The organism is Roseateles sp. P5_E8, from assembly GCF_054177665.1.
This window is the reverse complement of sequence record NZ_JBGCUM010000002.1, coordinates 1-56,278: the sequence shown is the minus strand read 5'-3', so window position 1 is coordinate 56,278 and position 56,278 is coordinate 1. Positions and strand designations below refer to the sequence as shown.

Genomic DNA, 56,278 nt, shown 5'->3' with positions numbered 1-56,278 from the left:
TCGAACAGCACATGCAGGGCTGCGTTCTTGATGTGCCAGGGCAGGTGGTAGCGGTCGCTGGAGGAGAACCAGTGCGCCATCTCGCGGTTGAAGTCGCCGTTGATGAGGAGCTGGCGGCCTTGCGAGTCCTGCATGGCGATGCGGGCGATGTCGACGCGCGCGCCCTGCGTGTTCAGCGCCATCGAGAAGGTCACGAAGCGCGGCGCCCACCAGTCGCCCCCCAGCGCCGGCACGCTGCCGAGCTTGATCTGGCTGGTTTGCCAGGCGAAGGTGCCTTCTGGCGCGCCCTCGGCCAGCACCGGCTTGAGCGCAGGCTCGACGCTGGTGCAGTTGTCCGGGTAGATGAGGTTTTTCTCGCAGATCTGCATCACGAGATTGGCTGCGCCGACGGTGCGGCTGACCAGCGTGACCGTGACCGGCCCGGGCGCCGGCGTGACGATGCGCTGGCTGAGGCGGAACTGCTCGCCGCGCCCCAGCATGTGCTTGCCGCCGGTCAGCGCGAGGAAGGCCTCGGCCTCGTCGGTGCGCAGCCGGTAGTCGCCGATCTGGGATTCGGGCGGCCCTTCATAGAGATTGCTGCTGACGAAGCGGCCGCTGCCCTTGCCCAGCAGCCATTGCCGGCCACCATGCAGCAGGCGTACGCCGTCGCGCCAGTGGCTCAGGCGGGTCTGGCCGTCTTCCTTCCAGGTGGCGACGCGGTCGCGCAGATAGGCGCCGCCGCCCAGGGCCGCGACGATGGACATGACCAGCAGCAGCCCGGCCACCAGCAGTGCGCGCTTGCGCCAGCCGGCAGCACCCGTGTTGCCCGCGCCCTGCAGTGGCCACAGGCGCGGCTCCAGCAGCATGGCAGCCCAGACGCCGCCCAGGGCCAGGCCGGCGGCCAGGGCCGTCCAGCGCCCGTCGGTGCCGCCCCAGTAGTCGGCCACGATGACCATCGTGGACAGCAGCCAGAACCAGCAGGTCGTCACCAGCAGCACATAGAGCGGCCGCGTCTGGCCGGGCACGTCGCGCCAGCGCAGGGCCGCGCAGCACAGCAGCGCGACGACGTTGAGCACATAGGCCGCCTTGGGCACCGCCATGGACAGCGCCCAGCTCGCGCCGCCCAGCAGCAGCGCCAGCAGCCCGCCCATGATGACGGCGGTCAGCCGCTGGCCCAGGCTCGGCCGCCACAGGCTGGCCGGCATGGTCAGCAGGATGAGCATGACGAAGAACAGCGCCAGCAGCCCGCGGTAGCCGCCGCCGCCGAAGACCAGCGCCGCCGCCAGCGCGAAGGCGCCCGCCATGGCCAGCGCACCCAGCTTGGCCAGGCGCGGCAAGGGTTCGTCCACGGGGCCCAAGGTGCTGTCGATGTGGCTGCTCTCCGGGCCCGACGAGGCCGCACGGCGGCRCTGGGCGTCGGCCAGCAGCACCATCGGGACGAGCGCCAGCGGCAGCGCCAGGTAGACGCCGCGCGAGAAGGTGGTGAGGCAGGCATAGGCCGCCAGCAGCGCGATGACCAGGCCGACGCCGAACTGCCACGGCGAGCGCGTGCGCAGCAGGGCCAGCAGCGCGAACGGCAGGSTCAGCACGAGGAAACCGTCCAGCGTGGCGCCGCCGACATGCATTTCCCAGAACAGCGCGGTGGTGCGGTAGTCGGTGGAGAAGTCCAGCAGGCCGGTGTAGGCCAGCCGCTCCCACAGCGCTGCGGCGCTGCCGGCGGCCAGAGCGACGACCAGGCCCAGCAGCAGGCCGCGCGAGAAGCCACGCGGGCGCGCGGCGGCGGCGGCCGTCCACAGCGGCAGCAGGGCCAGCACCAGGAACAAGGCCTTGGCGTTGCGCACCGAGTTCATGGCCTCGTGGTAGCCGTGGAACCAGCCGAAGCTGAAGCCGCCCGCATCGGCAAAGCCGCGTTTCACGCTCCACAGCGTCGACAACGCCAGCACCAGGATCAGCACCCGCACGGCGGGCGAGTAGACGAGGGCGTGGCGCCAGGCCGGCGCGCGGTCGCGGGCGTTCAGCTGTAGCGCATAAGCGAGATAACCCCCGCAACCGCAGGCCGTGACGAGGAGGTCCATCTCCTCGAAGGTGATCCAGCCGCTCCAGGGCGCCAGGCCGATCAGCGGCAGCGGCGCGAACAGCAGCACCGGCGTCTTGACCCAGAACACCGCCGCCAGCAGCACCGCAGCGCCCCAGACGGCACAAGCCAGCGGGCCGGACAGCGGGTGGTGCCAGGCCAGTTCGGCGCCGAGAAAGCCCAGGGCCAGGCCAGCCACCAGGGCCAGCCATTGCGTCTTGGTGGCCGGCAGCCTGAGCTGCATCTCACCCAGCCCCATCAGGCCGGCCGCAGGCACGGCGCCGACGGCAGCCATCAGCGCTTGCGACGCAAACAGGCCAGCAGGCCGACGCCCGCCAGCAGCAGGGCCGCGCTGGCCGGTTCGGGCACGGCGGTGACCTGGATGTTGTCGAAGCCGACCACCTCGCCCGGCCCGGCATGGAATTCACCGTTGATGGTCAGGCTGGTCACGTTGGCGAGCACGCTGGCCAGCGAGGGGCTCCAGCCGGCGGCGGGTGCCAGCGTCACGCTGTAGTGCTGCCATTGGCCATCGGTCGATGGCAGGCCGGCAGGCACTATGTCGAGCTGCACGCTGCCTCCCGGGCCGCTGATGGTGATCTCGCCGAAGCCCGCCCAGTCGCTGGAGATGCCGTTGACGTTCTTCGCGTCGAAGGACAGCGTGCCGCCCAGGTAGGCCGACCAGTTGCCCAGCCAGGCCGAGGGCGCGCTGATCAGGATGTCGGTGTTGCCGTCGATGTCCGACACCTGCAGCCAGCCGCCGCCGTTGCCACCGCTGGCCACCCAGGTCTGGGTGCCGCCCAGCGGCGCCACGGGCGTCGTCCAGCCTTCGTCGCCCGCATCGAAGCCGGCGGCCGTCGCGGCCAGGGGAATGGCGATCAGCGACGAGATCAGGGACGCAATCAGCAGCGCACGACGGGCCATGGGAACCTCCACAGGTGGGGCGCGCATTGTTGCGCAGCGCCGCTGCCGGCGCATCCCGAGAACCCCGCGCTAGACGCCCCTACTGCGCCGGCCGCAGCCAGCGCTTCCACCAGGCCGGTGGCTTGCTGCGATCCCCGTCGGCCGGGGCGGAGGCGCTGCGCTGCGGGCCCAGGCCCAGCCATTCGCGCAGTTCGTCAGCCACTTGCTCGGCGCCGCGCGTGCGCAGCTCGGGCGACTCGGCCATCGCCGAGCGCAGCAGCGCGTCGAGCTTGATCTGCTGTTCCTCGCGCATGTTGGGCCACTGGTCGGCCACGCTGCCGCGCAGCGGGGCCGGCCCCCTGGCGGTGTCTTCCCAGCCGCAGATCAGCACGCGGGCCAGTGCGCCCAGGCCGTAGACCTCGCTGGCCAGGCTGGGCGGCTCGCCGCTGCGGCGCTCGGGCGCGATGAAGGCCGGTGAGGCGCCCAGGCTAAGGCCGCGGTCGAAGGGGTCGGTGGGGTCGGGGATGCGGGCCAGGCCCAGGCCCATCAGGCGAACGTCGCCGTCGGTGCCGAGCCAGATCATGGCCGGGTCCAGCTCGGACAGCAGCCAGCCCTGCTGGTGAGCCGAGCGCAGCGCCTCGCAGAGCTGCACCAGCAGCTCGATGCGCTGGCGCAGGCTTAAAGCCTGCAGCTGGGGCAGCAGCGGTTCGCCGTGCTCGCCCTCCAGGATGAGATAAGGGTGGGCGTCGGGCGTCACGCCGCTGTCGCTGGGCACGGCGATGTGGGGGTGCTGCAGCCGGGCCAGGTCGCCGGCCTGGTCGGCATAGCGCAGCATGACGCCGGCGCCCAGGTCGCTGCGGTCCAGCACGAGGACGGCCGCCTTTTGCGTGGTGGCCATGGCGTGGTGGGCGCCGTACCACTGGCCCGCATGGGCCTGCTCGCCGTCGGGCAGCGGCTTCTCCAGCCGCCACACGCCCAGCGCCTGGCCTTCGTCCAGCGGGGCGGCGGCGGCTGGCGGTGGCAGGGAGAGGTTGGGCATGCGCATGGCGCCGCATATTAGGGGGGACCCGTAGGGGGCTGCCATCCCACGCTGTCACAAAGTGGTGCGTGACGCGCATTCGCTCACGGCGTAGATACTCCCCGCCCGATGCTCGCGGTACTCGCCACCACCTTCCCCTTCTTCGCCCTGGTGCTGTGCGGCTGGCTGGCCGCCGAGCGCGGGCCGCTGCCCGACAGCGCCATTCCCGGCCTGAACGGCTTCGTGCTGTTCTTTGCGTTGCCCTGCCTGCTGTTCCGCTTCGGGCGCGACACGCCGGTGCTGCAGCTGCTGAACCCGGCGTTGCTGGGTGTCTACCTGGCCTCGGCGTTGCTGATCGTCTTCTTCACGGTGGCCGTGACGCTGTCGCCGCGCGTGGGCATGAAGGACGCGGCCCTGGGCGCGCTGGTGGCCGCCTTCCCGAACACCGGCTTCATGGGCGTGCCACTCATCGTCGCGCTGCTGGGCAGCGCCTCGGGCGGCGTGGTCATCAGCACCATCCTGGCGGACCTGTTCGTGACCAGCTCGGTCTGCATCGCGTTGGCTCAGGCCGGCACCAACCTGCGCGCCGAGCGGGCCGCGCTCAAGCAGGCCTTGAAGGCGGCCCTGTCCAACCCGCTGCCCTGGGCCATCGCCATCGGCGCCACCGTGGGTGCGCTCGGCGTGCAACTGCCGGGTCCGCTGGACAAGACGGTTGCCATGCTGGCCGACGCCGCCTCGCCGGTGGCGCTGTTCACCATCGGCGCCGTGCTGAGCCGCTCGGGCCGCGCCAACCGGGCGGCCGGGCGGGTCACGCCGGTGTCTCTTTACCTGCCGGTCGCGGCGATCAAGCTGCTGCTTCATCCGGCGCTGGTGTTCGCGCTCGCCGCCGCCGCGCGCTGGCTTGGCGCGCCGCTGTCGCAGGGGCAGCTCATCGCGCTGACGCTGGCCGCCGCGCTGCCCAGTGCCAGCAATGTGTCGCTGCTGGCCGAGCGCTATGGTGCCGACAACGGCCGCATCGCCCGCATCATCCTGGCGTCGACCGCGATGGCCTTCCTGACGTTCAGCGGGCTGGCGGCTGTGTTGATCTCGGCAAGCTGATCATCACGCGTAGCCCGCCGCCGTCGCGGTTGCTCAGCGCCACGCGGCCGTCATGCGCCTCGGCGATCTCGCGGGCCAGTGCCAGGCCCAGGCCGGTGCCGCCCTGCGAGCCGGGCTCGGAGCGCTTGGTCGAGTAGAACGGCAGCAGCGCCTGGGCCAGCACCGCCTCGCTCATGCCGGGCCCACGGTCCAGCACCTCGATGCGCAGCTCGCCGCCCACCAACGTCAGCCGCAGCGCGATCTCGTCCGGGTCGCTGCCCGACTCGTGCGCGTTCTTGATCAGGTTCAGCAGCGCCTGCTCCACCTGCGCCGCGTCGAACCAGCCCGGCTCGGCGGGCACGTCGCCGTCGAGGTTGAACTCGCCCAGCGTGGCCAGCCGGTTCAGGAAGGGCGCCCACTCCACCGCCTCGCGCCGTGGCGTGGGCAGCTTGGCAAAGCTCGCGTAGCCGCTCAGGAAGCCATGCAGATGCGCCGCCCGCTCGCCGATGCTGGCCAGCACCTGCGGCAGCCGCTCGGTGTTGCCGCGCCGGGCCAGCTCGGCGCCGCTGTGGGCCAGCGACGAGATGGGCGCCAGCGAGTTGTTCAGCTCGTGGCTGAGCACGCGGATGACGCGCTTCCATGTCGCCACCTCGGCGCGCGAAAGTTCCCTCGTCATGCGCCGCAGCAGCCTGAGGCGATGCGGCTGGCCCTGCAGGCGGAAGGCGCGGGTGCTGTGGTGGAAAGTTTCTTCCACGCCATCGGCCAGGGTCACGGCAAAGAGCTGGTCTGCGTCGCTGGCCAGCGCGTCGCGCAAGGCTTCGGGCAGGGCCGCGATGACGGCGCCAAAGTCCAGGCCGACCAGGCTGCGGCCGTCGCTCAGCAGCTGGCGCGCGGCCAGGTTCGCAATGGCGATGCGGCCGCCCGGCCCGGTCAGCACCAGCGCCACGGGCGTGTTCTGCACCACGGTGTCCAGCAGCAGCTCGCGCTGGGCCAGATGCTGGCGCTGCTCGCGCAGGGCCAGGCCCATGTCGGCGTGCAGGCGGGTCAGCGCCCGCAGCTCGCGCGGGCCGTCGGGCGCCAGGTTCAAGCTGAAGTCGCCGTCGCGGTAGCTCAGCACGGCGCCCTCCAGCGCGCGCGTGAGTCGCAGCAGCGGCGCCAGCCAGACGGTCGCCAGCCAGGCGAGCAGTGGCAGCATCACCAGGATGGCGACGATGAGCGCCGTGCCAGATTCCAGCCCGGCGCGACGCACGCCGAGGATGACCAGCGGCGGCACGACGGCAGCCACCGCGAGTGCGAGCAGAGCGCGGGTTCTGAGCGACAGAGTCATTGACGCACCCTTCGGCCTGCGGCCTGTCCCGCCAAGCGGGAGCGAGCTTGCTTGGGGCGGCCCGGCGCAGCGCTCACGGCGCGATCCCGTAACGCTCCAGTCGCCGGTACAGCGCCTGGCGCGACAGGCCAAGCTGCGTCGCCGCGCGGCTGACGATGCCGCCCGCCGCGTCCAGCGCTGCGACGACGGCCTCGCGGCTGGGTTCGTCGAGGTTGCGGTAGGCGCCGCCGTTGCTGGCGGCCTCCTCCAGCCCGAGCAGCGCCGCGGTGATTTCACCGCCCTGGCACAGCAGCGCCGCGCGCTCGACGGCGTTCTTCAGCTCGCGCACATTGCCCGGCCAGCGGTGGGCCAGCAGCGCCTCGCGCGCCGCCTCACCCAGCCGCGCGCGGCCGGCCAGGAAGTGCTCGGCCAGTGGCAGCACGTCATCACGCCGCTCGGCCAGCGGCGGCAGCTTCAGCTCGATGAGGTTGAGGCGGTAGAACAAGTCCTCGCGGAAGGCGCCGGTCTTGACCATGGCGCGCAAGTCCGCGTTGGTCGCGCTCAGCACGCGCACGCGGGTCTGGCGCGTCTTGCTGCTACCCAGGCGCTCGAACTGGCCAGTCTCCAGCACGCGCAGAAGCTTGACCTGGCCGGCCAGCGGCAGGTTGCCGATCTCGTCCAGGAACAGCGTGCCGCCGTCCGCCGCCTCGAAGCGGCCCACGCGCGCCTTGGCCGCGCCGGTGTAGGCGCCGCTGTCGCTGCCGAACAGCTCGGCCTCGATCAGATCAGCCGGCAGCGCGCCGCAGTTCAGCGCGACGAAGGCGCCGTCCCTGGCCGAAGAGTTGGCGTGCACGAAGGCGGCGATGCGCTCCTTGCCCGCGCCATTGGGCCCGGTGATGAGCACGGGCACGGGTGCGGCGGCGATCTGGCCGGCCAGCTCCAGCAGGTTGGCCGTCGCGTCCGAGCCGAACACGACCCCGGCCAGGTCGTAGCGCCGCGCCAGCGCCGCACGCCGCTCTCGCCGCGCCTCACGCAACTGCGCAATCTCGCGGTTGGCCTCGCCCAGCTCCAGCAGGTTCTCCACCGTTGCGACGAGCTTGGCGTCGTCCCAGGGCTTGGCCAGGTAGTCCGCCGCGCCGGCCTTCACCAGCGCCACGGCTGCGTCCAGCCGCGTCCAGGCGGTGAGCAGGATGATGGGCAGGTCCGGTCGCTTGGCGCGGATGGCGCGGAAGAGGGCCTCGCCTTCCTCGCCCGAGGTCGTGTCGGCCGTGAAGTTCATGTCCTGGATGACCAGCCCGAACGGCCGCGTCTCCAGCAGCGCCAGGCCCGCCTCGGGGCTGGCCGCGACGCTGGCTTCGATGTCGTGCAGGGACAGCAATAACTCCAGTGCCTGGCCCACGCCGGGGTGGTCGTCAATGATCAAGACTCGTCGCATGCTTACTTGGGCTCCAGCCAGATTCGACCGGGAGTTTCGCGGCGGATGCGGAAGACCGACGCCGCGCGTGGCCGGAGGCGAGGATAGCGGGGTGGGCGTGGCGTCACTCAGGCGCAGCCTGGACGGGGCGTTGACCGATCGGTGCCCGTGTAGCGCATAACGGTAAGGCTTTGTTTGTCCCGGTTAACGGCGCAAGGATTGCTCACAGCTCGGTACGTTTATCCGTGAAGGACTGCCTAGAGTCGCGCCTCATTCCACCTCCACGAGACCACCGATGTCGAGACTTTCGCCCCTGATCGTCGCCAGCAGCGTCCTGTTGCTGAGCGCTTGCGCCACCAAGGAATTCGTCAAAGAGACCGTCGCTCCGGTGCAGACCAGCGTGGACGGCCTCGGCACCCGCGTGCAGGCACATGACGACGGCCTCAAGGCCCTGGATGGCCGGCTGCAGAGCAGCGAGTCGCGCATGATGACCCTGCTGCAGCAGGAGGCTGCGGCGCGAACCCAGGCCTTCAACAACCTGCCCAAGCCGCCCGGCCTGCTGATGAGCACCGTGCTGACCGATGACAAGATCAAGTTCACCTCGGGCCGCGCCCAGCTCACCCCGCAGGCCGGCCAGGAACTTGACCAACTCGTCGCCAAGCTCAAGGCCGACAACCAGCCGGTGTTTGTCGAAATCCAGGGCCACACCGACGCGACCGGCAGCGACACGGGCAACGAGCAACTGGGCCTCAAGCGGGCCGAAGCCGTGCGCGCGCACCTGGCCCGCGCCGGCCTGCCGCTGGCGCGCATGGCAACGATCAGCTACGGCGAATCAGCGCCCCTGGCCGACAACAACACCCGCGAAGGCCGCAGCACGAACCGGCGTGTTCAGCTGATCGTGATGCGCTGAGCTGGACGGGAGCCTCTCAGCTCTCACCAGCTGTCCTCAGCCACCCGGAGAGCAGGGTCGCGAATCGCGCAGCACGTTGTAGGGATTCACCGGCGTGCCGCGCCACCAATGCGGCTGCGGCTCGAGCTTGAAGATCGCCAGATGCAGGTGCGGTGCGCCGGACGGCGAATTGCCGGTCACGCCCACATAGCCGATCAACTGGCAACGGCGCAGCGCTTGGCCTTCCACCAGGCCCGGCGCGTAGCTGTCGAGGTGGGCGTAGTAGTAGGCGTAGCGCGACGCGGGGTCGAACTGGTAAACCGTGAGGCCGCCGCGCTGGCTGGTGAACAGCTTGGCCACGACGCCGTCTTCCACCGCCAGCACCGGCGTGCGCATCGGGGCCGGGATATCCAGCGCCTCATGGGCACCTTTCGTGCGGCCGTCGCCGAAGGTGTCCGTCAGCGTGGCTGCCAACACGCCGGGTAGCGGAATGGACAACTGGCGGGCCTGCAGGTCGGCGATGTCGGCAGGCGTGACGGCGACGTCCACCGGGCCCGACGAGGGTGTGGCCGCCGTTGCAGGGCGGGACGAAGGCGCCGCAGGTACCTCGGCACGCACCGCCGGCGCGGTCACCTGAGCTTGGCCTGGCGGCGGCGCCGGCGCGCGGTGGTCGCTGCAGGCGCTGGCGCAGGCCAGCAACAAGGCCATCGGCGCGTGGCGCGCGATGTGGCGGGGCGATGGGAGAGCCATGAGGCGCAGCCTGCGTACCGCTGCACTTACGGCCGAATGTCGACCTCGAAGCCCGGTTTCACGAGCTTGGCCAGGCGCTGCGCGTCCCAGTTCGTCATGTGGATGCAGCCGTTGGTTTCTTCGCGGCCCAACTGCGCGGGGTTGGGCGTGCCGTGGATGCCCCAGTGCGGTTTGCTCAGCCCCAGCCACGTGTTGCCGACGGGGTTGTTGGGGCCGGGCGCGACCTCGGCCTTCTGCGCGTTCTTGGGTGCGTGCTTCAGCAGCGCCGGGTTGTATGTGAAGGTCGGGTTCGGCACCTCGCTGACGATCTTCAGCACGCCCAGCGGCAACGGGTCTTGCGGCCCGCCAATGCTGATCGGGAACGCCCCCAGCACCTTGCGATCCGCGCCCAGTACCCACAAGGTCTTGGCCCGCTTCTCGACCTCGATCCTGCGCGCCGCGCCTTCTGCCGGCGGACGCGCGGTGACGTCGGGCACGATCAACTTGTCGCCTGCCTTGAAGTCCTTGGCCCGGTGACGATTGAGGGAGGCGAGCATGGACTCGCTGAGATGGAAACGCTCCGCCAGTGCCTCGCCGATGGTTTCGTAGTCGAGCGACTTCAGCGTGGCGCGGTCGGCCATGTCGGCGGGTGTGCGTGTGTAGGGGCCGGCCACGTCCTTGTCGGTGATGGTGTAGGTCGTGAACGCATCGCCCGTATCGCCCTGCTCCAGCGCCTTCGCGGTGGCCACGTCGAGGCGGCCGGTGGCTTTCAGGCCGCTGGCTCGTTGGAACGCGGTCAGCGCGCGTTGCAGGTTGCGACCCTGGTGGCCATCAATCTCCCCCGGCGAGAACCACGCCCGATCCAGAAGCACCTGGGCGCGGGCGATGGCGTGGGCGCCCACCGCGTGACCGTGGCCGGGCAGCAGCGACGCGGCGTTGAGCGCCTCCAGCGTCGTAGGCGAGGCCGTGCGGTCGGCGTGAGTGGCGGCGACACCGGGCAGGGCGATGCAGGCGCCGCACAGCAGCGCGGCGGCGGCTTTCAGCGCTGAGGGCGACAAGACTGGCATGGCGAACTCACGAGGCGGATTGATCTGCCGCACCGTACCCGAGGTCACAGTGCGTCACGTGTAGGCCGATGCCTGGAACCACGCCAGCAGCCACGCCGGCCTGACCGTTGCCTGCATCGCGCCAGACGCAGTGCTAGGCTGCCTCGCCATGAGCGAACAGAAGATCGAGCTTTACGACGGCCCCGCCGGTGGCTGGGGTGCCTTGAAGAGCGTCGCCAAGCATCTCAATGAGCAGGGCGCGCCTGTGAAAGGTGCCAAGACCCTCCTGCACGCCAACCAGACCGACGGCTTCGACTGCCCCGGCTGCGCCTGGCCGGACCGCGACCACCGTTCCACCTTCGAGTTCTGCGAGAACGGCGCCAAGGCCGTGGCCGCCGAGGCCACTGCGCGGCGGGCGACGCCGGAGGTCATCGGTGCCAAGACATTGACAGAGTGGGCCGAGGCGTCCGACTACGAGCTGGAAGCCACCGGCCGCCTCACCGAGCCCATGGTCTATGACGCCCAGACCGATCGTTATCAGCGCACCACCTGGGACGCCGCCTTTGCGCTGATCGCCAGCGAACTGCAGGCGCTGCCGGACCCCAACGAAGCCATCTTCTACACCTCGGGCCGCACCAGCAACGAGGCCGCCTTCCTCTACCAGCTGTTCGTGCGCGAGTACGGCACCAACAACTTTCCCGACTGCTCCAACATGTGCCACGAGCCCAGCGGCTCGGGGCTGAAGCCGACCATCGGTGTCGGCAAGGGCACGGTCACGTTGCAGGATTTCGAGCAGGCCGACTGCATCCTCGTCTTCGGCCAGAACCCCGGCACCAACCACCCGCGCATGCTGGGCGAGCTGCGCGCGGCGCGTAAACGCGGCGCGCGCATCGTCAGCTTCAACCCCCTGCGCGAGCGCGGCCTGGAGCGCTTTGCCGACCCGCAGAATGCGCTGGAGATGGCGACGCTGGGCGACTCTCCCATCAGCAGCCACTACTTCCAGCTCAAGGTCGGTGGCGACTTCGCGCTGCTCAAGGGCATGTGCAAGCGCGTCGTGGAGCTGCGTGTGCTGGACGAGGCCTTCATCGCCGAGCACACGACCGGCTTCGAGGCCTTCATCGCCGAGCTGCGCGAGCAGCCCTGGGAGCCGCTCGTCCAAGCCTCGGGCCTGACGCGCGCGCAGATCGAGCAGGCCGCCGACATCTACGCGACCAGCGAGCGCGTCATCGTTTGCTGGGGCATGGGCATCACGCAGCACCGGCATTCGGTGGCGACCATCCAGATGATCGTCAACCTGCTGCTGCTGCGCGGCAACCTCGGCCGGTCGGGAGCCGGCGCATGCCCCGTGCGCGGCCACAGCAATGTGCAGGGCGACCGCACGATGGGCATCTACGAGAAGCCGGCCGCCGCCTTCCTGGACAAGCTTGGCGAGGTCTTCGGCTTCGAGCCCCCGCGCGAGCCGGGCTTCGACACGGTGGGCGCCATCGAGGCCATGCTGGACGGCCGCGGCAAGGTCTTCATCGCCATGGGCGGCAACTTCGCTGCGGCAACACCTGACACCGCCGCCACCTGGCGCGCGCTGCGCCAGTGCGAGCTGACCGTGCACATCACCACCAAGTTCAACCGCAGCCACGTCGTGCACGGCCGCCAGGCGCTGGTGCTGCCGGTGCTGGGCCGCACCGAGATCGACGTGCAGGCGACCGGGCCACAGGGCGTGACGGTGGAGGACTCGATGAGCATGGTGCATCTGTCGGCCGGCATGAACGCGCCGGCGTCGGAGTACCTGCTGTCCGAGCCCATGCTCGTGGCACGCATGGCCGCTGCTACCTTGAAGAACAGCCGCACGCCGTGGCTGGCGCTGGCCGGCGACTACGCCGCCATCCGCGACAAGATCGAGGCCGTGCTGCCGGACTTCGCCGGTTTCAACGACAAGATCAAGGCGCCGGGTGGTTTCCGGCTGCGCAACACGGCCAGCGAGCGCGTCTGGGCCACCGCCAGCGGCAAGGCCCAGTTCAGCACCCACGCGTTGCCGACCGACCTGGCGGTGGAGCGCGCCGCCGAGCGCCACCGCGACGTGCGCGTCTTCACGCTGACGACGCTGCGCTCGCACGACCAGTACAACACCACCATCTACGGCTTCGACGACCGCTACCGCGGCGTCCACGGCCACCGCCGCGTCGTCTTCATCCATGCCGACGACTTGAAAGACGTCGGCATGAAGGCCGGTGACTGGGTCGACATCACCAGCCTCTACGTCGATGAGCAAAGCGGCGACGTGCAGCAGCGCCGCGCCGAACGTTTTTTGCTCGTCGCCTACGACATCCCGCGCGGCTGCCTGGCCAGCTACTACCCCGAGACCAACCTGCTCGTGCCGTTGCAGAGCTTCTCCATCGGCGCACGCACGCCGACGTCCAAGTCCATCCAGGTCGTCCTGCGTGCGCACGCCGGCTGACCTGCTGAGCGAACTGGGCGACGGCGCCGAGGCCGTGCCGCTGACGCGCCTGGCCAAGCGCCTGGACGCGCGCGTCAGCGAACTGCTGCGCGAGTTCACGCCCCTCGGAGACGCCCGCATCGGCGGCGTGGCGGGGCCGGGCTGGGTCAGCCTGCACTGCGACGATGGCGGCCGCTGGACGGTGCGGCTGACCGAGGCGGGCCGCGCACAACGATCGTCCTAAAGTCAACGCATGCCGACACGCCTTGCCATCGTCTACCCCGGCGACGCCGCCGCCCGCCGCACCGCCACGCCGCAGAACAACCGCTTCGCCGCACTGTTCGCAGCCTTCGCGGAAGCGGGCGTCCAGGCCGAGCCGGTGGTCTACGCCGATGCCTGGGCCGGCGAGGTGCGCGAACAGTTGCTGGCCATGGACGGCGCCCTCGTCTGGGTCAACCCCATCGAGGCCGGCCGCTCGCGCGACGTGCTGGACGCGACGCTGCGTGCCGCGGCGGGCGCGGGCGTCTTCGTCAGCACGCATCCCGACACCATCCTCAAGCTCGGCACCAAGGACGTCCTCGTCGAGACCCGCCACCTCGGCTGGGGCAGCGACTGCTGGCACGTCGACAGCCTCGCCCAGCTGCATGCCGATCTGCCCGCGCGCCTGGCCGCTGGCGCGCGCGTGCTCAAGCAGTGGCGCGGCCACAGCGGCATCGGCGTCTGGCGCTTCGCGCTGGCGGGCGACGGCCGCGTCGAGCTGCGCCACGCGCAGCGCGGCAGCGCCGAGGAACTGCTGCCGCTGGACGCCGCCATCGCGCGCATGGCGCCCTACTTCGAGTCCAGTGGCCACATGGTCGACCAGGCCTGGCAGCCGCGCCTGCCCGAGGGCATGACGCGCTGCTACCTCGTGCAGGACCGCGTCGTCGGCTTCGGCGTGCAGGCCCTCGTCGCGCTTCACCCCGAGGCCGAGCCCGGGCCGCGCCTTTATCACCCGGCCGATCTGGCGGACGGCCAGGGCCTCAGGCGGCGCCTCGAAGACGATTGGCTGCCGGCGCTGCTGAGCCACTTCGGCCTTGCGCGCGACGCGCTGCCCATGCTGTGGGACTGCGACTTCCTGCGTGGCGCGGCCGATGGCGACTGGGTGCTGTGCGAGATCAACGTCAGCAGCGTCGCGCCCTTCCCGGACTCGGCCATCGCGCCCCTGGTGCAGGCCGTGCAGGCGCGCCTCGCATGAACGGCCCGGCCTGGCGCGGCGGCCTGCTGGCCCTGCTGGCGGCTCTGCTCTTTGGACTCAGCACGCCGCTCGTGCAGCGTGCCGGCGCGGGCTGCGGGCCGTGGACGACGGCCGGCCTGCTCTACGCCGGCGCGGCGCTGATGGGCGCGTTGTCACGCCGGCCCGCCGACCGCGAAGCCCGCGTCACACGCGCCGACCTGCCGCGCCTGCTGGCCATGGCCTTGTTCGGCGCGGCGCTGGGCCCTGCGGCGCTGGCCTGGGGCCTGCAACGCAGCAGCGCGACCGGCGCGTCGCTGCTGCTGACGCTCGAAGCGCTGTTAACCGCGCTGCTGGCCGCAGCCCTCTACCGCGAGCAGCTGGACCGCCGCGTGCGTGCCGCGCTGGCGCTGCTGCTGGCCGGTGGCGCCGTGCTCGTGCTGGACCAGGGCCGAGGCGGTGGTGGCCAGTTCGCCGGCCTGCTCGCCGTGGCGGCGGCGACGCTGGCCTGGGGCCTGGACAACACGTTGTCGCGCGCCGTGGCCGAGCGCGACCCGAGCCAGGTCGTTGCCATCAAGGCGGCATTGGGCGTCCTGCTCAGCACCCTCGCGGCGCTGCTGGCCGGCGAGGGCCTGCCCACGGAGGCGACGGCCCTGGCGCTGCTCGCCATCGGCGCCACCGGCTATGGCCTGAGCCTGCGTTTCTACCTGCTCGCCCAGCGCGCCTTTGGCGCCGCGCGCACGGGGTCGGTGTTCGCCTTTGCCCCCTTCATCGGCGCCATCGCTGCGCTGCTGCTCGGCGACCACTCGGCCGGCTGGCTCATGGCCTTGGGGGGTGCCTTGATGCTGGCCGGCGTCGCCCTGCACCTGGCCGAGTCGCACGGCCACGAACACGCGCACGACACGCTGGACCACGAGCACGCCCACTGCCACGACGACGGCCACCACAGCCATCACCATGACCCCATGCCGGCCGGTCCGCACAGCCACCGGCATCATCACGCGCCCACCCGGCACAGCCACCCGCATGTGCCCGACGTCCACCATCAGCACGAGCATTGACAACATGAAGCTCCTAGGCCGCCTCCCTTCCATCAACGTCCGCAAGGTCATGTGGACCGCCGCGCTGCTCGACCTCGACCTGGAACGCGAGGACTGGGGCCCGGGCTTTCGCTCGCCCAAGGAGCCGGAGTACCTGGCGCTCAACCCCAACGGCCTCATCCCCGTGCTGATCGACGGCGACTTCGTGCTGTGGGAGAGCAACACCATCTGCCGCTACCTCGCCACCCAGCGCTATGCGACGACGCTGCTGCCCACCGAGGCGCGGGCGCGTGCCCGGGTCGAGCAATGGATGGACTGGCAGGCCGGCGAGTTGAACAACTCGTGGCGCGTGGCCTTCATGGCCCTGGTGCGCGGCCAGCCGGCCACGCCCGAGGCGATCGACGCCGGCGTGGCGAACTGGAACCGCCACATGGGCATCCTGGATGCACAGCTCGCCAAGACCGGCGCCTATGTCGCCGGCGACGAGTTCACGCTGGCCGACGTGGTGCTGGGACTCTCGGCCCAGCGCTGGAAGAACGCGCCCATCGCGCGGGCCGAGCTGCCGGCGGTGGAGGCGTATCTGGAGCGGCTGAGCGTGCGGCCGGGGTTTGCGGAGTACGTGGGCAACGGCATGCCCTGAGCGGCGTCAGGGCGGCTTGCTTGCGCGGGCGCGGTCGATGATCGGCTGTGCGGCGCTCTGAGCGGCGGCCAGCTGTTGTGGCGTGGGCTCGGCGTTGAACGGGATGGTGCGTTGCGCGATCCACTGCCTGACCATGGCTGGCCCTCCGTTGCCGGCCATCTCGCTGAAGGCGACGAGGTAACCGAGCCTCTCGTCGTCACTCAGACCCCAGGCGGCGCCGCGCGTCAATACGCCAACCAGGCTCCGAAATTGACCGGCGTTCGCGTCGCGTCGCATCGCATCGGCCACTTCCCGGCGCAGCGCCGGTGCGACGTCATCGGGGCTGACCCATGCCGCAAAGACAGTCGCCGCGTCCGGCACCCTGCCTCGTATTGCCCGCAGGGCCAGCTCATGCAGCCAGGCGTGGTGTCCGGCTGTGACGGTCTGGCAGAGGCGCCCTTCGGTGTCGGCTTCCAGCATCAGCTGGATCAGCATGTCCTGCGGTACACGTTCGCCGCGCGCACGTTCGTAGCTTTGGCGTTTGTCCTCGTTCGAGGCGCATTGCCGCAGCCACTGCGCTGCCTCCCAGGCTGCGTCCGCGTCGTTGCCGGCTTGGGCGCGCTCGATGTGCGGTCCATAGCCTTCGGAGCCGATCCGGGGTTTGGCTGATGTCGGTGTACTGGTGGACGGGGCTGCTGGCCCTGACGCGGCGCTGGTGGCGCCGCTCCTGATCGGGCTGGCTGGCGCGCTGGCCGGCACGTTCAACGGCAACGCGGCCGCCGTCGGCTCGGAGGTCGATGCAGGCGGCCTTTCGACCGGCTCGCGCATCGCGTAGATCACGGCGGCAACACCGGCCAGCGCGGCAGCGAGGAGCAGAGACCAGCGGGTGGTGCTCATGAGCTTGCGAAGTTGAATCTCACGATGGCCACCGCCAGCGCAAACAGGTAGCCGTAGGCGAAGCGGTCGATGCGCAGCACCGTGTCGCCACGGCGTGCGCGCCAGCGGCCGATCAAGGCCATGGCGACGCCGGCGATGACCGGTGTGACGACGAGGTTCGCCAGCCGTGGCCAACCGTCGCGTGTCAAGTGGTTGGGGAAGGCCCACAGGCTCAGCGCGCCGAGCAGGGCCCCCAGCAGCGCATAACCCAGCACGGCCAGCCAGACATTGGGCTTGCGGCGAAACGGCTCGGCCAGCGAGTGCAGGCCCAGCTCCACAAGCACTTCGCCCACGATCTGGAAAAGCAGCTCGGCCAGCAGTTCGAACAGGATTTCCAAAGTGGGCCAGGTGGGCGTGACGCAATGGCGCGCAGCCTAGCTCAGCACGCGCGCTGCCTTCCTCGTGAGTTTTCACGCCCGTCGCTGCTGCTGCCTTCGGTAGTCGCTTGGCGTCAGCCCCGTCTTCTCCTTGAACACCTTGTAGAAGCTGTTGCGGTTGTTGAAGCCGGCGCGGTAGGCGATGTCGGCGACGGTGAGGTCGGCGCCGCCTTGCTCCAGCAGGCGCAGCGCGTCCTCGTGGCGGCAGTGGTTCAGGTAGTCGTAGAAGCTGCTGCCCAGGTGCAGGTTGAGCAGTTCGGAGAGCTGGTGGGGCGTGACGTCCATCAGCGCGGCCAGGCGGGGCAGGGAGATGTCGGGGTCGCGGTGCGGGGCCTCGGCCTGCACCAGGCGTGCCAGCCGGGCCGTCAGCTCGCGGGCGGCTTCGGGGCTGAGTTCCAGCGCGCGCGGTGCAGGCTTGGCAACCACAGGCTGGTCGGCGGGTTGCGGCTGTTCGGCCGTGGTGTCCAGCCGGGCGGGCGGATACAGGGCCAGCAGCGCGATGCCGTCCACATAGAGCGCCAGGCCCAACGCGAAGCCGGCCAGCAGTCCACTGGCGGGCAGGTGGCCGCTGGCGAACAAGGCGAACATGCTCAGGTCCCAGACGCAGGCGGCGACGAGGCCGGTGGCGACGAACAGCATCCAGTGCGCACGGCTGTTGCGGTGGCCGGCGGCGAGCTGGCGCAGCCGCGCCCGTTCGTGCCAGCAGGCGCGCAGTGCGTAGCCCGCGTAGCCCAGCGTCTGCAGGGCCAGCAGCAGCACGAGGGCGCGCGACTGCGCCCAGTCCGCGCCGCCCACGGCCGCCGCGCCCACCAGCAGCACGGGCAGCAGGTGCGCCGGGTGGCGCCAGGGGCCGGGCGGCCACAGCAGCGCCAGGCCTACCGCGCGCAGCAGCAGGGGGCCGTAGGCCCAGGTCAGCGAATGGGCCCAGATGCCCAGCGGCGCCCAGGCCTCGCCGCGCGCCAGCTCCACGTACAGGCGCAGCGGTGGCACGACGAGCAGGGCCACGAAGACGGCGAGCGTCCAGCGCAGCGCCGGCTCGCCGCGGCGCGACAGCAGCAGGCCCAGCAGCGTCCAGCCGCCCAGGCTGGCCGAGCACAGGCACACGGCCTTCAGGAGTTCGGTCATCGAGCTGGGATGGGAGGGCGCGCGGTGGTGAAGGTGTCGAAGGTACCGGAGAAGTAGATCAGCCCGTTGCCGAAGTTCTGGAACCAGGTGCCCGAGTTGGGCGTCGTGAAGGTGTAGACCATCGTGTATGGGTAGACGAAGAAGTCGCTGGTCTGCACCGTCTCCTCCACCGCCGTGTTGGCCGACAGGCGCTGGTAGGTGTAGGTGCCCCTGGAGTTGAGCGTGCCGGGCCCGAAACCCTGGAAGGTCAGCGTGCCGTCCGGGCTATAGGTCTGCAGCACGAGGCCGCCGGTGGGGTAGCGGTCGGCCGGCACGGTGGCCGACGTGGCGGCCTTGATGACCAGCGGCACATGCAGCCCGGCGTTGGTGGTGGGGGCCAGCTGCTGCTCAGCCGTGGGCGCGCTGGGCGCGGTGGTGAAGCTGCCGACTAGCGTGGCCTGGCCATCGTTGATGCGCCACACCCAGCGCCCACCCTGCGGCGTGTCGAAGTGGTAGCTGAAGCTGGACCCTGCCGGCTGGCCCGAGCTGTCGCGGGCGGTCTCCACCAGCGTGTGCGCGCCGTCACGGCGCCACTGCGAACTGCCCTGGCCGTCGCGGTGGTTGGGGCCGCCCGCGCCGTGGGAGATCCACTGCCCGCGCGGCAGCACGCGGCGGACGATGGCGCCCTGGCTGGGGTAGCTGCCGGCGGCGGGGCCTTCGGCCTTCTCGATCTGCAGCGTCAGGTCCAGGCCGACGAGGTCGTGCGGGGCCGGGTGCAGCGGTTCGGCGCGGGCGAGGCCGCACAGGGCGATCAGCAGGCCCAGCGCGGCGCGGCGGGTGGAGGCGGGCAAGTGCAAGTGCATGGGCATGGCGTGTCGGGCTCCAGATGGCAGTGGGCCGACCCGGCAGACGCGAACCACTCGCGCCGCCCGATCGGCCCGGCCATGCTCGGCGCCCGGCGCCTGCCAACTGTCCTTCTCGGTCGAGACGGACAGTCTTGGTGCCAGATCAGCCCAGCCGCACCGGCACGAAGATCTGCTGACCGTCCCGCGCCACCAGCAGCGCCACCTGCTTCGGGCTGCTCTTCAGCGCATTGCGCACCTGCTCGATGTCCTGCACCGGCTTGCCGTTCAGCGCCAGCAGCACGTCGCCGGCCTGCACGCCGGCCAGCTGCGCCGGGCCGGTCACGCGCTCGATCAGCAGGCCATGGTCCAGCCCCGAGCCGCGCAGTTCCTGAGGCTGCAACTGGCGCAGCGCCAGGCCCAGCGAACCGCCCTGCGGCGTGGCGGCGGCTTCCTGCTCGTCCTTGTCGGCGCGGCCCAGCGCCACCGTCTCGCTGACGCGGCTCTTGTCGCGCCACAGCGCCAGCTTGAGCTTCTCGCCCGGCCGCGCCAGGCCCACGCGGCTGGACACATCGCCCGCCACGCGCACCGGCTCGCCGTCTATTGCCGTGATGACGTCCCCCGACTTCAGCCCCGCCTTGGCGGCCGCGCTGCCCGGCTGCACGCTGGACACCAGCGCGCCGTCCGGCGCCTCCAGCCCGAAGGATGCGGCCAGCGGCGCCGACAAGTCCTGCAGCGTCACGCCCAGCCGCGCATGCTCCACCTTGCCGTGGGCAACGATCTGGTCCTTGACCTTCAGCGCCACGTCCACGGGGATGGAAAACGCCAGGCCCTGGAAGCCGCCGCTCTGCGAATAGATCTGCGCGTTGACGCCGACGACGCGACCCGAGGCGTCGAACAACGGGCCGCCCGAGTTGCCGGGGTTCACGGCCGCGTCGGTCTGGATGAAGGGCACCACGCTCTCGCCCGGCAGCGAGCGGCCCTTGGCGCTGACGATGCCCTGCGTGGCCGTCTGCTCGAAGCCATAGGGCGCGCCGATGGCCAGCACGTAGTCGCCCACCTGCACTTGTTTGGCGTCGCCAAGCTGCACGGTGGGCAGGCCGGTGGCGTCCAGCTTTAGCACGGCGATGTCGGTGGCCGGGTCGCTGCCCAGCACCTTGGCCGCGAACTCGCGCCGGTCGCTGAGCTTGACGGTGACCTGCTTGGCGTCGCGCACGACGTGGGCATTGGTCAGCACGATGCCGTCGCTGCTGATGATGAAGCCCGAGCCCTGGCCGCGGAAGGGTTGGGCGCCTTGCTGAGGCATGCGCATGCCCGGCACGCCGCGGAAGAAGCGGAAGAAGGGGTCGTCATCACCACGCGCGGCGGGCGCGTCGTCAGAGTCTTCGGCGCCCACCTTGTGCAGGCCGGCCACGGTGATGCCGACGACGGCCGGGCCCTGCGTCTGCACGATGGCGCGGTAGTTGGGCACTTGGGCCGGCGGCAGCGCGATGGCCGGCACAGGCGTGGCGGTGGCGGCAAGCGCCACGACGGTGGGTGCTGCGCTGCCCGGCGTGGCGTCGCCCGTTGCGGGCGCAGCGACGGAGGCCGAAACGGGCGCCTTGTCCTTGAACAGCGCAGGCAAAGTCCAGCCCGAAGCCGTGGTGGTCAGCGTCACACCGGCAGCCAGCAGCGCAGCGGCCGTGGCAGTCAGCGTCATCTTGGCGGTCTGGGTCATCGAGAACTCTCCTCTAGGGGCGGGCTGCGGCGCAGCCGATGCCGTGGACTCTAGGGAGGGCGGGTGAGGGCTCGATGAGGGGAAGGTGAGGCGGAGGTTAGGGCGTCAAGGCGCGGCCCACGAAGCGGCGGTGACCTCGGCGACGACGGCCCAGCCCAGCGCCGAGTACAGCAGCCGGCCCGCATCGATCGCGACCAGGATGCCCCGCGTGGCGCCGCGGGCCCGGCACTCTGCCGCGAGCCTCGACATCAGCAGGGCGCCGTAGCCCTTGCGGCGATGCTGGGGCTCGGTGACGACCTGATCGAAAACCGCGGCGGTGCCGATCACGGCGGCTTTGGCGCGGGCAGCGACGGCGCCGTCAGCGCCGAGCAGCGTGGCGGTCACGACGTCGCCGCGGCGTTCAAGGTCGACGCGCGGCGCGTGCGATGTCGGCATCGCGCCGCCCAGCGGTGTGTGCATGAGGTACTCGTGCTCGTGCACCTGCCAGTGCGAGGGCAGCAGAGGCTTCACGGCGTGCTGAGGCGCCATCACTTTCAGCCAGGTCCCGTCAGCGCATGGCCCGTGGGCAAGCCGTTGAACGGTCTCGGCACTGAATGCCGTGAACACGTGGCGCACGCTGTGGCCGGGCGCACCCACCAGGATCGTCAGATGGCTGCCGTGGTCCGTGGCGGCCGGTGTCTGCCGTGAAAGCACCCAGCCATCGACCCAGGCCTTGGCGACCTCTGCGATGGCCGAAGGCGAAGGCGGGGCCTGGTCGGCGCATGACATGCGGGAAATCCTCGTTTCAGAAATGCATGGCATCCACGTCCGCACGCATGGCATCGGCGATCAGCCGCATGTCGTGGTCGCTGATGGCGAACAGCCCGAAACGGAAGGCATAGCCCCAGCGCGCGCGGTCCTGCACGAACTCGAAGTGGTCGAGCAGCGGCGCGATGGGCGCTTCGCAGGCGGGCACGTAGTCCACGTCCTTGCGGAAGGGAACGAAGCCGCCGCCCATGTCGAAGGCATAGGGCTCGCCGGGCTTGACCAGCCCCAGCGACACGAAAGCCTGCAATTTGTCGGTGCCGCCCATGGTGACGGTGGGCGCGTAGTAGGCGATGCGGTCGCCGGGCTTCACGCGTCGCAGCGGCGCGGCCTTGCCGTGGCAGACCTGCATATAGCCGGCGCCGCGCTCCGCGCAGCCCCGGCGTGCATGGGTGGCGCTGGCCACGGCAATCCAGTTGCCGCGCGGTGCGGTCGCGTCAGCGGACGCTGCGTCCGCCCACAAGGTGGACTGTGCCGAGACTGTGGGGCTTTCGAACCGGCTGGCGGTGCTGTTCATGGAGGGCATTGCTGTGCAAACTGTGTGGCCCGGATGTTGCCGGCGGGCATTGACAACAGCTTGTCAGCAGGGCGGTCGGATAAGGTGCAGGGCATGAAGACCATTCGCGACCTCATGATCCCGCCCGCCCACATCCAGGGTCGCGTCGAGGCCATCGTCGTGCGCGGCAATCCGCGCGACCCGGCGCGTTTGATCGAGCAGACGATGGCCCTCGCCCACATCGGCCTGGCCGACGACCGCCTGGGCAAGCGCGGCGAGGCGGAGTTGTCGACACGCCAGGTCACGTTGATCCAGCAGGAGCATCTGCCCCTCATCGCCGCGTTCGCGCGCAGCGGACCGGTCGATGCGGTCGGGCTGCGGCGCAACTTGGTCGTCTCGGGCATCAACCTGCTGTCGCTGAAGAACGCCACGCTGCGCATCGGTGACGCGCTGATCCAGATCGTCGGCCCCTGCGCGCCCTGCTCGCGCATGGAGGAGGTCATCGGACCAGGCGGTTATGCCGCAATGCGCGGCCATGGCGGCATGACGGCGCGCATCCTCGAAGGCGGGGCCATCCGCGTGGGCGACGCGGTCAGCGTGGCGCCGCCCGTGCCGCAGCCGCCACGCTGACGGCGAAACAGAGCGCAACTTGTTGCCGCCCCGCCATGCGGCAAGCCTCTTGAGACGCATCGCGATACAACCCGCGGCAGATCGTCACGAGGCGTAGTGCAGACTCGGGCGATGACCCTGGAAATTGATGAAGAGCCGATCACCTTGACGGCAGAACAGACCCTGACCGGCTGGCGCCGCGAACTTTGCGTTGAATTGCTCGGCGAAGGCCGGGCGCGAATCTTTCTGCGCGCGCTGGAGGCGCCGTCGCTGAAGGCCACGGAGCTGCATCGCGGCCTGCTGTTCCACCGCGTGGGATCGACGTTTGCCGACCTCGCCGGCTGCGTGGCGTCTGCGCGTGAGGCGCTGGAGCTGCTGGCGAGCACGGCCGTCCGGCAGCAGCCCAGTAAGGACAACCTTTTTGCCGCCGTCACCTACGACCGGCGGGCATGGGAGAGCGTCGTCAGCGCCGTCGAGCAGTGGCAGCGCCGCCGGCAGGCGCCAGCGGTGCGCCGAGCTGGCGTCTGAGGCTGCTGTGATGCTGAGATTCGGTGCGCTGGTTTGTTGAAGACTCAAAGCGCACCACTCTTGGTCACTTGCAGGGCTCGCGGCGCAATGGAGAACGCGCCATCCAACCCAGGCACGCAAAGCTGATAGATCTCCAAGACGCTTTGCATGGGTGTCATCGTGGCCAGGTCGCGGGAGTCCTTGCCGGTGCTTTCCACCTGCTTGCCTCGCCCTTTCCACGCATGAAGCGGCGCGTTGAGCTGGCACGCGACATACGAGTTCACTTCGCTCCATTCATAGAGGATGGCCGCGAACAGGCGTGCCGCGTAGCTGAAGCTGTAGCCATGCTGAGCGGCGAAGTGCTTGACCTTCTGAAAGTACTCGAACTCCAGCCACCAGACGCCTTGCATGCCCTCTTCGGGGCTTCGTGAGCGATTGCTGTCATAGAAGCGATAGATGACCGTTCCCTTGGGGAGCTCTATCGGACGAATCATGCTCATGCCTTCGCGCGCCCGGTTGGCTCCTTTGTCGAAGAAGACATTGTTCAGATGCGTCATCGTTCCCTCCTGGACGAGCCGCGCCGATTTGACGTGCTGAACGGGGGCAAACGCATCCTCTGATTCGACGATCTCCGCGCAAAGCGCAGGTCGCGCATCAGATCAGGATTTGCGAGGACTGCGTTGGTCCGGCTTGGCAGAGCCATCGGCGCCCACCACCGCCAGAAGCTGCGGATGGCGTGCCCGGTCCAGCACCATGCGCGCACTGGTGGCGGCGCTGAGCTGCTCCTGCAGGAAGTCCGCCAACCTTGGCTGCTGGCTGAAGGCGACGTTGAAGCGGATGTGCGGATCGGCCGCGCCGTCTGCCGCGAAGGTGGCGCCGCGCACGAGCAGGATGTTGCGCCGGAAGGCTTCCTTGACGACGCCGTCCACGTCCACCCCCGCCGGCAGCGCGCCCCACAAAAATAGCCCGCCTTCGCCCGCGTGCTCCAGCAGCACGCCGGCCTCGCGCAGCTGGCGTGCGGCGCTGACGCGTGCCGTGCCCAGGCGCTGCTGCAGGCGCTCCAGATGCTTGCGCCAGCGGCCGGCGGCCAGCACCTCCAGCAGCACGAACTCGTTGAGGGCCGCCGTCGTCAGCACCGACAGGATCTTCTCGCGCAGCAGCGCCTTGATCAGTGCCGGCTCGGCGGCCATGTAGCCCAGGCGCAGCGCCGGGCTCATGGCCTTGGCAAAGCTGGAGTAGTAGATGACGCCGTCCAGCCCGGACAGCTGCGCCAGCCGCGTCGGCTGGCATGGGGTCAGGGGGTGGAAGTGTCCCTGCACGTCGTCCTCGGCGATGAGCAGGTTGTGGCGCTGCGCCAGCATCAGCACGCGGTGCAGGTTGGCGGCCGTGCTGCCCCAGCCGGTGGGGTTGTGCAGCACGCTCTGGATGAAGAGCAGGCGCGGCCGGTGCTGGGTGCAGGCGGCGTCCAGCGCGTCCAGGTCGATGCCGTCATGCCGGCGCGGCACGGGCACGATGTTGACGCCGGCCTGGCGCAGGCGGTCGAAGAGCAGGAAGTAGCCCGGCGTTTCCACGGCCACCGCGTCACCGGGGCGCAGGAAGGCGCGGCAGATCAGGTCGATGGCGTGGGTGCCGCCGTAGGTCGTCAGCACGCGACCGGCGTCCACGGCCATGCCTTGGCCGCGCAGCAGCGTCGCGATGCGTTCGCGCAGTTCCGGCAGGCCCTGCGGCGGGCAGCGCGAGGCCATGCCGGCGGTGGCGCGCGCCAGGCCGCGCTGCACGGCGGCGGCGGGGACGGCGTCTTCCAGCCAGGTGGCGGGCAAGGCGCCGCTGCTGGCCAGCAGCACGCCGGCCTTCTGGTCGTTGGCCTGCTGGGCCAGCCAGACGGCATCCTGTTCCTCGCCGGCCTCCACGCGGACGGCGTCGGGCATGGCGTTGGCGGGGCCTTCGGCGACGAAGAAGCCGGCCGTGCCGCGCGAGTCGATCAGGCCGGCGGCCACGAGCCGGTCGTAGGCGGTGACGACGGTGTTGGGGCTGACGCCGAGTTGCGTGGCGAGCTGGCGGATGGACGTCAGCCGCGCGCCGGGCGGCAGCTGGGCGCTGACCATCAGCGCGTGCAGGCGCTGCTCGATCTGGTCAGCCAGCGGGGTGGGGGAGTCGCGGTCCAGCGAGAACATCAGCGCAACAGCATGAGAGCGAGCACGGCCAGGGAGGCGGCCATGATGGCATTGAACACACGCTGCCGTGTGGGGCTGGACAGGAAGCGCCCTATCCACGCGCCGAACAGCGCCCATGTCGACGTGCAGGGAAAGCCGATGACCGCGCCGATCAGGCTGACGAGCATGGCGCCGGAGATCGGGGCGTAGCCGGTGGGCATGAAGACCGACGCGAGCGTCACCGCCTTGACCCAACTCTTGGGGTTCACCACCTGGAACAGCACGGCCTGCATGAATCCCAGCTTCTCCGGCGCCCGCGCCTGAGCTGCCGTGCTGCCCGCCAGGCGCCAGGCCAGCACCAGCATGTAGAGCGTGCCGGCGAGCTTGAGCGCGGCGTGCAGCGGCGGCCAGGCGGTGAACAAGGCGCCCAGGCCCAGGCAGGCGGCGAAAGTCAGAAGCGCGACGCCCGTGTTGATGCCCAGCACGGCCGGCAGCGTGCGCCGGTAGCCGTGATGCGCCCCGCTGGACACCATCAGCATGTTGTTGGGGCCGGGCGTGCCGGACATCAGCAGGCAGTAGGTCATCAGGGGCAGCAGCTCGTTCATGCCGCCATTGCAGCGGTTGGCGGCGTGCGCGTGAAGCTACAGCGGGGCGGGTCGGGCGGGGCGCTGTATCAGCGCGGGCACCCACACAGCGGGCCGGCCCTCACAGCCCGCCCTCCTGCCGCCACAACACCAGCGCCGCGCGCGCCCAGCGCCCGAACAGGCTCTCGCGGCGGGCGTCCAGCGTGGCGCTGCCGCTGAGTTCGCGCAGCGTGCCGGCGGGGCCGGTGCAGTCGTCCAGGCGCACGCGGAACAGGCTTTGCAGGGGCTGGAGCACCGCCGGCTCGCGCGCGGACCGTGCGGCGGCAATGGCGCCGCCATTGACCGAGGCCAGCGCAGCGAACTTGAGCGTGGGCACGTTGAGTTTGTCGGCCGCCAGGCGCTGGCAGCTGACGCGCGGCAGGCCGGGCTGGTCGGCAATGAAGCTGCCGCCACCGGCCTGGCCGCTCAGGCGCGCTAGCGCCTGCTCGTCGACGAAGGCCTCCACGCGCACACCTTCGGGCGAGGCGATCTGCAGCAGCGGCTCGCCCTTCGGAATCCAGCCGCCGCGCTGCAGGGCCGGGTTGTCGCTGGCGATGCGGCCATCGAAGGCGGCGCGGATCTGCAGTTGCTCGACCAGCGAGCGCGTGCCCGCCAGCGCTTCGCGGGCGGCTTCCCAGCGGCTGGTCAGCGCGCCGCCGGCGGCCTGCAGGCGCGGGTCGAAGTCCTGCTGGCCGAGCTGCCAGCGCAGCTTGCGCTCCCGCGCCTCATCGCGCGCGAGCTGGGCCTGCAGGTCGGGCGAGGCCAGCACCAGCAGCAACTGGCCCGCGCGCACGGCCTCGCCCGCCTTCACATGCACGGCCTGCACCTGCGCCGCCGCCGGCGCGTAGACATGCTGCGAGCGCTCGGCCAGCAGCATGGCCGGCGCGCGCACGCCGCCCCAGATGGGCAGCAGCATGAGCAGCAGCGCCGCAGCGGCCAGCACGGCCGTGCGGCGGCAGGCCGCGTTCCAGCCCAGGCCGGCGCGCAGCTGCCACCAGGCGCGCAGCTCGCGCCACATCGGCAGCACCAGGAACCAGCCCAGCTCCACCGCCAGCAGCAGCACGCCCAGCAGCTTGAAGAACAGGTGGTAGACCAGCAGCGCGATGCCGATGAAGAGGACGAAGCGGTAGGCCCAGGTGCCCCAGGCGAACAGCACGAGGAAGCGCCGGCGCCCGGGCGCGACGGCCTCCGGCGCGGGCAGGCCCAGGCCGAACAGCAACTCGCGCAGCCGCCAGCGGCCGAAGGCGAAGGCGCGCTCGTGCAGGTTGGGCATGTTGAGCAGGTCTGACAGCAGGAAATAGCCGTCGAAGCGCATGAAGGGGCTGAGGTTGATGGCCAGCGTCACCAGCCAGGTGCTGGTGGCCAGCATGAAGACGCCGGCCCGCAGCGGCCCGTCGGGCAGAAAGCTCCACAGCAACGTGGCGCAGGCGGCCAGGGCCAGCTCCGCGGCCATGCCGGCCGCGCCGATCTGCAGGCGGGCGCGCCGGCTGCCCAGCTTCCAGGCCTCGTTGGTGTCGGTGTAGAGCACAGGCCACATAACGAGGAAGGCCACGCCCATGGCCGGCACGCGGCAGCCGTGGCGGTAGGCCGCGTGCGCATGGCCGAACTCGTGCAGCACCTTGGCCAGCGACAGCGCCACGGCGATGCCCAGCCAGCCCTGCCAGTTGCCATAGGCGGTGAAGCTGTGCACGAAGCTGTCCCAACGCTGGGAGACGAGGTACAGGCCGGCCACGGCCACTGCGGCCATGGCCCACCAGAAGCGCGGGTTGAACACGAAGCCCACCCAGCCCGCCGTGCGCGCCAGCAGCGGCATGGGGCGGAACAGCGGGATGCGGAAGAACAGGTAGTGGTGCAGCAGCCAGTGCCAGAGGCCCGGCCGGCCGGCGCCTGCATGGGCCGCCAGCCTGGCGGTGTCGGCCGCGCCGGTGGCGAGCAGCAGGTGGTGGTGTTGCAGGAAGCTGGCCACGCCGGCGATGTCCTGCGCGTCGACCTGCAGCGTGGTCTCGGCGCGCACGGCGGCAAGCACGGCGGCCTCGTTGCCCAGCGACCAGCGCGACAGGATCTCGAAGGCGGCCCAGCCGAGCTGGTAGAAGCGGTTGGCGGCGGGGTCGTGCAGGGTCCAGGTGGGCGAGCCGTCGTCAGCGGCGGGCCCGGGCTGCAGGGCCAGCTCCTGGCGCAGCGGGGGCAGCTTGTCCATCACCAGCCCAGCCACTGCCGCACGGCCGTCAGCGGCCGGCGCAGCGCGTAGTACAGCAGCGGCACGCGCGTGCCCTCCAGCGTGGCCATGCCCATCAGGCCGATGCGCGGCGGCTGGCCATCGGCGAGCACGAACTCGGCCTTCAACCGGTAGGCCAGCACGCCGTCGCGCGCGGGTTCGGCGCTGTAGGCGATCTGCGTGATGCGGGCGTCGAAGCTGCTCAGCGGGTCGGCGTTGGGGTGCAGCGTGACGGCCATGCCGGGCTGCAGCGCCAAGTGTTCGCCGGCGGGCATGTCGATGGCGAGCGCCACCTTGGCCGGGTCGGCCAGCAGCAGGATGCGCTCGCCCAGCGTGACGACGCGGCCCGGCCAGTCGTTGGCATCGGCAAACACGGCCAGGCCGTCGCGCTCGGCGCTGACCTGCACGCGGCCCAACTGGTCGGCCGCGTAGCTGAGCTCCACGCCTTTCTCCTCCAGTTCGCCGCGCCGCAAGGCCACGTCGCGCTTGCTCTTGTCGTCGGTCACCGCCGCCTGCGCGGAGATGCGGAACTCCTCCTGCGCGGCGTCATAGGCCTTGCTGGCCACGTCGCGGCGCGTCTGCAGCGCCGTCGTGTCCATCGCGAACAGCGGCATGCCGGCCTTCACCGGCTGGTTGGGCTGGACGAGCAGCCTGTCGATGACGCCGTCCAGCGGCGCGCGAACGATGAAGGGCTCCAGCGCCACCACCTCGGCCGGTGCCAGCACCGACTGCCGCACCGGGCACAGCGCGACGGCGGCCAGCACGGCCAGCGCGATCAGGCGCCGGCGCGTGGGCTTGAGCGCGGCCATGGCACGCTCGGCCAGCGTGCGGCGCGGGGCCAGCGCCGCCAGCGCATGGGCATAGCTGTCGGCCAGCTCGGCGGCCAGGCCCAGCGTGTGCTCGGCGAAGGGCTCGTCGGCAGCGAACAGCAGGCCGCCCTGGGGCTGGCCGGCGTGCAGCAGCGGCAGCCACAGCGCGTGCGCGGGCAGCCAGTCGCCCCAGCGCTCGGCCGTCAGCGGCGGCAGCGTGGCGGGGTCGACCAGGGTTGGCGCGAGGGCGTCCTGCAGCGCACACAGCTCGCCCAGCCACTGCACATAGGGCGCGTTGCTCTCCACCTGCGGCAGGCCCGACACGGCGGCGACGCGGCCCAGCTTGCCGCCCAGCCAGAACGCGGCCTGGCGATAGGCGAAGAGCTGGCGCGTCTCGTTGGCCATCGTGAAGCCCAACGTCTCGGCGCTGGCGGCCTCACGCGCGCGGCGGCCGAGCTGGAGCAGGGCCAGCAGCTCGGGAGGGACGCCACTCACGGAAACACGGCCCAGCCACTCATGCCCGGCAGCAGGTTGCCACCGGCGCCGTTGACGACGCCGACCACCTCGATGGACTGGCTCAGCGGGTCGATGCGCGCGCCCAGGCGCTGCACGCGGGCGTTGAAGCTCTTGCCCAGCTCCTCGACCTGCACACTGAAGCTGCCACCGACCTTGATGCGTGCCAGCCACTTGGACGGCACGATCATGTGCACCTCCAGCTCGCCGGCATCCTGGATGGCCAGCAGCTGGGTGCCCGGCGTGACGAACTGGTGCGCAGCGGCCAGGCGCTTGACGACGCGGCCGGCCCAGGGCGCACTGACCGTGCACTTGCGCAGCGTGGTCTGCAGGAAGCTGACCTCGGCCTCGCCCTCCTTGACCTTGGCCTCGCCCGTGGCCAGCTCCAGCTTGCCGATGGAGTTCAGCTCGGCCAGCCGGGTGTTGACGCTCAGCACCTGGCGGGCCGCGTCCAGCGTGGCCTGGCCCTTGTTGAGCTGGGCCTGGTAGAGCGAGCAGTCAAAGCTCACCAGCGTCTGCCCGGCCTTGAAGGACTCGCCCTCGCGCAGCGGCAGGCTGGCGATCTTGGCCGACAGCTCGCTGGACAGCACGACCTCGTTGCGGGCGCTGATCTGCGCGCGCACCTGGCCGTCCTTGTTGGTCAGCCCGGTGTCCGTGTTGGCGGGCGTGGCGGCCGACGCGTTCAGCGCTGCCGCCGTCATCACGGCAAGAACCAACGACCTCACATCGAGCCCTTTTCCGCAGCTGCGGGTGCGGCCTGCGCAGTCACCGGCGCCACCTGCAACGCCCACTGCGCCTCGGAGGCCAGCAGCGCCTGAGCCACGCCGTTCACGTCGCGGGCGGCCATGTTCTCGGGCAGCGGGTCCACGCCCAGCGTGGCCAGCATCTGGCCGTAGGCGCCTTGCAGCGCGGCATAGGTCTGGTGGCGGCGCAGCTCGCTGAACAGCGCGCCGGCACTGGCGCGGATCTCGCCGAGCCGGCCTTGCGCTTCGGCGTTGGCGGCGTTGCGGGTGTGGGTGAGGATGCGCTGCTCGACGCTGTCCTGCTCGGCGCTCAGCTCGAACTGGCGCTTGCGGCCGGCGTAGTCGCGCAGGGCCACCTGCGTCTGCGCCAGCACGGCCATGCTCAGCGCCAGCTTCTGCTGATGGGCGATGTCGCTCTGCAGCTGGGCGGTCTTCTTGATGCCGTCGGCGTTGAAGACGTTGAGCAGGTTCCAGCTCACGCGCAGGCCCAGGTCGCGCCACTGGTTGTTGGCCAGGAAGCTGTTGCTGTCGTAGTGCGCGCCGACGTTGAACTCCACGCCCGGCAGCAGCTTGGCCAGCGCCTTGCGCGTTTCCAGCTGGCCGATGCGCTCGTTGTAGCGGGCCTCCATCAGCTCGGGCCGGTTCAGCAGTGCGGTCTCTTCCATCTTGTCGACGGAGACGCTGATGGTGGGCACGGTCAGGCCGGCGGGCAAGGCCAGCTCGAAGGGCTTGCCCGGCTCCAGATTCATCAGCGCGGCCAGGCGCGGCTTGGCCTGGGCCAGCTCGTCGTTGATGGCTTCCAACTGGCGAATGATGTCCAGCAGCTGGCGCTGGTAGTTCAGCGTCTCCAGCGGCGGCTGCAGGCGCTCGGCTTCGATCTTGCGCGAGTCGGCCAGCGCCGAGCGGCTTTGCGCCAGCAGCGGCTCGATCTTGCCGGCCAGGGCCTGCGCCCCGGCGGCCTGCCACCAGGCCTGGCGCACCTGCTGCATGATCAGCTGGATGGTCTTGCGGCGGCGTTCCTGCGCAGCCAGGAGGCGGTCGGCCTGCTGGTGGGCCTGGTAGTAGCTGACGCCGAAGTCCAGCACGTTCCAGGACAGGCCCAGGTCGGCATTGCGGCGCGAGCGCTCGCTGGAGATGGAGGGTTCCAGCGACTGCTGGCCGGTGATGATGCTGCGCGACGACGAGGCCGCGTCGTTGTCGCGGTTGCCGTAGCCGGCGGCCACGCTGAGGCGGGGCAGCAGGTCGAAGCTGGCGTTGTCCAGCGTGCCCTGCGCCAGGGCCGTTTCCATCGCCTTGATGCGGTAGTCCAGGTTGTACTTGATGGCGCGGGCCGAGGCCTGCTCCAGCGTGACCGGGGCGGTGATGGCCTCCTGGTCGCGCGTCAGCTCGGCGCGCTCCTGGCCGAGGGCGCTGAGGCGTGCGTCGCCGGCGATGGGCTGCGGTGTGATGGCGCAGGCGCTCAGGGCGGCGGCGATGGCGATGACGCTCAGGCGGGCGGTCATGCGGGCGGCGTTGTTCATGGTTGTCTGTCCCTTGGCTTGGTGTTGTGTCGGCATCAGCTGTTGTTCGATGGAGTCGCCCGGACGGCGGCGGCCTGCAGATGGCGCGCCAGCTGCGTGCCCTGGCCCTTGAGCGCGGCGTTGCGGAACTGCTGGTCCAGCGCCGGGCGGCCCAGCGACTGCTGGCCGTCGCGCGCGGGCGGGCTCGCCGGCGCCGGCCGCGCGGCGGCCGGCCGGATGTCCAAGTCGAGGTGGGTGGTGGCCTGGCGGCCCTGGCTGTCGCGGGCCGTCACCTCGATGCTCAGCTTCAGGGTGACGCCGGCCGGTGGCGTGCCCTCGAAGCGGCCGGTAACGGGGTCGAACCTCAGCCAGCTGGGCAGGGGCTGGCCGTTCGACTGCCTGGCGATGTAGTTCAGCGCTGCGTTGCCGCCGTCGGCGCCGGAGGTGGTGAAGGTGTTGGCGGGCAGCTGGATGTTGATCGCCGCGCCACTGACGGCGCTGAAGTCGCCCACGTCCGGCACCGACCTGAGCGGGCTGCCGGTCGTGGCGCGGGATCCGAAATCCGGCTGCGGCAGCCGCGCGTCCGGGCCGGGGAGGATGGCCGTTCCGATGGCGCTCGGCGCCGGCACGTCGACCGGCAGCGCGACCGAGGGCAGCACGATGGGCGGCGTGATGGGCGGTGGCACCGGCGCCGGTGGCGGCGCGGGCGGCATGGGCTCCGGCGGCAGAGGCGGGGCGACCACGGCCAGCGTGTCGACCGCGTGGGTGTCGCCCAGCACCGGCGGGGCCAGCGTGTTGCCAGCGGCGTCGGCGATGTCGCCGCCGGTGGCCTTGAGCTGCAGCGCCAGCGAGCCGGCGCCGTTCACGTTGGTGACGGTGATGCGCCAGGTGCTGTCGTCGACGCGCGTCACGCTGGTGATGCTGCCCTCGGCGCCGCCGGTGGCCAGCAGCGCGAAGTCGGTGGCATCCACATGGGTCAGCGCCTCCGAGCCGCGCAGCTCGTAGACCAGCGTGTCGGCGGCGGCGCCGGGGGCGTCCAGCAGTGTCAGCGTGGCGGTCGGCCTTGCGGTGTCGATGGCGTAGTTGTTGGAGTCGGTCGTGCCAGTGCCGGAATTGCCGGCCGCGTCCTGCACGCCGGTGTTGGCCAGCATGATGAGGTTGGTCGTGTCCGTGATGCTGGCGGTGGGTGTCAGCGTGGCCGTCCAGGTGATGCCGCCGTCGCTGCTGGCGATGCCGCTGAGCGTGCCGTTGGCCACCGTGAAGTCGGCCGCCGTCAGGCCGCTCACCGCTTCGCTGAAGGTGATGGTCACCAGCGAGGTCTCGCCGATTGCCAGCGCGGTGTCGGCCACGACGATGCTGGCTGTGGGGCGCGCGGTGTCGATGGCGTAGTTGTTGGAGTCGGTCGTGCCGCTGCCGGTGTTGCCGGCGGCGTCCTGCACGCCGCTGTTGGCCAGCGTGATGAGGTTGGTTGTGTCCGTAACGCTTGCCGTCGGCGTCAGCGAGGCCGTCCAGGTGATGCCGCCGTCGCTGCTGGCCAGGCCGCTGACCGTGCCGTTGGCGACCGCGAGGTCGGCCGTCGTGAAGCCGCTCACCGCCTCGCTGAAGGTGATCGTGACCCCCGAGGTCTCGCCGGCGGCCAGGGCCGCGTCGGCCACGACGATGCTGGCCGTGGGTCTGGCAGTGTCGATGGCGTAGTTGGCTGAGGCGGTCGTGCCCGCGCCGGTGTTGCCGGCGGCATCCTGCACGCCGATGTTGGCCAGCGTGATGACGTTGGCTGCGGCCGTGATGCCGGCGGTGGGCGTGAACGTGGCCGTCCAGGTGATGCCGCCATCGCTGCTGGCCAGGCCGCTGACCGTGCCGTTGGCGATGGTGAGGTCAGCCGTCGTGAAGCCGCTGACGGCCTCGCTGAAGGTGATGGTCACCAGCGAGGTCTCGCCGATTGCCAGCGCGGTGTCGGCCACGACGATGCTGGCTGTGGGGCGCGCGGTGTCGATGGCGTAGTTGTTGGAGTCGGTCGTGCCGCTGCCGGTGTTGCCGGCGGCGTCCTGCACGCCGGTGTTGGCCAGCGTGACGAGGTTGGCCGTGGCTGTGACGCTTGCCGTCGGCGTCAGCGTGGCCGTCCAGGTGATGCCGCCGTCGCTGCTGGCCAGGCCGGTCACCGTACCGTTGGCGACGGTGAGGTCGGCCGTCGTGAAGCCGCTGACGGCCTCGCTGAAGGTGATGGTGACGAGCGAGGTTTCGCCGACGGCCAGCGCCGTGTCGGCCACGACGATGCTGGCCGTGGGCCGCACGGTGTCGATGGCGTAGTTGTTGGAGTCCGTCGAGCCCGCGCCGGTGTTGCCGGCGGCATCGAGCACGCCGGTGTTGTCCAGCGTGATTAGGTTGGTCGTGTCGGTGACGTTGGCGGTGGGCGTCAGCGTGGCGGTCCAGGTGATGCCGCCGTCACTGCTGGCGAGGCCGGCCACCGTGCCGTTCTCGACGGAGAGGTCGGCCGTCGTGAAGCCGCTGACCGCCTCGCTGAAGGTGATGGTCACCAGGGAAGTCTCGCCGACGGACAGGGCGGTGTCCGCCACGACGATGCTGGCTGTGGGGCGCGCGGTGTCGATGGCGTAGTTGTTGGAATCGGTCGTGCCGGCGCCGGTATTGCCGGCGGCGTCGAGCACGCCGGTGTTGTCCAGCGTGATCAGGTTGGTCGTGTCAGTAAGGTTGGCGGTGGGTGTCAGCGTGGCCGTCCAGGTGACGCCGCCGTCGCTGCTGCTCAAGCCGCTGAGCACGCCGTTGGCGACCGTGAAGTCGGCCGTCGTCAGGCCGCTCACCGCCTCGCTGAAGGTGATGGTGACGGCCGAGGTCTCGCCCACGCTCAGTGCCGTGTCGGCGACGACGATGCCGGCTGTGGGCCGCGCCGTGTCGATGGCGTAGTTGTTCGACGTGGTCGCGCCCGTGCCCGTGTTGCCGGCGGCGTCCTGCACACCGGTGTTGGTCAGTGTGATGAGGTTCGTCGTATCCGTGATGCTGGCGGTGGGCGTCAGCGTGGCCGTCCAGGTGATGCCGCCGTCGCTGCTGGCGATGCCGCCCAGCGTGCCGTTGGCGACGCTGAAGTCATCCGCCGCCAGGCCGCTCACCGCTTCGCTGAACGTGATGGTGACGGCCGAGGTCTCGCCCACGCTCAGCGCCGTGTCGGCGACGACGATGCTGGCCGTGGGCCGCACGGTGTCGATGGCGTAGTTGTTGGAATCGGTCGTGCCGCTGCCGGTGTTGCCGGCTGCGTCCTGCACGCCGGTGTTGGCCAGCGTGATGAGGTTGCTCGTGTCGGTGAGGCTGGCCGCGGGCGTCAGCGTGGCGGTCCAGGTGATGCCGTCGCCGGAGGTCAGGCCGGTGACCGTGCCGTTGGCCACCGTGAGGTCGGCCGTGGTGAAGCCGCTGACGGCCTCGCTGAAGGTGATGGTGACGGCCGAGGTCTCGCCCACGCTCAGCGCCGTGTCGGCCACGACGATGCTGGCCGTCGGCCGGGCGGTGTCGATGGCGTAGTTGTTGGAGTCGGTCGTGCCCGTGCCCGTGTTGCCGGCGGCGTCCTGCACACCGGTGTTGTCCAGCGTGATGAGGTTGGTCGTGTCCGTGATGCTGGCGGTGGGCGTCAGCGTGGCGGTCCAGGTGATGCCGTCACCGCTCGCCAGGCCAGTCAAGTTGCCGTTGGCGACCGTGAAGTCGGCCGCCGTCAGGCCGCTCACCGCTTCGCTGAAGGTGATGGTCACGGCCGAGGTCTCGCCCACGCTCAGCGCCGTGTCGGCCACGACGATGCTGGCGGTGGGCCGCGCGGTGTCGATGGCGTAGTTGTTGGAGTCCGTCGTGCCCGTGCCGGTGTTGCCGGCCGCGTCCTGCACGCCGGTGTTGTCCAGCGTGATGAGGTTGGTCGTGTCGGTGAGGCTGGCGGTGGGCGTCAGCGTGGCGGTCCAGGTGATGCCGTCGCCGCTCGCCAGGCCGCTCAAGCTGCCGTTGGCCACGGTGAAGTCGGCCGTCGTCAGGCCGCTCACCGCCTCGCTGAAGGTGATGGTCACGCCCGACGTTTCGCCGGCGGCCAGGGCCGTGTCGGCGACGACGATGCTGGCCGTGGGCCGCGCGGTGTCGATGGCGTAGTTATTGGAATCGGTGGTGCCCAAGCCGGTGTTGCTGGCGGCGTCCTGCACGCCGGCGTTGTCCAGCGTGATCAGGTTGGTGGTGTCAGTCAAGCTGGCGGTGGGCGTCAGCGTGGCCGTCCAGGTGATGCCGCCGTCACCGGAGGCCAGGCCGCTGACCGTGCCGTTGGCGACCGTGAGGTCGACCGTCGTGAGGCCGGTCACTGCCTCGCTGAAGGTGATGGTGACCAACGAGGTTTCGCCTGCGGCCAGCGCCGTGTCGGCAACGACGATGCTGGCTGTGGGGCGCGCGGCGTCGATGGCGTAGTTGTTGGACGTGGCCGTGCTGGCGCCGTCGTTGAAGGCGTAGTCGCGCACGCCGTAGACGTCCAGCGTGATGACGTTCGTTGTGTCGTTCGTGCCGGCCGTGGGCGTGAAGGTCGCGGTCCAGGTGATGTCGTCGCTGGTCGCCAGATTGCTCAGCGTGCCGTTCTGGGCCGTGAGATCGGCCAGCGTGAAGCTGTTGACCACCTCGCTGAAGGTGATAGTGACCAGCGAGGTCTCGCCGGCCGCCAGCGCGGTGTCGGCCACGACGACGCTGGCCGTGGGCCGCACGCCGTCGATGACGATGTCCTTGCTCGCGGCGATGGAGCCGGCCGCGCCCGGCGTGGGCAGGGTCAGCACGGCATCGGCGAATGAGGCGGACTGGGCGGTGTCGCCGTTCAGCGCGAAGGCGCCGCTGCTGATGTAGTCCAGGTCGGCGGCGCTGTCGCCTTCCTGCACCGTGTAGTGGAAGTAGAGGCTGGTGCCGCCGCTGCCGTTGAAGTAGGTGGCCTGGCGGTCGGTGGTGCCGGTTTCCAGCGTCAGTGCGAGCGCGCCGGTGCTGAGGAAGACGGCTTCGCTGAAGTCCACCTTGATGGTGATGATGTTGCCGACGCCGTAGGTGTCGTTGGTCTCCAGCGCGGTGATGGCGGTGATGGTCGGGGCGACGTCTGCGGTCAGCGTGAAGTCGTTGCCGGTGCCGCCGATGTAGCTGGCCACGAGCTTGGTGCTGTTGCCGCCGGCATTGATCGTGGCGCCTTCGCTGATGCCGCTGAAAGTGCCGGTGACGGGGTTGGCGCCGCTCTTGAGCAGCATCGTGTAGTTGTCGCCGTTGGTCGCGGCGTAGCCGTGCGTGACGGCCAGCGTGGCGCCACTGATGTCTGCGCCGCCGGTGACGACGATCTGGTCGTAGCCGCTGCCGGCGGTCGTGCCGTTGATGTCCAGGGCCAGCGTGCTGCCCGCCTCCATGGTGAGGTCGGCGTCGATGTTGAGCGTGCCGGCGCTGCCCGTGCCGGCAGGCGCCAGCGTGCCGCCGTTGCGCACGATGAAGCCGCCGGGGGCCGTCACCGTGCCTGCGCCGGCCAGCGTGCCGCCGTTCTGCACCACCAGGCCGGTCAGCCCGGTCAGGTCGCCCGCCAGCATCACCGTGCCGGCGTAGATGTCCAGCGTGCCGGCCGCACTCATGGTGGCGCCGGCCAGCGTCAGCGTGCCCGTGCCGTACTTGTCGAAGATTTCGGCGCCGGTGATGTTGCCGCTCAGCGTGACGGCTGCCGAGTTGCTCAGCTGGATGAAGTTGACGGCGATGTCGTTGTCTATCGTCGTCGCGCCGGTGATGGTGAACGTGGTGCCGGTCGAGAAGCTCAGCGCGCCGCCACCGAGGTTGGCGTCGGCGGCCACCGAGAGCCCGCCGGCGTTGACCGTGGTGCCGCCGGTGTAGACGTTGTTGCCAGTGAGCGTCAGCCTGCCCGCGCCGCTCTTGACCAGGCCGGCCCCGCCGAGGACGCCGCTCAGTGTCACGTCGGCGCTGTTGTGGATGAAGGAGCTGCCCGCGGCCAGCGCGATGTCGTTGTCAATCGCCGTCGCGGCGGTGATGGCCAGCGTGCCGCCGTTGATCGTGACCATGCCGGCGTTCAGCTGGTCGTCATCGGAGACCGACAGCGTGCCGCCGGTGATCTCGACATTGCCGCTCAGCGTGGCTTCGTTGCCGGTGTTGCTCAGCGTCATCGTGCCGCTGCCGGTCTTGACGAAGATGCTGCTGCTGTTGCCGATGAATTGGCCCGAGAAGCTGGTGCTGCTGTTGTCGCCGCCCGTGGTCAGCCTGTAGCTGTTGAGCCTGGCCAGGCCGGCACCGGCCAGCGAGCCGATGGATTCGTCGCTGTTGCTGAGCGTCAGCGATCCCGCCGAGGCCACGGTGACGGCATTGCCGTCGGCCAGCGCCGCGCCGCCGCTCAGCACCAGCGTGCCGTCGTTGACCGTCGTGGCGCCGGTGTAGGTGTTGGTGGCGGTCAGCGTCACGGTGCCGCCGCCGGTCAGCGTCAGCGCGCCCGCGCCGTCCAGGGCGCTGTCTATCGTCATCTGGGCGCTGGCGCCCTGGCTGATGGTCAGCGTCGTGCCGGAGCCCAGCGTGATGGTGCTGCCGGCGAAGTTCATGCCGGTCGCGTTGTCGCCGATGACCGTCAGGCTCTCGGCGAGGGACAGGTTGCCGGCCAGCGTCAGGGTCATGCCGCCGAAGTTGCTGCCGAACACCAGGGTCTGGCTGCCGGTGACGTCGGCCGCGGCGATGGCCACGGCCTCGCTGAAGCTCACGCCGTTCGTCAGGTCGATGCTGGCGGTGTCGGCGACGGTGGTGACGTAGATCGTGTCGCTGGTGACCGTCACGTCCGCGGTGGTGCTGGCAACGCCGTCGCTGAGGGTGTAGCGCAGCGTCGTGTCGCCGCTGGGCGTGTCGTTGCGATAGCTGATGTTGCGCAGCAGGGTCTGCATCAGCGCCGTCGAGGCCGCCGTGCCGCTGCTGGTGGCCGAGATGGCCAGCACGCCACCACTGTTGGTGAAGGTGGCGAAGGTCAGGCCGCCGGACTCCAGGTTGGCGCCGCTGACGGTGATGCCCTGGCCGCTCAGCGTGGCGGTGTCGAAGCCGAAGGTGTCGGCGCTGGCGGCACCGACCTGGCGCTGCACGCTCAGCGTGGCGCCGGCCCAGTCGCCGTTGCCGCCATTGAGGGCGCCGAAATCGACGTCCGCCAGCACGGCGTTGCCGGCAACGTCCAGCTTGACCGTGTTGCCCACGCCGGCCCAGGCCACCGTGTCGCCGTTCAGGCTGGTGAAGCTGGGTGCGGTGTTGTTGCCGCTGACGGTGATGGGGTTGCCGAACAGGTCGGCGATGACCACGGCAACGGCTGCCCCCGCGTTCCAGTCCTCCAGCATGCCGATGTTGTAGGTGGTGGTGTCGGTCGAGCTGGTGCCGTTCTTGTTCAGCCGCAGGGCCAGCGCGGCCTTGTCGTTGGCACTCATCGTCATCGTGAAGCTGGTGTTCGACGTGATATCGACGTTGGGCGTGTTGGTCAGCGTGTAGTTGAAAGCGCCCTGGCCGAGAAAGCGGATGCGGTTGGCCGTGATGTCGTTGGTGGCGCCGGTCAGCGTCAGGAAGTTGTTGCCGGTGACGGTGAGCACGCCGGTGGCCACGTTGTAGGTGGCGCTGGTGACCGTGGGTGCGACCACGTTGGTCGTGGTCACGCCATTGCCGGTCAGGTCGGCGATCACGACGGCCGCGTCGGCGCCGGCGTTCCAGTCCTCGGCGGCGGCCAGGTTGTAGGTGTTGACGCTGGTGGAGCTGGTGCCGTTCTTGTTCATTGTCAGATTGGCGCCCAACCTGTCCGTCGCGCTCAGGGTCACGGTGAAGCTGGTGGCGGACGTGATCTCGACGTTGGCCGTGTTGATCAGCGTGTAGCTGCTGCCGCCCTCGCCGACCAGCGACAGCTTGTTGGCGACGATGTCGTTGGTGGCGCCGCTCAGCTGGCTGAAGCCCGAGCCCGTCACGGTCAGTACGCCGGTACTGGCGTTGTAGACGGCGCTGGTGATCGCTGGCACGGCCACATTGCTGACGGTGATGCCGTTGCCGCTCAGGTCGGCGATATTGCCGCCGGTGACGACGCTGTTCCAGTCGTCGGCGGCAGCCAGGGTGTAGCTTGTGCCGCCCGTCGAGCTCGTGCCGTTCTTGTTGAAGAGCGACTGCACGACCGCGAGGTCCGCGCCGGTGAGCGTGACCGAGAAGCTGGTGGCGCTGGTGACCTCGACGTTGCCGGTGGTGCTGAGCGTGCGTGTCGTGCCGCCTTCGCCCGCCAGCGTCAGCGCCGAGACGGTGACGTCATTGGTCGCGCCGACGGTCTGGACCAGGTTGGTGCCGGTGACGGTGAGCACGCCGGTGCTGGCGTCGAAGGTGGCCGAGGTGAGCGTCGGCGCGCTGACATTGCTGACCGTGACGCCGTTGCCGGTCAGGTCGGCGGACGAAGTGGTCGTCTGATCCCAGTTGGCGGCGGCGGCCAGGTTGAAGATGGTGGTGTCTACCGCGCTGGTGCCGTCCTGGTTCAGGATGCCGTTGATGGCCCGCTTGTCGGCCCCGTTCAGAATGACGCTGAAGGCCGTGGCACTGCTGGCCGTCACGCTCGCCGAGGTCAACGTGTAGGAGCCGCCCTGGCCGGTGACCGAGAGCTTGCTCACGTCGATGGTGTCGCCGCCGACGATGTTGGCGGCGCTGACACTGAGCACCCCGGTCGCCGCGTCGTAGCTGGCGCTGTTGATGATCGGTGCGGCATTGGAGACCGTGATGCCATTGCCGGTGAGGTCGGCGATATTGCCGCCGGTGATGACGCTGTTCCAGTCGTCGGCGGCGGCCAGGTTGAAGGTCGTGCCGCCCAGCGAGCTGGCGCCGTTCTTGTTCAACAGCTGGTCCACGGCGGCGATGTCGGCGCCCGCCAGCGTCACCGAGAAGCTGGTGGGGCCGGTGATCTCGACGTTGCTCGTCGTGCTCAATGTGCGCGTAACGCCACCCTGGCCGGTGATCGTCAGCTTGTTGGCGGTGATGTCGTTGGTCGCGCCGATCGACTTCACCAGGTTCGTGCCGGTGACTGTCAGCACGTGCGTGCTGCCGTCGTAGCTCGCCGAGGTGATCGTCGGGGCGCTGACGTTGCTGACGGTGATGGCGTTGGTGTTGTCCGACGTCGAGGCGACCGACGTATTCCAGCTCGTGTTGGCGGACAGGTTGAAGGTCGTGGTGTCCACGGCCGCCGTGCCGTTCCGGTTCAGGATCCCGTTGACCGCTTGCTTGTCCGCCGCGTTCAGGGTGACCGAGAAGGCTGTGGCGCTGCTGGCCGCGACGTTGGCGCTGGTCAGCGTGTAGGCGCCGCCCTCGCCGGTGATCGCGAGTTTGCTGACATCGATCGTGTCGCTCGCGACCAAGCCGGTGCCGGTGACGCTGAGCACGCCGGTGGCGGCGTCGTAGGTCGCGCTGGTGATCGTCGGGTTGGGCGGGGCGGTGTCGCCGACGAGGTTGTCGAAGTTGGCGCCGAAGAAGTCCGTGGACGTGATGCGGATTTCGTCGACCCGAATGTCGCCGAAGCTCAGCGTGCCTGAGGTGCCCGGTCCCAACGACTGGACGCTGCCCATGCCGACGCCGCCGAGGTAGCCGCGAACGTTGACCCCGCCGCTGCCTGGCCCTGTGTCGATGTAGATGCTCGTGAAGGTGAAGGCGGTCCCGCCGGCGCGGGTGATGGTGACTTTCTCGGTGGAGCCAGGGTTGGCGAGCCCGGACAACATGCTGATCGAACTGCTGCCGCCTGAGCCGTTGCCTGGGTCAAAGGCCAGGTCCCCGCCGTCGCCATCGACCTGGCTGAAGGCGAAGGTGTAGTTCACTCCGCCCAGCAGCGTGGTGAAGGAAGTGGCACCCCCGCCAGCGCCCGGGTCGCTGTTGAACAGTACGTTGAAGGCCGTCAACAGCCCGTTGAAGTCGGGGATTTGCAGCGCGACGGTCTCGACCGTGCCTTGCACGGCTTCCAGCACCCAGTCGCCACCCTTGGCTGCGGCGCCGGTCATGTCGGTGGAGGCGGCCACGTCGGCGCCCGTCGCCGAGGCCAGCGATTGCAGGAAGGCCCTGCCGCCGCCATCGGCGCCCGTGAGGCAGCCGTAGAGCAGGATGTCGCCGTTGGCGGACATCGCGGCGCCGATGCGCGCCAGCGTGTCGGCCTGCGCGGTGATGGCCGCGCTGTCCAGCACAGTGCTGCCCAGCTGGATCTGGCCCACGTCGCCGTGGCTCAGCACATGGACGGCGTCAATGCCGCTGCGCCCTGCCAGCGTGTCTGCCATCACCTGCAGGCCGTCCTGGCCGGCGCCGATCATCACCACCTCGGCGGCGGGGCCCAGGCCGGCCACCAGGGATTGCCAGCCCTCGACGGCGCTGTCCACGAAGACGATCTCATGGCGCCCGCCGGCCTGCGTGGCGGGCGGCACCGCCTCGACGGCGACGGGCTCGGCCGCATGGGCCGCAGCGTCGTCAACCGGTGGCTTGACGTCGATGACCGTGGCCGCCAGGGCCGCGTCGAACATGATGCGTGGCTCCAGGCTCATCATGAGCGGCGTGCGCCGGGGCGTGTCGACCTGCTGCTGGACGGACTTCGCTTGACGCGCCGTGCGCTGCTTGAACCAATTCGCCATGTCTCGCTCCCACCTGTCGTTCTTGCCACGGGCTACGCCGCGTGGCCGCTGGTCTAACCAGCTACTTGATCGCCCGGATCCACCCTGCCGCTTCTCTGCGCTGAGGGTGGTGCCGCCAGGCTGACCGGTCATTCTCAATCCTGGGTAGGCCGGCCTTGGCGGGGAAAAGCGCCACTAATGCTCGTTTTCGCCAGGGATGGCTGCGGGCCGATCAGGGCTGCTGCGGGCACGCTGCCCAGGCGATCTCGGCGCGCAGCCCGCCCAGCGGCGAATCGCCCAGCTGCACGCTCGCCCCCTGCTGCCGCGCCGCCGCGCGCACGATGGCCAGGCCCAGGCCGCTGCCGGCCACGTCCACGCTTGTTTCGCCGCGCTGGAAGCGGTCGAAGACGCGCTCGCGCTGGTCGGCCGGGATGCCGGGGCCGTCGTCGTCCACGCGCATCAGCGGCGCGCCGCGCGGGCCATGCAGTGCGCTCACTTGAACGGTTCGGGCACCGTACTTCACCGCGTTGTCGATGAGGTTGCGCAATGCGCCGCGCAGCGCTTGCGGGTCGCCGGCCAGTGGCAGAGGGTCAGGCGCGGTGAGCGTGAGCGTCACGCCGGCCTTGTCAGCCAGCGGCTGCACGTCGGCCACCGCCTGGCGGGCCAGGTCGGCGAGGTCCAGCGGCAGCGTGGCGGCTTGGGCACCCGGCTCGGCGCGGGCCAGCGCGAGCAGCTGCTCGACAAGGTGCACCGCGCGGTCGATGCCGCCGCGCAGCCGCGCGATTGCCGCGTCCTGTTGCTCGCCGGGCGCCGAGTCGCGCAGCAGGCCCAGCTGCAGCTTCAGCGCCGTCAGCGGCGTGCGCAGCTCGTGGGCGGCGTCGGCGACAAAGCTGCGCTGAGTGTCGAAGGCCTCGGCCAGCCGGCCCAGCAGGCCGTTGAAGKCGTCCACCAGCGGCGCCACCTCGCCGGGCAGGCCGGCCGTGGGCAGGGCCTGCAAGGCATTTGCGCCACCCGCCTGCGCAGCCCGGGTGACGCGCGCCAGCGGCGCCAGCGAGATGCCGATCAGCCACCAAACCGCCCACGCCACCAGCGGCAGGGCCACGGCCACCGGCACCACGCTGCGCAGCGCGGCCAGTGCGGCGAGCTTCTGCCGCACGGCCAGCGGCTGCGCCACCTGCACCACGCGCAGCGGCGTGGCGGCGCTGAAAACGCGCCAGTCCTGCCCGCCCAGGCGCAGGTTGGAGTAGCCCAGCACCGCGCGCGCCGGCAGCGGCTCGGTCATGCCCTGGGGGCGGCTGGAATACAGCTCCAGGCCTTGCAGCGACCAGATTTGCACGACGTAGTCGAAGCTCGGGTCGGCCAGCGCCGCGGCCTCGTCGGGCGCGACCTGGCCCTGGTCGCGCAGCGACAGCGCGGTCTGGCGCAGCTGGTAGTCGAACAGCTGGTCGGCCTCGGCGCGCACGCTGATGTAGGTGGCGCCGGCCACGGCCAGTGCTGTCACGGCGCCCAGCACGGCGAGCAGCGCGAACAGGCGGCCGCGCAGCGTGGACAGTAACTGCTTAACCATGGCGTGTTGAATTGTTCGGGCCGAGCGCCGGGCCGTTCCCAAGCCGGCCCGTCTGGCGATGTGCGCGCGGCTCAATGCCGCAAGCATCGCCGTCCCCGCGGGGGACCGGCCAAGGTACTCCTTGGACGAGGGGCCTCATTTCTCCAGGCCGGCGTAGTAGCCGAGCCCGCGCACGGTGTGCAGTAGGTCGGGCCCCAGCTTCTTGCGCAGCTGGTGCATGTAGACGCTGATGGCGTTGCTCTCCAGCTCCTCGCCCCAGCCGTAGAGGCGGTCCTCCAGCTGGGCGCGCGAGACGATGGCGCCGGGCCGCTCCAGCAGTGCCTGCAGCAGCGCGAACTCGCGGGCGGACAGCAGCACGGGGCGCCCGCCGCGCGTGACCTCGCGCGTGGCCGGGTCCAGGCGCAGGTCGGCCACGGCCAGGGCCGTGTCGGCGCGGCCGCTCTGGCGGCGGGCGAGGGCGCGCAGCCGGGCCAGCAATTCGTCCAGCTCAAAGGGCTTGACGAGGTAGTCGTCCGCGCCGGCGTCCAGCCCCGTGACCTTGTCGGTCAGCGCGTCGCGCGCCGTCAGCACGATGACCGGGGTGGCGTCGCCGCGTGCGCGCATGGCCCGCAGCACGGCCACGCCGTCGCGCTTGGGCAGGCCCAGGTCCAGCAGCACGGCATCGAAGCGCTCGCTGCTGGCCAGTACCGCGTCGGCGGCCTGGCCGTCGCGCACCCAGTCGGCCGCAAAGCCCTGGCGGCGCAGCGCCTCGCGCAGGCTCTCGCCGATCATGGGGTCGTCTTCTACGAGCAGCAGGCGCATGAAGGTGTTTGGGCGGGTGTGGACGCGACAGCGGATTGTGGCGACTGGATCGACAGGGGCCGCCAAGCGCCGCGCGTCATTTGGGAAACGCCTCGTTGCGGAAAAGCCGTGCGGCAGGGTGGAGAGGTCCACAGAATGCCTCCTCATGAAGAAGCAGACGGTTCACCTCTTCGTTTTCGACACGATGTCGGACTGGGAATACGGCTACCTCACTGCCGGCATCAACAGCTCCGTGGGCCAGAAGGAGCCCGGCCGGTTCAGGGTCAGGACCGTGGGCGCGTCTGACGAGCCCGTCAAGACGGCGGGAGGCCTGCGCGTGCTGCCCGACCTGACGCTGGACAAGCTCGCGCCGGCCAAGAGCGCGATGCTGGTGCTGCCCGGCGGCGCTGCCTGGGACCGGAAGAAGAACAGACAAGCCGCAGAGCTGGCGGGCGACTTCCTCGCCGCCGGCACGCCGGTGGCCGCCATCTGCGGCGCCACGGCCGGCCTGGCGCGCGCCGGCTTGCTGGACGACGTGCCACACACGAGCAACTCCAAGGGCTACCTCGTGGCCACCGGCTACGCGGGCGAGGCTTTCTATCGCGAGAAGCCGGTGGTGAGGTCGGGCAATCTCATCACCGCGCCGGCTATGCGCCCGCTGGAGTTCGCCCGCGAGGTGTTCACTGTGTTGGACGTCTATGCCGACGACGTGCTGGCCGCCTGGTACGGCCTGTACAAGACAGGCGACGCAAAGTACTTCGAGGCGTTCATGCGGGCGAGCGCCTGAGCCGCCGTGTGTCGCGCGCGGCGCGAGCTCGGCAATCCCGATGTGCGTTGCCCGCAACTGGTCATTCAGCCTAAGCTTTCCACTCCCTTTTGAAGGAGCAATGCATGAGCGCCAAGAACACCATCTGCCTCTGGTACGACGGCGACGCCGAAGCCGCCGCCAACTTCTACGCCAAGACCTTCCCCGACAGCAGCGTCGGCACGGTCTACCGCGCGCCGGGCGACTACCCGGATGGCAAGCAGGGCAATGTGCTGACGGTCGACTTCACCGTCTGCGGCATCCCCTGCATCGGCCTCAACGGTGGCCCGCTGTTCAAGCACAGCGAAGCCTTCTCCTTCCAGATCGCGACGGATGACCAGGCCGAGACCGACCGGCTGTGGGCGGCAATCGTCGGCAACGGCGGCGAGGAGAGCCAGTGCGGCTGGTGCAGGGACCGTTGGGGCTTGTCGTGGCAGATCACGCCGCGCGCGTTGACCGAGGCCTTCACCGACCCTGATCGCGCCGCCGCCAAGCGTGCCTTCGAGGCCATGATGACGATGAAGAAGATCGACATCGCCGCCATCGAGGCGGCGCGCAAGGGTTGACCGACCGACTGCCGGCGCCGCCTCAGGCCTTGGCCATCGCCGCCTTGTAGACGGATTGCCGCGGCTGGGCCATCAGCCGGCGCAGCATGGGCTCGAAGAAGGCCAGCGGCAGCGCCTCGGCGGCGGGGTCGAAGGCCGGGTTGTCGTAGCGCTCGACGAATTCGGCCGTGTGCGCGAAATGCGGGTGGCTGCGGAACTGCTCGCGCATGTCGCGGTCCAGGCCGATGTGGTGAAAGAAGTTGTAGCCCTGGAAGATGCCGTGCTGCTGCACCATCCACAGGTTGGCCGCGGTCACGAAGGGCTTGAGGATGGCTGCGGCGATGTCGGGGTGGTTGAAGCTGCCCAGGGTATCGCCGATGTCGTGCAGCAGCGCGCAGCAGACGTATTCCTCGTCGCGGCCGTCCTGGTGGGCAAGGGTGGCGGTTTGCAGGCAGTGCGTGAGGCGGTCGACGGGGAAGCCGCCGAAGTCGCCGTCCAGCAGGCGCAGGTGGTCGAGCACGCGGTCGGGCAGGCTGCGCGCCATCTTCATGGCCTCGGGCACGATCAGCTGCCAGTCCTCGCGGGTGCTGGCGTCCATGCGGGTGAAGCTGGCGCGGTCGTTCATGGAGGCTCCGAAAAAAGCTGAATTGATTCTGTGCCGCCTGGCGGTGCGCGGCTGTCACATCGGGCACTGTGCTGGTGCTGCGTGAACCGAGCCGGCCCGTCAGGCGGCCCAGCCTTGTGCGCCTAGCGGGCGCGTCCGGCGCGAGCGCTGGCACGGAAGCTGCGGACGGCGCTGCGGCAGCCCCCGTTGCCCACAGGAGACTTTCCATGACATCGCCTTCTTCTTCCCGCCGCCTGCTGCTGGGTGCCGCCCTTGCGTTGCTGGCCGTCGGCGCCCAGGCCCAGACCGCGCTGGACTCGATCACCAAGAGCAAGACGATCAAGATCGCCGTGCCGACCGACTACCCGCCCTACGGCTTCGTCGGCCCCGACATGGCGCCGCAGGGCCTGGATGTGGCGATGGCGCAGCTGATTGCTGCCAAGCTGGGCGTCAAGGCCGAACTGGTGCCGGTGACCAGCGCCAACCGCATCGCCTACCTGCAGACGAAGAAGGCCGACCTCGTCATCTCCACGCTGGGCAAGAACCCGGACCGCGAGAAGGTCATCAACTTCAGCGCGGCCTATGCGCCCTTCTTCCAGGCGGTGTTCGCGGCCAAGGCACTGAACATCAAGAGCTGGGCCGACCTGGGCGGCAAGAGCGTCGCCGTCACGCGCGGCGCGATGGAAGACCAGGAACTGGCCAAGGTCGCGCCGGCCACGCTGGAATACAAGCGCTTCGAGGACAACAATGCCACGATTGCCGCCTTTGCCGCCGGCCAGACCCAGCTGCTGGCCACCAGCGCCGCCGTCGCCGGCAACCTGATGCAGCGCAACCCGGGCCTGAACACCGAATACAAGCTGCTGCTGAAGGACAGCCCCTGCTATGTCGGCGTGGCCAAGGGCGAGGACGCGCTGCTGGCCAAGGTCAACGCCATCATCGCGGCGGCCAAGGCGGCGGGCGAGCTGGAGGCGCTGTCCAAGAAGTGGCTCGGCCGCAGCACTGGCGACCTGCCGCTCTGATCGACGGCGCGCACCGCCATGATCAGCTTTGACTTTGGCGCAGTGCTGGCCGAATGGCCGCTGCTGCTCAAGGGCCTGGCGTGGACGCTGGGCCTGACGCTCATCGCCACGCCGCTGGGCCTCATCATCGCCACGCTGGGCGCCTGGTCGCGCGCCAGCGGGCCGGCGTGGCTGCGGCGGGTGCTGGGCGCCTATGTTGAGCTGCTGCGCAACACGCCCTTCATCGTGCAGCTGTTCTTCATCTTCTTCGGCCTGCCGGCGGCGGGCGTGAAGCTGTCGCCCGAGGCGGCGTCGCTGATCGCCATGACGCTCAACCTCGGCGCCTATGGCACCGAGATCCTGCGCTCCGGCATCCAGGCCACGCCGCGCGGCCAGTGGGAGGCGGCACAGAGCCTGGCGCTCAGCCCCGTGCAGGTCTTCATGCGCGTCGTGCTGCCGCCGGCCTTCCAGCGCGTGTGGCCGGCGCTGACGAGCCAGATCATCATCGTCATGCTCGGCTCGGCGGTGTGCGGGCAGATCTCGACCGAGGAGCTGAGCTACGCGGCCAACCTGATCCAGAGCCGCAACTTCCGCGCCTTCGAGGCCTTCATCATCGCCACGCTGGCCTACCTGGCGCTGTCCATCGCCGCGCGCCACCTGCTGATGTGGGCCGGGCCACGCTTCATCTTCGGCAGGCGGTCGTCATGATCGAGTTCACTCTCTGGGACATCGTCCGCAACCTGCTGCTGGCGCTACGCTGGACGGTGGCGTTATCGGCCATCGCCTTCGTCGGCGGCGGCCTGGTGGGCGGGCTGATGCTGACGCTGCGCCTCGGCCTGGGTTCGCGCACGCGCCGACTGATCTCGCTGTACGTGCAGCTCTTCCAGGGCACGCCGCTGCTGATGCAGCTGTTCCTGGCCTACTTCGGCCTGGCGCTGCTCGGGCTGGAGGTGTCGGCCTGGACGGCTGCGGCGCTGGCGCTGACGCTCTACACCAGCGCCTATCTCGTCGAGATCTGGCGTGGCTGCGTGGAGGCCGTGCCGCGTGGCCAGTGGGAGGCCGCGCGCAGCCTGGCCATGAGCTTCGGCGAGCAGCTGCGCCACGTCATCCTGCCGCAGGCGTTGAAGCTCGCCATCGCACCGACGGTGGGCTTCCTGGTGCAGGTCATCAAGGGCACGGCCCTCGCGTCGGTCATCGGCTTCATCGAGCTGACCAAGGCCGGCAGCATGATCGCCAACGCCAGCTTCAAGCCCTTCCTTGTCTTCGGCTGCGTGGCGCTGCTGTATTTCGCGCTTTGCTTCCCCATCAGCCTCTACGCTCATCATCTGGAAGGCAAGCTCCATGGCCGCTGAAGTCCACGCCGATCCCATCGTCCGCATCACCGCGCTGCGCAAGTCCTACGGAGCAAACGAGGTGCTCAAGGGCATCGACCTGGATGTGAAGCGCGGCGAGGTCATTGCCATCATCGGCAAGAGCGGCTCCGGCAAGAGCACGCTGCTGCGCTGCGTGAACGGGCTCGAGCAGTTCCAGGACGGCGCGCTGGCCGTCAACGGCAAGCCGCTGCTCTACGAAAGCGCCATGGCCATGCGCGAGCTGCGTCAGCAGGTCGGCATGATCTTCCAGGGCTTCAACCTCTTCCCGCACCTGAGCGTGGGCCGCAACGTCATGCTGGCGCCCACGCTGGTGAAGAAGCGCGCCCACAACGACGCCGCCCAGCAGGCGGCCAAGCTGCTCAGCCGCGTGGGCCTGGCCGAGAAGTTCAACGCCATGCCCGACCAGCTCTCCGGCGGCCAGCAGCAGCGCGTGGCCATCGCCCGCGCGCTGGCGATGGAGCCGGCCGTGCTTCTGTGCGACGAGATCACGTCGGCGCTGGACCCCGAACTGGTGGGCGAGGTGCTGCGCGTCGTCGAGAGCCTGGCCGAAGAGGGCATGACGCTGCTGATGGTCACGCACGAGATGAGCTTTGCCCGCAAGGTGGCGGATCGCGTCATCTTCATGCACCAGGGCCGCGTGCACGAGATCGGCCCGCCGGCCGAGCTGTTCAGCGCGCCGCGCACGCCGGAGCTGAAACAGTTCCTGTCGTCGCTGCACGACTAGGCGCGTCGCTTGCCCGTGGGTATTCCCTTCATGAAAGGAATGCCCGATGAAGACGACCTGGACCCTGGTGGCCGACGAGGCCATTGCCCGCATCCTGGAACAGCCCGACGAGGGCGGCGACCTCGTGCCCGTGGAGGAGCTGACCGACCCTGACGCCCACGCCCGCGAGGCCGAGATGCGCCATGACGCGCATGGCCGCCGCGCCGGTGGCGCCACTGTGTCGGCCGCGGACTCCGAGCGCCACCAGCATGCACAAGCCTTTGCCGCACGCATTGCCGAACGGCTGGCGCAGTGCCTGCAGCAGCGGCGTTGCGAAAGCTTGCACGTCATCGCCGCGCCGCGGCTGCTGGGCTATCTGCGCAAGGCCTTCAGCGCGAACGTGACGGCGGCCGTCGCCAGCGAACAGGACAAGGACGTCGTGCAGGAAAGCCTCGCCGATCTGACACGGCGCATTCCCAACCTGGCCAGGGGGCTGTCGTGAGCAAGTCGCCCGGCCACCGCGAACACCCCGAGCACACCGTCGCCGAGACGCGGCTGGCGCACAAGGTCAGTGCCCTCATTGACGGCCAGGTCGTCGCCGAGTCCGACGACGTCATCCGCGTCGACGAGACCGGTGCGCCGCCGCGCTTGTATTTCCCGCGCGAGTCCGTCAAGGTCGACCAGCTGACGCCCAGCGACACCCGGACGCATTGCCCCTTCAAGGGCGATGCCAGCTACTACAGCGTGACGCAGGGCGGCCGTCAGCTGAAGGACGCCGTCTGGTCCTACGAGGCGCCCTACGACGAGCACGCCGCCCTGGCTGGCCGCATGGCCTTCTACGACGAGAAGCACCCCGGCATCACGTTCAGAGAAGCGGCCTGAGCGGGCCGGCGCGACGTCAGAACGCGCTCTTCGTCGTGCCGCCATCCACGCGCAGCGCCGCGCCGGTGGTGGCCGACGCGAGCGGGCTGGCCACATAGGTCACCAGCGAGGCCACCTCGTCGGGCGTGCCGAAGCGCTTGATCAGCGACGTGGGCCGCACCTTCTCGAAGAACTCGGTCTCGAACTCGGCAAAGCTCTTGCCCTCGGCGCTGGCCAGCTGCTCGACGAAGTCGTTGACGCCTCGCGAGCGTGTCGGGCCGGGCAGCACGCTGTTGACGGTGATGCCCGTGCCCGCCAGCGATTCGGCCAGGCCGCGCGACACGGCGAGCTGCGCCGTCTTCGTCATGCCGTAGTGAATCATCTCCGCCGGGATCTGCACGGCGCTCTCGCTGGAGATGAAGATGATGCGGCCCCAGTTGACGCGCTTCATCGTCGGCAGCACCAGCCGCGCCAGGCGCACGCCGCTGAGCACGTTGACGTCGAAGAAGCGCAGCCAGTCGGCGTCGGGGATGTCCTCGAAGGCCTTGGGCTCGAAGATGCCCAGGTTGTTGACGAGGATCTCTATGCCCGGGTGCTGGTGCACAAGCGCCTCGGCCACGTCGGCCTGGCTCAGGTCGCCGGCAAAGCCGATCACTTGCCCGCCCGTGGCCGCGTTGATGGCCGCGACGGCGGCATCCACCGCCGCCTGCGTGCGGCCGTTGACGATGACGCGCGCACCTTCGGCGGCCAGAGACTGGGCAATAGCATGGCCGATGCCGGCCGTGCTGCCGGATACCAGCGCGAGGCGGCCTTCGAGTTGCAGGTCCATGGGAAACCTTTCATGACGAGTGAGGGCGTTGGTGTAGCCGATGCGGAACGCCCCGGCACGCGCAGGGAGAATCCTGCCGCCATGACCCAGCCGCCCGCCACCCCACCACCCAGCCAGGACCCGCGCCTGCTGCGCCGCCTGCTGCGCGCCAAGGACCGCATGGACGCGGCTTCCGACGAAGCCTGGCCCGTCGAGCGGCTGGCCAGCGTCAGCGGCGTGTCGCAGGCCCACTTCGCGCGCTCGTTCAAGGACGCCTTCGGTCTGCCGCCGCACCGCTACCTGCTGACGCGCCGCATCGAGCGCGCCACGGCCCTGCTGCGCGACACCGACCTGCCCATCACCGACATCGCCTTCCTGACCGGCTGGGGCAGCCTGGGCACCTTTGGCCGCACCTTTCGCGACGTGACGGGCGAAAGCCCCGGCGCCCACCGCGAGCGCTGGCGCACCAGCCACCACAGCCTGGCCCTCGTGCCCGCCTGCCATGTGCAGGCCGCGCACCGGCCGGGCCTCACAACCGCAGTTTCGGAGAAGCGCCGCCAGGAGGGCGACGGTACAAAACGCACCTCTTCCAAGGCAACCAAGGAGGTTCCATGAATTCCATGAATCAGGGTATTGAAGTGGTGGGCGTGTACGTCGACAACCAGGACGAAGCGCTCGAGTTCTACGTCGGCAAGCTCGGTTTTCGCATTCACACCGACGTGCGCAACGGCGACTACCGCTGGCTGACCGTGCAGCACCCCGAGCAGCCGTCCTTCCAGCTCGGCCTCTTCGTGCCCGGCGCACCCATGCAGGACGCAGCGACGGCGCAGCAACTGCGTGCGCTGGTGGCCAAGGGCGCCATGCCGCCGCTGGTGCTGGCGGTGAGCGACTGCCGCGCCATGCACGCGCAGTGGGCGGCGAAGGGCGTGGAGTTCACACAGGAACCGGTCGAACGCTACGGTTCGGTGGATGCGGGCTTTCGCGACCCGGCCGGCAACGGTTGGAAGCTGATCCAGTCGCGCGGCTGAAAGCGCACCGCGCGCGGCACCGGGCTGGTGCCGCGTGAACCAGCACAGGCGCCGGTTAAGTTCACCGAGCGGGGCCTGCGAGCAAGCCTTCTACGGCGCCACAGGCGTCGTGTCGTCGAGGTGCGTGGCCGGCAGCAGCGGCGAGATGACTTCGCCGCCGCCGCGGTTCAGTCAGTGGCGAGTTGCAATCTTGTGAATCAAATGCAGACCAACTCCAGCCGGCTGCAATGAAAAGTCAGACCGCATCGTCGCGCCGCAGCTCGGCGTACAGGGCGGAAAGCGCACCCACTGCGTGCTTGCCCCAGCGGATTCGGTACATGAAGGACCAGTGCCAAAGCGCGCCCGCGACACGATCTTGTTCCACGAGTTTGTTCCCCGCCTTGAGGTCTTTGTAGGTGTCCAGCAGGTCGTCGCCGACTACACCTCGACCTTGAAGCCAAGCTCGATTTCAGAGGCTGGCTTTCCGCCACGTAGCCCCCAATTTTCCTTGGGTACCTCGTTGAGGATGATTTTCACGTGAGAGCGAGGAATGCCAAGTTCCTCCAGCCCCTCAACGATGCCCTGGTAGAGATTGYGTTTGGCCTCCAGCGAACGACCAGAAAACGCCGTAACGGTGACAACTGTGTAGCGCTCCGGATGCTCATGCTTGGGCGAACAGATAAAAAGATGAGGAGCGTAGGTTATGAGCCGAACGCACCGATCCTCTTCAGGTATCTTGAACCCTTTGACCAGTGCTGCGTGAACGGCCTCGACGATGCGGACCTCTTGATCTGGTGGATACGAATGACGGACCTCGACAACAGTGCTTGGCATGCATTCCCCTTTTGATGAAGCCGTAGCGAGATTCAAAAACGCACGGGGCGACTTGATGTGTTGCCCAACGTGTTCTGCGGAGACAGCCTCCGCCGCCTAGGCAGGAAGACTGCGCCACAACATATCCCTGGCAAGGCGCCGGCGCGCAGTGACAAGTTCTCGTCGCACGGAAACCGCCGCTGTGGGGCCTGGATGATGCCAGCCACCTGCACGGCCAGCGGACCCGCCGCGCCTGCAATCGCTCAAAGCGCCCCCTGCGCCGTGTCCCCGAAGTGCGTAGCCGGCAGCACCAGTGAAATGACGGCGCCGCCACCCGCCCGGTTGTCGGCCCGGATGCGGCCGCCATGCGCCTCGGCAATGCGCCGGCAGATGGCCAGGCCCAGGCCGGTGCCGCCGGCCGCGTTCTTGGTGGCGCTGGACTGCACGAAGGCCTCGAAGATGCTCTCCAGCTCGTCCGGCGGGATGCCGTGGCCGTGGTCGGCCACCTCCACGCGCACGTCACCCGTCTCGTCATGGCCGGCGCTCAGCTCGATGCGCCCGCCCTGGGGCGAGAAGCGGATGGCGTTGGCCAGCAGGTTGCGCAGCACCTGTTGCAGGCGCAGCGAGTCGCCCAGCACGACGAGGGCCTCGTCGCCCAGCGTGGTGTCCAGCATCAGGTCGCGCGCGGCCAGCAGCGGCGCGAGTTCGCGCGCCACCTCGGCGGCGAGCGGCCGCAGGTCCAGGCGCTGTAGCTGCAGCGGCTCGGCGCCGTGCTCGATCTTGCTGAGGTCCAGCAGGTCGTTGACGAGGCTGAGCATGCGCTGGCCGGCACGGTGCACGTCGGCAAACAGCTCGGCCAGGCGCTGCTCCTGGCGGGCACGCAGCGCGCCGATCTCGGCGAAACCGAGGATGGATTGCAGCGGCGTGCGCAGCTCGTGGCTGACGTTGGCGATGAAGTCGGACTTGGCGCGCGAGGCCTGCAGCGCCGCGTCGCGCGCGGCGCGTGTGGCGCGCTCGGCCTCGCGGAACTCGCTGATGTCCATGAAGCAGACGACGATGCCCATAGGCCGGCCGTGGGCGTCGGGGAAGGTCGCCTTGCTGACGAACAAGTCGCGCTGCCGCCCGTCCGCGCTGGTCCAGACGGTCTCGTAGTTCAGCTCGCCGCCGCGCGCCAGCAGGTCGGCGTCGCGGCCGTCGTGCAGCGAGGCCTCGTCGGGGCGGTCGTCGGCACCGGCGCGGCGGCCCAGTACGCGGCCACGCCGGCGGCCGGTGAACTGCTCCCAGGCGCGGTTGACGTCGAGGTAGCGGTTGGTGTCGTCCATCACGGCCATGGGCAGCGGGCTGCTGGCCAGCAGCGAGCGCGCCAGGCCGAGCTGGGCGCGCAGCTCGGCCTGGGCGCGCATCAGGCCGCTCACGTCGGTGGCGCTGCCTACCCATTCCAGCGCCCCGGCGCCGCGGCGCAGCGGCACGAGGTGGATCTCGAAGCTGCGCGCCAGGTCGTCGGGGCCTATCCAGTCGGCGCGCACCTTGTGCGGGCTGGCTTCGTCGGCATCGCAGGCGTCGAACAGCGCCGCCACGGCGGGCGAGCCGCCAAAGAGTTCGTGCAGTGGCCGCCCCAGCACATGGGCTACGGCATGGCCAGCCCGGCGCGCGTAGCCTTCGTTGATGAAGGTCACGCGGCCGGCGGCGTCGGTGCGAAAGAGCATCTCCTGCACGCTGCCTAAGATGGCACTCAGCTCGCGCTCGCGCTCGGCGACCTCGCGCTGCGCGTGGTCCAGCGCCAGCGCCGCGCGCTCGCGTGCCCGCAGCGCCGCGGCGCCTACACCCGACAGCGCCAGCAGCGCCGCCGCAATGCCCAGGGCCGGCAGGCCCAGGTCGCGCACGGTGGCCAGCCACAGGCGGCGCAGCTCGGCCTGCGGCAGCTCCACCAGCACGACGAAGGGCCGCGCCCGCAGCGCACGGTAGGCGCCGAGCTGGGGCGCAGCGCGCAGGCCCGGGCCCTCCCAGTGGCCGTGTTCGCCGCCGGCGCGCACGGCGGCCAGCGGCGCACCGGCGGCGAGCAGCCGGGGCAGCTGCTCGCCGGGCAGGTGATCGGCGCCGCTGGTGGCGGCCAACAGCCGGCCGTCCAGGTCGACCAGCGCGGCGGCTGCCTGGGGGTCGTTCAGCGTGAGCTGCTGGAAGTTGGCCAGTGCATCGGGGTTGAGCAGCGCGACGAGCAGGGCAGGGCGGCCATCGGGGAGACGGGCACTGCGCAGCACCGGGATGAAGCCCACGCCGGGCGGCACGACGCTGTCGTCCTGCCCCAGGCTGGCCAGGCTGCGCGCCGCGACGAAGCCGCCCACCACGTCACGCCCGGCGGCCGGCCAGGGGCCGAGCAAGCGCAGCGCCGCCAGCGTGAGGTGGGCGCCGCGGTCGGCCGGGTCGGCGGCGGCGACGACCCGGCCGCCCTCGTCCAGCAGTGCCACGCCGCGCAGGAAGCCCAGGCTGGCCTGGGTCTGCTCCAGCAGGGCCTGCAGCACCTCGGGTGGCGCGTTGCGGCCGGCCACGTCGGCCAGGCCGGCCAGCGCGATCTGCGTGGCGTCCAGGCTGCGGCGGGCGTGGTCTTCCAGCACGCGCGCCAGCAGGGCCTGGCGGGCGGCGGTGTCGGCGGTCAGCTCGCGCTGCTCGCGCCACAGGCCGTAGCCGCTGCCGGCCAGCAGCGTGGTGGCAAGCAGCACGCCGGCACCGGCCGTGATGATGCTCGGGCGCCAGCGGCTGCGGTGGGGCATCACCGGGTACGCAGGTTGCCAGCCGTGCGCATGAAATTTGCGGGCCGAGCGCCGGGCCGCTCCCAAGCCGGCCCGCCTGGCGATGTGCGAGCGGGGGCTTCCCCGCGAGCATCGCCGTCCCCTTGTATCTTTCCAATCAAGCATTTGGCGGCACGCGCTGAATGCCTTCCGTGTCGCGGTAGCTGCGCCAAACCTGTTGTCCCCCGGAGCTTGAAGTTCGTCCCCGAGCCTATGGTCAACGCAGCCACCCGTCTTGTCCAACCGTGTAGCCCGAACAGTTGCCAATCATGAGCATGCATCCGCAAGGTGGGGTAGCGAACCCGGTTCGTCGCATCAACGTCGGCATCGACG

General features: G+C 70.1%; 48 protein-coding genes (1 of these 48 cut by a window edge). 19 read left to right on the top strand and 29 right to left on the bottom strand.

Going from position 1 to position 56,278, the window contains the following annotated elements; genetic code table 11:
* From ACXRVZ_RS01540 to ACXRVZ_RS01530, 3 genes are all read right to left on the bottom strand, one after another.
* Window positions 1-2,348, bottom strand: the 5' portion of a protein-coding gene (locus ACXRVZ_RS01540; protein WP_458232154.1) for a hypothetical protein. It extends 250 nt beyond the left edge of the window; 2,348 of the gene's 2,598 nt are visible here — the first part of the coding sequence; the start codon lies at window positions 2,346-2,348; its stop codon lies off the left edge, out of view.
* Complete coding sequence (locus tag ACXRVZ_RS01535; RefSeq protein ID WP_457418873.1) at window positions 2,348-2,974, bottom strand: PEP-CTERM sorting domain-containing protein; 627 nt, start codon at window positions 2,972-2,974, stop codon at window positions 2,348-2,350. The genes ACXRVZ_RS01540 and ACXRVZ_RS01535 overlap by 1 nt, the downstream gene beginning before the upstream one ends.
* 79 nt (window positions 2,975-3,053) lie before the next feature.
* A complete protein-coding gene (locus tag ACXRVZ_RS01530; RefSeq protein WP_457418871.1) occupies window positions 3,054-3,992 on the bottom strand; it encodes a hypothetical protein in 939 nt (312 codons plus the stop codon).
* Window positions 3,993-4,100: 108 nt separating this feature from the next.
* Between ACXRVZ_RS01530 and ACXRVZ_RS01525 the strand changes: the two genes are divergently transcribed.
* Entirely contained in the window at window positions 4,101-5,069 is a 969-nt protein-coding gene (locus ACXRVZ_RS01525; RefSeq protein ID WP_457418869.1) for an AEC family transporter, read from the top strand.
* Here ACXRVZ_RS01525 and ACXRVZ_RS01520 read toward each other — a convergent pair.
* Window positions 5,032-6,375: a sensor histidine kinase gene (locus tag ACXRVZ_RS01520; RefSeq protein ID WP_457418867.1), complete on the bottom strand. Its 1,344-nt coding sequence runs from the start codon at window positions 6,373-6,375 to the stop codon at window positions 5,032-5,034. The two genes, ACXRVZ_RS01525 and ACXRVZ_RS01520, sit on opposite strands and share 38 nt — an antisense overlap.
* Window positions 6,376-6,448: 73 nt before the next feature.
* Window positions 6,449-7,789, bottom strand: a complete 1,341-nt coding sequence (locus tag ACXRVZ_RS01515) for a sigma-54-dependent transcriptional regulator (RefSeq protein WP_457418865.1) — start codon at window positions 7,787-7,789, stop codon at window positions 6,449-6,451.
* Between the two features lie 274 nt (window positions 7,790-8,063).
* Here ACXRVZ_RS01515 and ACXRVZ_RS01510 point away from each other — a divergent pair, with 274 nt between their 5' ends.
* A complete protein-coding gene (locus ACXRVZ_RS01510) occupies window positions 8,064-8,678 on the top strand; it encodes an OmpA family protein (RefSeq protein WP_457418863.1) in 615 nt (204 codons plus the stop codon).
* 36 nt (window positions 8,679-8,714) lie between these two features.
* Here ACXRVZ_RS01510 and ACXRVZ_RS01505 read toward each other — a convergent pair whose 3' ends face one another.
* A complete protein-coding gene (locus tag ACXRVZ_RS01505; protein ID WP_457418861.1) occupies window positions 8,715-9,407 on the bottom strand; it encodes a M23 family metallopeptidase in 693 nt (230 codons plus the stop codon).
* A gap of 26 nt (window positions 9,408-9,433) precedes the next feature.
* The gene (locus tag ACXRVZ_RS01500; protein WP_457418859.1) at window positions 9,434-10,453 is read right to left on the bottom strand and encodes a L,D-transpeptidase family protein; all 1,020 of its coding nucleotides are present in this window, start codon (window positions 10,451-10,453) and stop codon (window positions 9,434-9,436) included.
* Window positions 10,454-10,601: 148 nt separating this feature from the next.
* Here ACXRVZ_RS01500 and ACXRVZ_RS01495 point away from each other — a divergent pair, with 148 nt between their 5' ends.
* Genes ACXRVZ_RS01495 through ACXRVZ_RS01475 form a run of 5 tightly spaced genes read left to right on the top strand, consistent with a single transcriptional unit; the run spans window position 10,602 to window position 15,753 of the window.
* Entirely contained in the window at window positions 10,602-12,884 is a 2,283-nt protein-coding gene (locus tag ACXRVZ_RS01495) for an FdhF/YdeP family oxidoreductase (protein WP_457418857.1), read from the top strand.
* Complete coding sequence (locus ACXRVZ_RS01490; protein ID WP_457418855.1) at window positions 12,868-13,107, top strand: hypothetical protein; 240 nt, start codon at window positions 12,868-12,870, stop codon at window positions 13,105-13,107. The genes ACXRVZ_RS01495 and ACXRVZ_RS01490 overlap by 17 nt, the downstream gene beginning before the upstream one ends.
* A 9-nt stretch (window positions 13,108-13,116) precedes the next feature.
* Window positions 13,117-14,097 (top strand): Cj0069 family protein, encoded by a 981-nt coding sequence (locus tag ACXRVZ_RS01485; protein ID WP_457418853.1) that lies wholly within the window; start codon window positions 13,117-13,119, stop codon window positions 14,095-14,097.
* Entirely contained in the window at window positions 14,094-15,134 is a 1,041-nt protein-coding gene (locus ACXRVZ_RS01480) for an EamA family transporter (RefSeq protein WP_457418851.1), read from the top strand. Before ACXRVZ_RS01485 ends, ACXRVZ_RS01480 begins: the two co-directional genes overlap by 4 nt.
* Before the next feature lie 4 nt (window positions 15,135-15,138).
* Entirely contained in the window at window positions 15,139-15,753 is a 615-nt protein-coding gene (locus ACXRVZ_RS01475) for a glutathione S-transferase family protein (protein WP_457418849.1), read from the top strand.
* A 6-nt stretch (window positions 15,754-15,759) separates the two neighbouring features.
* Here the strand turns inward: ACXRVZ_RS01475 and ACXRVZ_RS01470 are convergent, their stop codons facing one another.
* The 7 genes from ACXRVZ_RS01470 to ACXRVZ_RS01440 form a co-directional block, all read right to left on the bottom strand.
* On the bottom strand, window positions 15,760-16,629 hold the full coding sequence (locus ACXRVZ_RS01470; protein ID WP_457418847.1) for a hypothetical protein: 870 nt from the start codon (window positions 16,627-16,629) through the stop codon (window positions 15,760-15,762).
* On the bottom strand, window positions 16,626-17,006 hold the full coding sequence (locus ACXRVZ_RS01465) for a hypothetical protein (protein ID WP_457418845.1): 381 nt from the start codon (window positions 17,004-17,006) through the stop codon (window positions 16,626-16,628). The genes ACXRVZ_RS01470 and ACXRVZ_RS01465 overlap by 4 nt, the downstream gene beginning before the upstream one ends.
* Before the next feature lie 72 nt (window positions 17,007-17,078).
* Window positions 17,079-18,170 (bottom strand): helix-turn-helix domain-containing protein, encoded by a 1,092-nt coding sequence (locus tag ACXRVZ_RS01460; RefSeq protein ID WP_457418843.1) that lies wholly within the window; start codon window positions 18,168-18,170, stop codon window positions 17,079-17,081.
* Entirely contained in the window at window positions 18,167-19,018 is an 852-nt protein-coding gene (locus ACXRVZ_RS01455) for a hypothetical protein (RefSeq protein WP_457418841.1), read from the bottom strand. Before ACXRVZ_RS01455 ends, ACXRVZ_RS01460 begins: the two co-directional genes overlap by 4 nt.
* 139 nt (window positions 19,019-19,157) lie before the next feature.
* Complete coding sequence (locus ACXRVZ_RS01450; protein ID WP_457418839.1) at window positions 19,158-20,708, bottom strand: Do family serine endopeptidase; 1,551 nt, start codon at window positions 20,706-20,708, stop codon at window positions 19,158-19,160.
* 105 nt (window positions 20,709-20,813) lie between these two features.
* Window positions 20,814-21,476 (bottom strand): GNAT family N-acetyltransferase, encoded by a 663-nt coding sequence (locus tag ACXRVZ_RS01445; protein ID WP_457418837.1) that lies wholly within the window; start codon window positions 21,474-21,476, stop codon window positions 20,814-20,816.
* 16 nt (window positions 21,477-21,492) lie between these two features.
* The gene (locus ACXRVZ_RS01440; RefSeq protein WP_457418835.1) at window positions 21,493-22,029 is read right to left on the bottom strand and encodes an EVE domain-containing protein; all 537 of its coding nucleotides are present in this window, start codon (window positions 22,027-22,029) and stop codon (window positions 21,493-21,495) included.
* A gap of 93 nt (window positions 22,030-22,122) precedes the next feature.
* Here ACXRVZ_RS01440 and ACXRVZ_RS01435 point away from each other — a divergent pair, with 93 nt between their 5' ends.
* On the top strand, window positions 22,123-22,638 hold the full coding sequence (locus tag ACXRVZ_RS01435) for an MOSC domain-containing protein (protein WP_457418833.1): 516 nt from the start codon (window positions 22,123-22,125) through the stop codon (window positions 22,636-22,638).
* A 111-nt stretch (window positions 22,639-22,749) separates the two neighbouring features.
* A complete protein-coding gene (locus ACXRVZ_RS01430) occupies window positions 22,750-23,145 on the top strand; it encodes a hypothetical protein (protein WP_457418831.1) in 396 nt (131 codons plus the stop codon).
* 44 nt (window positions 23,146-23,189) lie between these two features.
* On the opposite strand, the gene ACXRVZ_RS01425 is transcribed toward ACXRVZ_RS01430, so the two are convergent.
* The 10 genes from ACXRVZ_RS01425 to ACXRVZ_RS01380 all read right to left on the bottom strand — a co-directional run bounded on the left by ACXRVZ_RS01425 (window position 23,190) and on the right by ACXRVZ_RS01380 (window position 44,663).
* Entirely contained in the window at window positions 23,190-23,681 is a 492-nt protein-coding gene (locus ACXRVZ_RS01425; protein ID WP_457418829.1) for a hypothetical protein, read from the bottom strand.
* A 102-nt stretch (window positions 23,682-23,783) separates the two neighbouring features.
* On the bottom strand, window positions 23,784-25,298 hold the full coding sequence (locus tag ACXRVZ_RS01420; protein WP_457418827.1) for an aminotransferase-like domain-containing protein: 1,515 nt from the start codon (window positions 25,296-25,298) through the stop codon (window positions 23,784-23,786).
* Window positions 25,298-25,882 carry a LysE family translocator gene (locus ACXRVZ_RS01415; RefSeq protein WP_457418825.1) on the bottom strand — a complete coding sequence of 195 codons (585 nt, stop codon included), beginning with the start codon at window positions 25,880-25,882 and terminating at the stop codon, window positions 25,298-25,300. The genes ACXRVZ_RS01420 and ACXRVZ_RS01415 overlap by 1 nt, the downstream gene beginning before the upstream one ends.
* Before the next feature lie 100 nt (window positions 25,883-25,982).
* The gene (locus ACXRVZ_RS01410) at window positions 25,983-28,097 is read right to left on the bottom strand and encodes an efflux RND transporter periplasmic adaptor subunit (RefSeq protein WP_457418823.1); all 2,115 of its coding nucleotides are present in this window, start codon (window positions 28,095-28,097) and stop codon (window positions 25,983-25,985) included.
* Window positions 28,097-29,419: an efflux RND transporter periplasmic adaptor subunit gene (locus ACXRVZ_RS01405; RefSeq protein WP_458232153.1), complete on the bottom strand. Its 1,323-nt coding sequence runs from the start codon at window positions 29,417-29,419 to the stop codon at window positions 28,097-28,099. The genes ACXRVZ_RS01410 and ACXRVZ_RS01405 overlap by 1 nt, the downstream gene beginning before the upstream one ends.
* Complete coding sequence (locus ACXRVZ_RS01400; protein ID WP_457428156.1) at window positions 29,416-30,162, bottom strand: efflux RND transporter periplasmic adaptor subunit; 747 nt, start codon at window positions 30,160-30,162, stop codon at window positions 29,416-29,418. Before ACXRVZ_RS01400 ends, ACXRVZ_RS01405 begins: the two co-directional genes overlap by 4 nt.
* A complete protein-coding gene (locus ACXRVZ_RS01395) occupies window positions 30,159-31,700 on the bottom strand; it encodes a TolC family protein (RefSeq protein ID WP_457428154.1) in 1,542 nt (513 codons plus the stop codon). Before ACXRVZ_RS01395 ends, ACXRVZ_RS01400 begins: the two co-directional genes overlap by 4 nt.
* A 35-nt stretch (window positions 31,701-31,735) precedes the next feature.
* On the bottom strand, window positions 31,736-42,316 hold the full coding sequence (locus tag ACXRVZ_RS01390; RefSeq protein WP_458232152.1) for an Ig-like domain-containing protein: 10,581 nt from the start codon (window positions 42,314-42,316) through the stop codon (window positions 31,736-31,738).
* Between the two features lie 211 nt (window positions 42,317-42,527).
* Complete coding sequence (locus ACXRVZ_RS01385) at window positions 42,528-43,862, bottom strand: ATP-binding protein (RefSeq protein ID WP_458232151.1); 1,335 nt, start codon at window positions 43,860-43,862, stop codon at window positions 42,528-42,530.
* 135 nt (window positions 43,863-43,997) lie between these two features.
* Window positions 43,998-44,663, bottom strand: a complete 666-nt coding sequence (locus ACXRVZ_RS01380; RefSeq protein WP_457427383.1) for a response regulator — start codon at window positions 44,661-44,663, stop codon at window positions 43,998-44,000.
* 145 nt (window positions 44,664-44,808) lie between these two features.
* On the opposite strand from ACXRVZ_RS01380, the gene ACXRVZ_RS01375 reads away from it, so the two are divergent.
* On the top strand, window positions 44,809-45,429 hold the full coding sequence (locus tag ACXRVZ_RS01375; RefSeq protein ID WP_457427381.1) for a type 1 glutamine amidotransferase family protein: 621 nt from the start codon (window positions 44,809-44,811) through the stop codon (window positions 45,427-45,429).
* A gap of 104 nt (window positions 45,430-45,533) precedes the next feature.
* Window positions 45,534-46,013 (top strand): VOC family protein, encoded by a 480-nt coding sequence (locus tag ACXRVZ_RS01370; protein ID WP_457427379.1) that lies wholly within the window; start codon window positions 45,534-45,536, stop codon window positions 46,011-46,013.
* A 22-nt stretch (window positions 46,014-46,035) separates the two neighbouring features.
* Here the strand turns inward: ACXRVZ_RS01370 and ACXRVZ_RS01365 are convergent, their stop codons facing one another.
* Complete coding sequence (locus ACXRVZ_RS01365) at window positions 46,036-46,617, bottom strand: HD domain-containing protein (RefSeq protein WP_458232150.1); 582 nt, start codon at window positions 46,615-46,617, stop codon at window positions 46,036-46,038.
* A gap of 206 nt (window positions 46,618-46,823) precedes the next feature.
* Here ACXRVZ_RS01365 and ACXRVZ_RS01360 point away from each other — a divergent pair, with 206 nt between their 5' ends.
* Genes ACXRVZ_RS01360 through ACXRVZ_RS01335 form a run of 6 tightly spaced genes read left to right on the top strand, consistent with a single transcriptional unit; the run spans window position 46,824 to window position 50,552 of the window.
* Window positions 46,824-47,615: a transporter substrate-binding domain-containing protein gene (locus ACXRVZ_RS01360; RefSeq protein ID WP_457427376.1), complete on the top strand. Its 792-nt coding sequence runs from the start codon at window positions 46,824-46,826 to the stop codon at window positions 47,613-47,615.
* An 18-nt stretch (window positions 47,616-47,633) separates the two neighbouring features.
* Window positions 47,634-48,302, top strand: coding sequence for an amino acid ABC transporter permease (locus ACXRVZ_RS01355; RefSeq protein ID WP_457427374.1), 669 nt, complete (start codon window positions 47,634-47,636; stop codon window positions 48,300-48,302).
* A complete protein-coding gene (locus ACXRVZ_RS01350; RefSeq protein ID WP_457427372.1) occupies window positions 48,299-48,946 on the top strand; it encodes an amino acid ABC transporter permease in 648 nt (215 codons plus the stop codon). Before ACXRVZ_RS01355 ends, ACXRVZ_RS01350 begins: the two co-directional genes overlap by 4 nt.
* Entirely contained in the window at window positions 48,936-49,691 is a 756-nt protein-coding gene (locus ACXRVZ_RS01345; protein ID WP_457427370.1) for an amino acid ABC transporter ATP-binding protein, read from the top strand. Before ACXRVZ_RS01350 ends, ACXRVZ_RS01345 begins: the two co-directional genes overlap by 11 nt.
* A 46-nt stretch (window positions 49,692-49,737) precedes the next feature.
* Entirely contained in the window at window positions 49,738-50,172 is a 435-nt protein-coding gene (locus tag ACXRVZ_RS01340) for a host attachment protein (RefSeq protein WP_457427368.1), read from the top strand.
* A complete protein-coding gene (locus tag ACXRVZ_RS01335; RefSeq protein ID WP_457427366.1) occupies window positions 50,169-50,552 on the top strand; it encodes a DUF427 domain-containing protein in 384 nt (127 codons plus the stop codon). Before ACXRVZ_RS01340 ends, ACXRVZ_RS01335 begins: the two co-directional genes overlap by 4 nt.
* A 16-nt stretch (window positions 50,553-50,568) precedes the next feature.
* Here ACXRVZ_RS01335 and ACXRVZ_RS01330 read toward each other — a convergent pair whose 3' ends face one another.
* Window positions 50,569-51,360: an SDR family NAD(P)-dependent oxidoreductase gene (locus ACXRVZ_RS01330; protein ID WP_457427364.1), complete on the bottom strand. Its 792-nt coding sequence runs from the start codon at window positions 51,358-51,360 to the stop codon at window positions 50,569-50,571.
* Window positions 51,361-51,441: 81 nt separating this feature from the next.
* Here ACXRVZ_RS01330 and ACXRVZ_RS01325 point away from each other — a divergent pair, with 81 nt between their 5' ends.
* Both ACXRVZ_RS01325 and ACXRVZ_RS01320 read left to right on the top strand, forming a co-directional pair.
* A complete protein-coding gene (locus ACXRVZ_RS01325) occupies window positions 51,442-51,954 on the top strand; it encodes a helix-turn-helix transcriptional regulator (RefSeq protein WP_457427362.1) in 513 nt (170 codons plus the stop codon).
* A 5-nt stretch (window positions 51,955-51,959) separates the two neighbouring features.
* Entirely contained in the window at window positions 51,960-52,367 is a 408-nt protein-coding gene (locus ACXRVZ_RS01320; protein WP_457427389.1) for a VOC family protein, read from the top strand.
* 235 nt (window positions 52,368-52,602) lie between these two features.
* Here the strand turns inward: ACXRVZ_RS01320 and ACXRVZ_RS01315 are convergent, their stop codons facing one another.
* From ACXRVZ_RS01315 to ACXRVZ_RS01305, 3 genes are all read right to left on the bottom strand, one after another.
* A complete protein-coding gene (locus ACXRVZ_RS01315; protein WP_457427361.1) occupies window positions 52,603-52,731 on the bottom strand; it encodes a hypothetical protein in 129 nt (42 codons plus the stop codon).
* Between the two features lie 53 nt (window positions 52,732-52,784).
* Window positions 52,785-53,180 carry a tautomerase family protein gene (locus tag ACXRVZ_RS01310; RefSeq protein ID WP_458232149.1) on the bottom strand — a complete coding sequence of 132 codons (396 nt, stop codon included), beginning with the start codon at window positions 53,178-53,180 and terminating at the stop codon, window positions 52,785-52,787.
* A gap of 242 nt (window positions 53,181-53,422) precedes the next feature.
* On the bottom strand, window positions 53,423-55,927 hold the full coding sequence (locus tag ACXRVZ_RS01305) for an ATP-binding protein (protein ID WP_457427357.1): 2,505 nt from the start codon (window positions 55,925-55,927) through the stop codon (window positions 53,423-53,425).
* Window positions 55,928-56,278 lie beyond the last annotated feature (351 nt).

Coding starts and splice junctions, on each gene's coding strand:
- ACXRVZ_RS01535 (WP_457418873.1), bottom strand. CDS start 2,974: ATGGCCCGTCGTGCGCTGCTGATTGCGTCCCTGATCTCGTCGCTGATC.
- ACXRVZ_RS01530 (WP_457418871.1), bottom strand. CDS start 3,992: ATGCCCAACCTCTCCCTGCCACCGCCAGCCGCCGCCGCCCCGCTGGAC.
- ACXRVZ_RS01525 (WP_457418869.1), top strand. CDS start 4,101: ATGCTCGCGGTACTCGCCACCACCTTCCCCTTCTTCGCCCTGGTGCTG.
- ACXRVZ_RS01520 (WP_457418867.1), bottom strand. CDS start 6,375: ATGACTCTGTCGCTCAGAACCCGCGCTCTGCTCGCACTCGCGGTGGCT.
- ACXRVZ_RS01515 (WP_457418865.1), bottom strand. CDS start 7,789: ATGCGACGAGTCTTGATCATTGACGACCACCCCGGCGTGGGCCAGGCA.
- ACXRVZ_RS01510 (WP_457418863.1), top strand. CDS start 8,064: ATGTCGAGACTTTCGCCCCTGATCGTCGCCAGCAGCGTCCTGTTGCTG.
- ACXRVZ_RS01505 (WP_457418861.1), bottom strand. CDS start 9,407: ATGGCTCTCCCATCGCCCCGCCACATCGCGCGCCACGCGCCGATGGCC.
- ACXRVZ_RS01500 (WP_457418859.1), bottom strand. CDS start 10,453: ATGCCAGTCTTGTCGCCCTCAGCGCTGAAAGCCGCCGCCGCGCTGCTG.
- ACXRVZ_RS01495 (WP_457418857.1), top strand. CDS start 10,602: ATGAGCGAACAGAAGATCGAGCTTTACGACGGCCCCGCCGGTGGCTGG.
- ACXRVZ_RS01485 (WP_457418853.1), top strand. CDS start 13,117: ATGCCGACACGCCTTGCCATCGTCTACCCCGGCGACGCCGCCGCCCGC.
- ACXRVZ_RS01480 (WP_457418851.1), top strand. CDS start 14,094: ATGAACGGCCCGGCCTGGCGCGGCGGCCTGCTGGCCCTGCTGGCGGCT.
- ACXRVZ_RS01475 (WP_457418849.1), top strand. CDS start 15,139: ATGAAGCTCCTAGGCCGCCTCCCTTCCATCAACGTCCGCAAGGTCATG.
- ACXRVZ_RS01470 (WP_457418847.1), bottom strand. CDS start 16,629: ATGAGCACCACCCGCTGGTCTCTGCTCCTCGCTGCCGCGCTGGCCGGT.
- ACXRVZ_RS01460 (WP_457418843.1), bottom strand. CDS start 18,170: ATGACCGAACTCCTGAAGGCCGTGTGCCTGTGCTCGGCCAGCCTGGGC.
- ACXRVZ_RS01455 (WP_457418841.1), bottom strand. CDS start 19,018: ATGCCCATGCACTTGCACTTGCCCGCCTCCACCCGCCGCGCCGCGCTG.
- ACXRVZ_RS01450 (WP_457418839.1), bottom strand. CDS start 20,708: ATGACCCAGACCGCCAAGATGACGCTGACTGCCACGGCCGCTGCGCTG.
- ACXRVZ_RS01445 (WP_457418837.1), bottom strand. CDS start 21,476: ATGTCATGCGCCGACCAGGCCCCGCCTTCGCCTTCGGCCATCGCAGAG.
- ACXRVZ_RS01440 (WP_457418835.1), bottom strand. CDS start 22,029: ATGAACAGCACCGCCAGCCGGTTCGAAAGCCCCACAGTCTCGGCACAG.
- ACXRVZ_RS01435 (WP_457418833.1), top strand. CDS start 22,123: ATGAAGACCATTCGCGACCTCATGATCCCGCCCGCCCACATCCAGGGT.
- ACXRVZ_RS01430 (WP_457418831.1), top strand. CDS start 22,750: ATGACCCTGGAAATTGATGAAGAGCCGATCACCTTGACGGCAGAACAG.
- ACXRVZ_RS01425 (WP_457418829.1), bottom strand. CDS start 23,681: ATGACGCATCTGAACAATGTCTTCTTCGACAAAGGAGCCAACCGGGCG.
- ACXRVZ_RS01420 (WP_457418827.1), bottom strand. CDS start 25,298: ATGTTCTCGCTGGACCGCGACTCCCCCACCCCGCTGGCTGACCAGATC.
- ACXRVZ_RS01415 (WP_457418825.1), bottom strand. CDS start 25,882: ATGAACGAGCTGCTGCCCCTGATGACCTACTGCCTGCTGATGTCCGGC.
- ACXRVZ_RS01410 (WP_457418823.1), bottom strand. CDS start 28,097: ATGGACAAGCTGCCCCCGCTGCGCCAGGAGCTGGCCCTGCAGCCCGGG.
- ACXRVZ_RS01395 (WP_457428154.1), bottom strand. CDS start 31,700: ATGAACAACGCCGCCCGCATGACCGCCCGCCTGAGCGTCATCGCCATC.
- ACXRVZ_RS01390 (WP_458232152.1), bottom strand. CDS start 42,316: ATGGCGAATTGGTTCAAGCAGCGCACGGCGCGTCAAGCGAAGTCCGTC.
- ACXRVZ_RS01380 (WP_457427383.1), bottom strand. CDS start 44,663: ATGCGCCTGCTGCTCGTAGAAGACGACCCCATGATCGGCGAGAGCCTG.
- ACXRVZ_RS01375 (WP_457427381.1), top strand. CDS start 44,809: ATGAAGAAGCAGACGGTTCACCTCTTCGTTTTCGACACGATGTCGGAC.
- ACXRVZ_RS01370 (WP_457427379.1), top strand. CDS start 45,534: ATGAGCGCCAAGAACACCATCTGCCTCTGGTACGACGGCGACGCCGAA.
- ACXRVZ_RS01365 (WP_458232150.1), bottom strand. CDS start 46,617: ATGAACGACCGCGCCAGCTTCACCCGCATGGACGCCAGCACCCGCGAG.
- ACXRVZ_RS01360 (WP_457427376.1), top strand. CDS start 46,824: ATGACATCGCCTTCTTCTTCCCGCCGCCTGCTGCTGGGTGCCGCCCTT.
- ACXRVZ_RS01355 (WP_457427374.1), top strand. CDS start 47,634: ATGATCAGCTTTGACTTTGGCGCAGTGCTGGCCGAATGGCCGCTGCTG.
- ACXRVZ_RS01350 (WP_457427372.1), top strand. CDS start 48,299: ATGATCGAGTTCACTCTCTGGGACATCGTCCGCAACCTGCTGCTGGCG.
- ACXRVZ_RS01345 (WP_457427370.1), top strand. CDS start 48,936: ATGGCCGCTGAAGTCCACGCCGATCCCATCGTCCGCATCACCGCGCTG.
- ACXRVZ_RS01340 (WP_457427368.1), top strand. CDS start 49,738: ATGAAGACGACCTGGACCCTGGTGGCCGACGAGGCCATTGCCCGCATC.
- ACXRVZ_RS01330 (WP_457427364.1), bottom strand. CDS start 51,360: ATGGACCTGCAACTCGAAGGCCGCCTCGCGCTGGTATCCGGCAGCACG.
- ACXRVZ_RS01325 (WP_457427362.1), top strand. CDS start 51,442: ATGACCCAGCCGCCCGCCACCCCACCACCCAGCCAGGACCCGCGCCTG.
- ACXRVZ_RS01320 (WP_457427389.1), top strand. CDS start 51,960: ATGAATCAGGGTATTGAAGTGGTGGGCGTGTACGTCGACAACCAGGAC.
- ACXRVZ_RS01305 (WP_457427357.1), bottom strand. CDS start 55,927: ATGCCCCACCGCAGCCGCTGGCGCCCGAGCATCATCACGGCCGGTGCC.